Source organism: Echinicola jeungdonensis, assembly GCF_030409905.1.
Lineage (GTDB): Bacteria > Bacteroidota > Bacteroidia > Cytophagales > Cyclobacteriaceae > Echinicola > Echinicola jeungdonensis.
Genome location: NZ_JAUFQT010000002.1, coordinates 461,371 through 519,041, shown reverse-complemented (window position 1 = coordinate 519,041; position 57,671 = coordinate 461,371). Strand labels below are relative to the sequence as shown.

Annotated in this window: 44 protein-coding genes (2 of these 44 only partly in view); 12 read left to right on the top strand and 32 right to left on the bottom strand. The window is 40.0% G+C overall.

Annotation, left to right across the window (positions count from 1 at the left end; translation table 11 throughout):
- From alr to QWY93_RS15375, 4 genes are all read right to left on the bottom strand, one after another.
- Window positions 1–155: the start of an alanine racemase gene (alr, locus tag QWY93_RS15390; RefSeq protein WP_290249284.1), read on the bottom strand. It extends 1,003 nt beyond the left edge of the window; only the first 155 of its 1,158 coding nucleotides appear in the window; the start codon lies at window positions 153–155; its stop codon lies beyond the left edge, outside the window.
- Window positions 149–1,618: a hypothetical protein gene (locus QWY93_RS15385; RefSeq protein ID WP_290249283.1), complete on the bottom strand. Its 1,470-nt coding sequence runs from the start codon at window positions 1,616–1,618 to the stop codon at window positions 149–151. The genes alr and QWY93_RS15385 overlap by 7 nt, the downstream gene beginning before the upstream one ends.
- 17 nt (window positions 1,619–1,635) lie before the next feature.
- Window positions 1,636–2,142: a hypothetical protein gene (locus QWY93_RS15380; RefSeq protein ID WP_290249282.1), complete on the bottom strand. Its 507-nt coding sequence runs from the start codon at window positions 2,140–2,142 to the stop codon at window positions 1,636–1,638.
- A gap of 141 nt (window positions 2,143–2,283) precedes the next feature.
- Entirely contained in the window at window positions 2,284–3,504 is a 1,221-nt protein-coding gene (locus tag QWY93_RS15375) for an ATP-grasp domain-containing protein (RefSeq protein ID WP_290249281.1), read from the bottom strand.
- A 334-nt stretch (window positions 3,505–3,838) separates the two neighbouring features.
- Here QWY93_RS15375 and QWY93_RS15370 point away from each other — a divergent pair, with 334 nt between their 5' ends.
- The 6 genes from QWY93_RS15370 (at window position 3,839) to QWY93_RS15345 (ending at window position 14,302) form a co-directional block, all read left to right on the top strand.
- Window positions 3,839–4,450: an RNA polymerase sigma factor gene (locus tag QWY93_RS15370; RefSeq protein ID WP_290249280.1), complete on the top strand. Its 612-nt coding sequence runs from the start codon at window positions 3,839–3,841 to the stop codon at window positions 4,448–4,450.
- Window positions 4,451–4,681: 231 nt separating this feature from the next.
- A complete protein-coding gene (locus QWY93_RS15365; RefSeq protein ID WP_290249279.1) occupies window positions 4,682–5,719 on the top strand; it encodes a FecR family protein in 1,038 nt (345 codons plus the stop codon).
- Between the two features lie 164 nt (window positions 5,720–5,883).
- Window positions 5,884–9,174, top strand: coding sequence for a SusC/RagA family TonB-linked outer membrane protein (locus QWY93_RS15360; protein ID WP_290249278.1), 3,291 nt, complete (start codon window positions 5,884–5,886; stop codon window positions 9,172–9,174).
- Between the two features lie 17 nt (window positions 9,175–9,191).
- Window positions 9,192–10,817, top strand: coding sequence for a RagB/SusD family nutrient uptake outer membrane protein (locus QWY93_RS15355; protein ID WP_290249276.1), 1,626 nt, complete (start codon window positions 9,192–9,194; stop codon window positions 10,815–10,817).
- 256 nt (window positions 10,818–11,073) lie between these two features.
- Window positions 11,074–13,437 (top strand): glycoside hydrolase family 127 protein, encoded by a 2,364-nt coding sequence (locus tag QWY93_RS15350; protein WP_290249275.1) that lies wholly within the window; start codon window positions 11,074–11,076, stop codon window positions 13,435–13,437.
- Between the two features lie 409 nt (window positions 13,438–13,846).
- Complete coding sequence (locus QWY93_RS15345; RefSeq protein WP_290249274.1) at window positions 13,847–14,302, top strand: SRPBCC family protein; 456 nt, start codon at window positions 13,847–13,849, stop codon at window positions 14,300–14,302.
- A gap of 139 nt (window positions 14,303–14,441) precedes the next feature.
- Here the strand turns inward: QWY93_RS15345 and QWY93_RS15340 are convergent, their stop codons facing one another.
- From QWY93_RS15340 to QWY93_RS15245, 21 genes are all read right to left on the bottom strand, one after another.
- Entirely contained in the window at window positions 14,442–15,635 is a 1,194-nt protein-coding gene (locus QWY93_RS15340; protein ID WP_290249273.1) for an efflux RND transporter periplasmic adaptor subunit, read from the bottom strand.
- The gene (locus QWY93_RS15335) at window positions 15,632–19,966 is read right to left on the bottom strand and encodes a CusA/CzcA family heavy metal efflux RND transporter (RefSeq protein ID WP_290249272.1); all 4,335 of its coding nucleotides are present in this window, start codon (window positions 19,964–19,966) and stop codon (window positions 15,632–15,634) included. The genes QWY93_RS15340 and QWY93_RS15335 overlap by 4 nt, the downstream gene beginning before the upstream one ends.
- Window positions 19,967–20,091: 125 nt before the next feature.
- Window positions 20,092–20,475, bottom strand: coding sequence for a DUF6660 family protein (locus tag QWY93_RS19760; protein ID WP_353959656.1), 384 nt, complete (start codon window positions 20,473–20,475; stop codon window positions 20,092–20,094).
- Window positions 20,476–20,974: 499 nt separating this feature from the next.
- Window positions 20,975–21,532 (bottom strand): DUF4136 domain-containing protein, encoded by a 558-nt coding sequence (locus QWY93_RS15330; protein ID WP_290249271.1) that lies wholly within the window; start codon window positions 21,530–21,532, stop codon window positions 20,975–20,977.
- Window positions 21,533–21,788: 256 nt separating this feature from the next.
- A complete protein-coding gene (locus QWY93_RS15325) occupies window positions 21,789–22,232 on the bottom strand; it encodes an RrF2 family transcriptional regulator (RefSeq protein WP_353959655.1) in 444 nt (147 codons plus the stop codon).
- Between the two features lie 9 nt (window positions 22,233–22,241).
- The gene (locus QWY93_RS15320; protein ID WP_290249270.1) at window positions 22,242–22,718 is read right to left on the bottom strand and encodes a hemerythrin domain-containing protein; all 477 of its coding nucleotides are present in this window, start codon (window positions 22,716–22,718) and stop codon (window positions 22,242–22,244) included.
- A gap of 156 nt (window positions 22,719–22,874) precedes the next feature.
- A complete protein-coding gene (locus tag QWY93_RS15315; RefSeq protein ID WP_290249269.1) occupies window positions 22,875–25,145 on the bottom strand; it encodes a nitric-oxide reductase large subunit in 2,271 nt (756 codons plus the stop codon).
- An 81-nt stretch (window positions 25,146–25,226) separates the two neighbouring features.
- Window positions 25,227–26,327, bottom strand: coding sequence for a DUF8744 domain-containing protein (locus QWY93_RS15310; RefSeq protein ID WP_290249267.1), 1,101 nt, complete (start codon window positions 26,325–26,327; stop codon window positions 25,227–25,229).
- The gene (locus tag QWY93_RS15305; protein WP_290249266.1) at window positions 26,327–27,094 is read right to left on the bottom strand and encodes an ABC transporter permease subunit; all 768 of its coding nucleotides are present in this window, start codon (window positions 27,092–27,094) and stop codon (window positions 26,327–26,329) included. Before QWY93_RS15305 ends, QWY93_RS15310 begins: the two co-directional genes overlap by 1 nt.
- The gene (locus QWY93_RS15300; protein WP_290249265.1) at window positions 27,087–27,809 is read right to left on the bottom strand and encodes an ABC transporter ATP-binding protein; all 723 of its coding nucleotides are present in this window, start codon (window positions 27,807–27,809) and stop codon (window positions 27,087–27,089) included. Before QWY93_RS15300 ends, QWY93_RS15305 begins: the two co-directional genes overlap by 8 nt.
- On the bottom strand, window positions 27,796–29,049 hold the full coding sequence (nosD, locus tag QWY93_RS15295; protein ID WP_290249264.1) for a nitrous oxide reductase family maturation protein NosD: 1,254 nt from the start codon (window positions 29,047–29,049) through the stop codon (window positions 27,796–27,798). The genes QWY93_RS15300 and nosD overlap by 14 nt, the downstream gene beginning before the upstream one ends.
- Before the next feature lies 1 nt (window position 29,050).
- Window positions 29,051–29,467, bottom strand: coding sequence for a hypothetical protein (locus QWY93_RS15290; RefSeq protein WP_290249263.1), 417 nt, complete (start codon window positions 29,465–29,467; stop codon window positions 29,051–29,053).
- Window positions 29,468–29,483: 16 nt separating this feature from the next.
- Window positions 29,484–30,104 carry a hypothetical protein gene (locus QWY93_RS15285; protein WP_290249262.1) on the bottom strand — a complete coding sequence of 207 codons (621 nt, stop codon included), beginning with the start codon at window positions 30,102–30,104 and terminating at the stop codon, window positions 29,484–29,486.
- Window positions 30,105–30,157: 53 nt separating this feature from the next.
- Window positions 30,158–32,173, bottom strand: coding sequence for a Sec-dependent nitrous-oxide reductase (gene nosZ / locus QWY93_RS15280; protein WP_290249261.1), 2,016 nt, complete (start codon window positions 32,171–32,173; stop codon window positions 30,158–30,160).
- Between the two features lie 37 nt (window positions 32,174–32,210).
- A complete protein-coding gene (locus tag QWY93_RS15275) occupies window positions 32,211–32,705 on the bottom strand; it encodes a c-type cytochrome (protein WP_290249260.1) in 495 nt (164 codons plus the stop codon).
- A gap of 70 nt (window positions 32,706–32,775) precedes the next feature.
- Entirely contained in the window at window positions 32,776–34,017 is a 1,242-nt protein-coding gene (locus QWY93_RS15270) for a hypothetical protein (protein ID WP_290249259.1), read from the bottom strand.
- Between the two features lie 161 nt (window positions 34,018–34,178).
- A complete protein-coding gene (gene ric, locus QWY93_RS15265; RefSeq protein ID WP_290249258.1) occupies window positions 34,179–34,904 on the bottom strand; it encodes an iron-sulfur cluster repair di-iron protein in 726 nt (241 codons plus the stop codon).
- A 398-nt stretch (window positions 34,905–35,302) separates the two neighbouring features.
- The gene (locus QWY93_RS15260; RefSeq protein WP_290249257.1) at window positions 35,303–35,770 is read right to left on the bottom strand and encodes a 6-pyruvoyl trahydropterin synthase family protein; all 468 of its coding nucleotides are present in this window, start codon (window positions 35,768–35,770) and stop codon (window positions 35,303–35,305) included.
- On the bottom strand, window positions 35,739–37,289 hold the full coding sequence (locus QWY93_RS15255; protein WP_290249256.1) for an L-aspartate oxidase: 1,551 nt from the start codon (window positions 37,287–37,289) through the stop codon (window positions 35,739–35,741). The genes QWY93_RS15260 and QWY93_RS15255 overlap by 32 nt, the downstream gene beginning before the upstream one ends.
- A gap of 12 nt (window positions 37,290–37,301) precedes the next feature.
- A complete protein-coding gene (nadA, locus tag QWY93_RS15250; RefSeq protein WP_290249255.1) occupies window positions 37,302–38,237 on the bottom strand; it encodes a quinolinate synthase NadA in 936 nt (311 codons plus the stop codon).
- Window positions 38,238–38,257: 20 nt separating this feature from the next.
- Entirely contained in the window at window positions 38,258–40,063 is a 1,806-nt protein-coding gene (locus tag QWY93_RS15245; protein WP_290249254.1) for a hypothetical protein, read from the bottom strand.
- 182 nt (window positions 40,064–40,245) lie between these two features.
- On the opposite strand from QWY93_RS15245, the gene QWY93_RS15240 reads away from it, so the two are divergent.
- The 3 genes from QWY93_RS15240 to QWY93_RS15230 are packed head-to-tail and all read left to right on the top strand — an operon-like array spanning window position 40,246 to window position 43,190.
- Entirely contained in the window at window positions 40,246–42,345 is a 2,100-nt protein-coding gene (locus QWY93_RS15240) for a ribonucleoside triphosphate reductase (RefSeq protein WP_290249253.1), read from the top strand.
- A 4-nt stretch (window positions 42,346–42,349) separates the two neighbouring features.
- Window positions 42,350–42,529 carry an anaerobic ribonucleoside-triphosphate reductase gene (gene nrdD / locus QWY93_RS15235; RefSeq protein WP_290249252.1) on the top strand — a complete coding sequence of 60 codons (180 nt, stop codon included), beginning with the start codon at window positions 42,350–42,352 and terminating at the stop codon, window positions 42,527–42,529.
- Entirely contained in the window at window positions 42,480–43,190 is a 711-nt protein-coding gene (locus QWY93_RS15230; protein WP_290249251.1) for an anaerobic ribonucleoside-triphosphate reductase activating protein, read from the top strand. The genes nrdD and QWY93_RS15230 overlap by 50 nt, the downstream gene beginning before the upstream one ends.
- 201 nt (window positions 43,191–43,391) lie before the next feature.
- On the opposite strand, the gene QWY93_RS15225 is transcribed toward QWY93_RS15230, so the two are convergent.
- A complete protein-coding gene (locus QWY93_RS15225) occupies window positions 43,392–43,751 on the bottom strand; it encodes a helix-turn-helix domain-containing protein (RefSeq protein WP_290249250.1) in 360 nt (119 codons plus the stop codon).
- A gap of 207 nt (window positions 43,752–43,958) precedes the next feature.
- Between QWY93_RS15225 and QWY93_RS15220 the strand changes: the two genes are divergently transcribed.
- From QWY93_RS15220 to QWY93_RS15210, 3 genes are all read left to right on the top strand, one after another.
- Complete coding sequence (locus tag QWY93_RS15220; RefSeq protein ID WP_290249249.1) at window positions 43,959–44,768, top strand: glycerophosphodiester phosphodiesterase; 810 nt, start codon at window positions 43,959–43,961, stop codon at window positions 44,766–44,768.
- A gap of 665 nt (window positions 44,769–45,433) precedes the next feature.
- The gene (locus QWY93_RS15215; protein ID WP_290249248.1) at window positions 45,434–46,384 is read left to right on the top strand and encodes an NmrA/HSCARG family protein; all 951 of its coding nucleotides are present in this window, start codon (window positions 45,434–45,436) and stop codon (window positions 46,382–46,384) included.
- A 152-nt stretch (window positions 46,385–46,536) separates the two neighbouring features.
- A protein-coding gene (locus QWY93_RS15210; protein ID WP_435380184.1) for an IS3 family transposase occupies window positions 46,537–47,708 on the top strand; the annotation gives its coding sequence in 2 pieces (ribosomal slippage) (window positions 46,537–46,798 and window positions 46,798–47,708; 1,173 coding nt in all).
- A gap of 390 nt (window positions 47,709–48,098) precedes the next feature.
- Here the strand turns inward: QWY93_RS15210 and QWY93_RS15205 are convergent.
- From QWY93_RS15205 to QWY93_RS15180, 6 genes are all read right to left on the bottom strand, one after another.
- Window positions 48,099–49,571, bottom strand: coding sequence for a SusE domain-containing protein (locus QWY93_RS15205; RefSeq protein WP_290249247.1), 1,473 nt, complete (start codon window positions 49,569–49,571; stop codon window positions 48,099–48,101).
- Between the two features lie 34 nt (window positions 49,572–49,605).
- Window positions 49,606–51,348: an endo-dextranase gene (locus tag QWY93_RS15200; RefSeq protein ID WP_290249245.1), complete on the bottom strand. Its 1,743-nt coding sequence runs from the start codon at window positions 51,346–51,348 to the stop codon at window positions 49,606–49,608.
- Between the two features lie 37 nt (window positions 51,349–51,385).
- Window positions 51,386–52,171 (bottom strand): 3-keto-disaccharide hydrolase, encoded by a 786-nt coding sequence (locus QWY93_RS15195; RefSeq protein WP_290249244.1) that lies wholly within the window; start codon window positions 52,169–52,171, stop codon window positions 51,386–51,388.
- A 391-nt stretch (window positions 52,172–52,562) separates the two neighbouring features.
- Complete coding sequence (locus QWY93_RS15190) at window positions 52,563–53,921, bottom strand: Gfo/Idh/MocA family protein (protein WP_290249243.1); 1,359 nt, start codon at window positions 53,919–53,921, stop codon at window positions 52,563–52,565.
- Between the two features lie 77 nt (window positions 53,922–53,998).
- The gene (locus QWY93_RS15185; RefSeq protein WP_290249242.1) at window positions 53,999–55,474 is read right to left on the bottom strand and encodes a RagB/SusD family nutrient uptake outer membrane protein; all 1,476 of its coding nucleotides are present in this window, start codon (window positions 55,472–55,474) and stop codon (window positions 53,999–54,001) included.
- A 19-nt stretch (window positions 55,475–55,493) separates the two neighbouring features.
- Window positions 55,494–57,671, bottom strand: partial view of a SusC/RagA family TonB-linked outer membrane protein gene (locus QWY93_RS15180; protein ID WP_290249241.1) — the 3' portion only. It continues 912 nt past the right edge of the window; only the last 2,178 of its 3,090 coding nucleotides appear in the window; the start codon falls outside the window, past its right edge; its stop codon occupies window positions 55,494–55,496.

The following is a 57,671-nucleotide window of genomic DNA, read 5'->3' as shown; positions in this document are numbered from 1 at the left end:
GCCATGGGTACAAAAACGTCTATACCATGACCATAGGCATTGGCCTTGATCACAGAGGAAAAAATCACATTTTTTCCGATCTTTTTCTTAATAAAATTGATATTGCTTTTGTAAGCAGATTTCCTTAGTTCTATTCTTGATGAGTGTTTTACCATTTTTTCTTGGTTTCTAACCAAACATAAGATTTCCCCCAACTCTCCTCTGCCAATTTCCGCACTTTCTGTACTTCATTATCGGGCACATTTTCCATTTTGTCCAATGCTTCCATGCGATTGAAATGAAAAGCATACACCCTTGCTGCAAATTCATGAAAGAGTAATGAAGATTCTCCGTGTTTTTCTCCATGTCCATACACGGAGGGTTCAATATTTTGTCCCCAATTCTGGCGGCCTTCATTATTAGGATTTAGGAAATAAGCCCTGTACTTCCCATTAAGGTCCTTATCCACACGCAATAAAGAAACAGCATGGAACCCCAACATTTCACCCTTGGATGAGGTAATAAAAATTCCCACAGGATTTGGATAAACCAGGCGGTGCCCTCCATTGAATTTGGGATGCCCCATGGCATAAAATACTCTTACAAAACCATTAAAATCTAAAATGGAATTGGAAAGGTAATCATAGGCCGAGGCGAAACCAATGGGGATCCATTGACCATACAAGGCCGGGTTGACCCATTTATGGGGATCTTCTGCCCTACCTGATGCCAAGCGCATCATCTCATTATATATCCTGTCAAGCATAGGGACCAAAGTAACTGAAACCGCATCCAAATTATAATCCAATACATCCACCAAACCTTTTCCCGTCATCGAAAACCTAACTTCTTTATCTTCAAACCGGAAGGTCAGGTCATTATAAACGGCTGCGGTATGAACCATATGGATCAATTTGGCAGGGGCATGCTGACTCCACATGCTGATTCCCCTGGCACTCTGGCAAGTTGGGTTGCTTCCCTGCCCCACTCCTAATGGTTGGCCTAATATCCTAAGCAAGCCCCCCAACAGGTAATTTTTGGCAGAAATTCCCTTAATCGGTTTCCTGGTTGATTTGAGAATCCTCTCTTCTACCTTGGGATTGATTTTGATCATGAGCAAATTGGACAAGCCAGAACGTACCGCCTCCCTTGTAAATAATCCCAATTCCAGCATTCGGGAAATCCCATAAATGCATTGGGCATTATAGGGATGAACCGTTTCCAAAATAATTTTGGAAACAAAATCCACCGAGGAATTCCATTCAGCTTCTCCCCCCTCATCCAATGCCAAACATTTTGGTACGAGTGAAAAATATCTTTTCTTTATCAAAAACAGCAATAAAACCCCATGATAATCACTAACAAGGCCAAACTTTGCCATAGACCGACCCATTTCCCTGATTTCCTCTTCCAGTTCTTTGAGTTCAAGCCCTTCTATTAATTTTTGGTAAGCCTTAATATCTATTCCCCTGCATCTTTTGGTTGGACTGTAAATACTCCGCTGGAATTCCAATAAGGGAACATCTTCGGTTCTATTGGGATTCAGATCTATTTTCTCTTTGATGAGGGCAATGATTTTCCTTTGGTTTTCAGTCACCACAGGTCTTTGTTCGCAAATCAAAATCAACTCTTCAGCCAATTTTTCCTTGATACTTCCTAAACCGGTATTTTCAGTAAAAAAACAAACAGGGAATGGACCTTATTCAATTCATGGTTATTCATCGCCAAACGGGTTTCTTCCAAGGGTTCCTGAAAAACAAATTCCAGATTCGAAACAATTACTTCCTGGATAAAATCCCTGGCTTCCTCTTTGCTTACTTCATTTAAAGTAATTTTACCTTTAGCGATGGCCATTAAACGCAATTCACTCAAAAGCTCCATGGTAGAGTTAGGGTGCCCACTTTTGAGGGTACCATTGACAAGGCCAGAAACCAGTTTGGAAGCATCTTCCCATGGTGATTTTTTAAAAATGCCCGCTTTGGTCATTTTTCCGATTTTCTGATAAACCAACTCCACTCCATCGGTGGATTCGGTCGCCAAATCAATTTGCCCCATTAAGTGTTGGGCTTTATCTGCCTTGGTCAGTATTGTAGCAGATTCAAGTGCATTTATCAATTCGTCAATTTTTTCTTCTTTATTTGCTAGTGCAGCCTGATGTGTCATGGTAAAGGGTTAAGGTACAAATTTAATTTTCATTTGATTTGATTGGGAAAGGAAATGGGGCCTTTCATCCCTTTTCCATATTATGGAGAAATTAGCCCCTTTCCATCAAACCCAATGAATTTTTGGCATTTATTTTTATGCCTAGTGGTAAAAATCCACATCCTCATAATGCAGTAGCAACTCCTTCATCCGGTCTGGGTCTTCCCCTTTGAAATTTACCGTACCAAAGTGGTTACCAAACCCTTCCCGGGCATCAATCTTCTGAGTAGATAATGGAGGAACCAGGTTATGGTCCAAAAAATAAGGTTCTTCCTTTAATTCCTCTGGAATTTCCAATTTGGATATCTGCCCTTTGTGCGGGTAAATCATCACATTTCCATAAAATTCAGTAGGCCTTGCATCCATTGGAGGTAAAATCTGTTGTAATTCTTCCTCCGTAAGATCTGGGTCATGGCAAAGGACAAAGGCGGCCAAAGCATCAAAACCATAAGCTTTGCTACATAATTCAAGGATGTGCCCACCAGGAATACGGCAAGCCACTTCCCCAAAGCTCAATTCATCATTTTCGGTCAAAAACCACTCTGGATGGACCATACCGTATTTAATGCCAAATAAATCCACCATTTTTTGCATTTCCTTCAAGATTCTATCCCTTTTGCCATGCAAATAATTGCCCTCTGGGATAAAATTGGAATAACCCAATTTTACATACTCTGTGATGTTCAAAAACCTGATTTTTCCCTTATGGATAAATGCCTCACAGGAAAATTCCCTTCCCGGCAAATGGCTCTCTGCCAAACAGGGAAAATCACCGTCTTCACATTTGTCTTCTATATCCTGCTTCGAACGAAGCAACCGGTGTCCTACTGTACCTGCAGATGCAAAGGGTTTGATATGGACCCAACTGTCCTCTTCCCCCTCTAATTGTAAGTTGGCCTGATTAAGCCTGTCCATAAAGTTCTTTACACCCTCTTTATTATACACTTCCTCAAAAAGACCTACCCTTAATCCTCCAATCAGGGCTTTCCTTTTCATCATGGCTTTGTTACGAAATAAAAAAGCACGATTCAATATCCTTGGGTCATTTCTGTAAAGTGAGTTCAAGGCACCTGCCCATTCCACAGTTTCTTCAAAAAGTGGAACGGCAACATCCGCCCCAAAAGGCTTCAATTTTTCCATCAAATCCAACGAATTGGAGGAATCACTCCATTCATCAAATTGATAGGCCACAAAAGGGATATCATTTTCCTTGGCATAATCTTCAAAATCGGGAAAAGATACCACTACAAAAGGTTTGTTGACCTTTTGCATACTTTCTATAACCTGTAAACTCCATCCTAACAATGCAAAACATTTAGCCATCTTATTTTTCTTTGGTTCTGCATTATAATAGCAATTTATATGGTCAAAATCAATGGGTTATTCTTTTAAATTTGGTCAATTTTCAATTTATTGAAACCGGGATAACCACCACTTTCCATCACATTACTTTTATACACCTTTCCTATACATTTTAAGGCATGATATAATTTTTCTAAATAAATCATTAAAAGAACAGGAATGTAGAAATAATAAAAATTCCCACCGGAGAAATGGCCCCACAGAAATATTATTAGTGTATTTTTGACATTTTTTACAATTGTTTTTTTTTTACTTTTTGAAATTTATATCTTTGAAAAATTCATAAAATCACCCAATGCCCAAATCAGCCCCTAAGCATATCGTTGAAATGAAAAATATTATTTCAGAAAGTACTTCTGAAATAGATTTTTCTAATGACCGGGGCATTTGGGAAGCATTTAAATCGGGAAATGAATCTGCTTTTATTTTTATTTATGAATCCCATTTTGAAACCCTCTTTGATTATGGGTGCAAATTCACCAAGGATACTGGGATCGTAAAAGACGCCATTCAGGATTTATTTATTGAATTGCGAAATAAAAGGGATTCTTTGGGTGCTACCAATAACATCAAATTTTACCTATTTAAATCCCTCAAAAGGAAAATTATCAGGGAAAGTGGTAGATGGTTTAGAAAATGGGAACGACTTGCTGGGAATTATTATTTTGAATTCAGCTTTTCCCCGGAACAGATCCTCATTGACAGGCAATTGGATCAAGAAAAACATGCCTCCCTTAATACAGCATTAAAAGAGCTTACAGACCGACAAAAAGAAATCATCTATTATTTTTATTTTGAAGGTTTGAGCTATGAGCAGATCAAAGAAATCATGTGCTTCACCAGTACAAAAGCAACCAGAAACCTTCTTTACCGCGCCATTGATTTCTTAAAAGATGCAGTTCAATAATACCCATATACCTGCATTTAATTTTTTTACAATTCAAGGATATAAAATCCTAAATTATTTAATTATCGGAATTGAAAGCTCTTAACAGTAACATCAAAATCCATAAAAAAACTTCCCCTATTAACTTCACAGGCCTTTTTTAAAATTTTTTAAAAAAAATCCCAAAATCTGTGATGGCATTTTACTACTTCATGTCTTATATAAATGTAATTGGTACATGAAACTGTTTTTATGAAAGATAGGAAAGAGGAGCTTTTAACCAATCCCGAATTTGTTCGCTGGGTCCGCAATCCGGATGCAGCTCTGGATGCCTACTGGCAAAAATGGCTGAAAGCAAATCCTCACAGAAGGGATGAATTATTATTAGCCAGAGAAATATTAAAAGGTCTTAAAAAAGAAACCACTTCTTCCCAACTTGAAGAAAAAGAAAATATCCTCAACAATATTTTAAGTCAAAGCCCTGAAGTAAAAGTAAGTAAGAATACCCCTGAAAAACCGGGAAAAGGAACTCCAATAAGAATATTAACTCAGGTAAGCCGGATTGCCGCCATTATCCTCCTTGCTGTGGCTTTGTCCTGGATGACAAACTATTTCTTGAACCAAGGTCAACAAGATATCCCAGCTCAAATAGCTACTCTAAGCAAGGAAACTCCATTTGGAGAAAAGTTAAAATTCAAATTGCCAGATGGGACCATTGTTTGGCTTAATTCAGGCAGTAAAATTTCTTATCCCGAAAAGTTTTCAGAAAACCAACGCCAAGTCCATTTGGAAGGGGAAGGATTTTTTGATGTCGCTGAAAATCCCAACAAGCCCTTCAAAGTAGTTTCAGGGGAACTGACCACTATAGCACTGGGAACCTCTTTTAATATTTCACATATGGGGAATAATAAGTTGGACATTGCCTTATTGACTGGAAAAGTAAAAATTCAAAACAGTCAGACCCGGGAAAATATTCTTTTAGTTCCAGGCCAGGAACTTAAATATATACCCAATGAAGGAAAAACCAACGTAGGCAATTTTGACCCAATAGAAGTGGCTGGGTGGAAAGATGGAATTTTAAGTTTCAAAAATGCTGATGTCCAGGAAGTAATTCAAAAACTAGAAAGATGGTACGGCATCAACATTAGTACCTCAGGTCAACCCAAAAGGAATTGGAATCTTACAGGAAAATATAAGAATGAATCCTTAAAAATTGTATTAGAAAGAATAGCATATGTTGAAAATTTCCAATACAGCCAAAAGGATAAACAGGTAATAATAAAATTTTAACTAGCCCTATTTATCAATTTTAAAACCCGAAAAGCCCATGAAAACAGACAGCTCTTAAAAATCCAACTTTTTTGTTGGTAAAAAACTAGGGTACAGGATGACTATACATTGGGGAATGGTGGCATCCTGCATCCCTAATCTTTGAACTTAATAAACTCAAAATTATGAAATTAAAATTACAAAGGACAATCTATATGTTGTCAAGGTATTTTATTTACGGCTTCCTTGTGCAACTAATGTTCATTTCCCTTGTATCAGCGGGAGGTGTACATGCCCAATTTAACCGAATTGACGAGGTAGAGATCTCCCTCGGGAAGCAAGAAATGACACTTGGAAAATTTTTCAGGGCTGTGGAAAACAGCACTGATTTTCAATTTTCCTTTGACAGAAAGGACATTAACAGAAATTTGCCGCTCCATTTTATTAAAGGAAGTGGTACTATAGAAGAATTACTCACCCAAGTAGCCCGTCAGGCTTCTCTCTCTTTTAAACAAGTCAACCACAATATTGATGTTAAAAAGGTAGAAAGGGAAAAAGCTGATAGGGTGGATATTGCCGAGGAAGTTTCCATTAGCGGAACCGTTACGGATACCAATGGAGAACCAATCCCGGGAGTGACTGTCTCCATACAAGGAGGCACCACAGGAACTATTACTGATTTGGATGGTAATTATTCCATTGATGCACCAGAAGGGTCCACCCTGGTATTTTCTTTTATTGGTTTTGCCAAAGTCACAAAGGTAGTTGGCAATCAAAGCACCATCAATGTGGTGATGAAAGAAGATATTTCTAACCTGGATGAAGTAGTCGTAATTGGATACGGCACTCAAAGAAAAGCAGATATCACCAGTGCAGTTTCCACTGTAAAATCTGATGATTTTGTACAAGGCGGTGTAAATGATGCCGGACAGCTACTTCAAGGTAAAGTGGCAGGGTTGACAGTTTCTGCACCAAGTGGTGACCCAACGAGTGGATCCCAAATCCTTCTTCGTGGAAACACCACCTTATATGGTGCCAATTCTGATCCTTTGGTTTTGATTGATGGGATCCCAGGTAATCTTAATACGGTTGCTCCCGAAGATATAGAATCGATTGATGTACTTAAAGATGGGTCAGCAGCAGCCATTTACGGTACCCGAGGCACCAATGGGGTTATTTTGGTGACCACCAAGCGTGCTTCCGGAGAATATTCCAGTTCTTTTGATTATCAGGGCTACATGAGCACACAAACTATTGCCAGAGAACTGGATATGCTAACTGCCGAAGATTACAGGGAACAAATCGAAGCTGGGGAAAGAGATGCATCCTGGGATTTAGGAGGCAATACAAACTGGATGGATGAAGTCACCCAAACCCCCATTAGCCATGTCCATAACATGACTTTCAGAGGAGGAAATGAAAAAACCAATTACCTGGCCAATGCCAACTACCGGGATTTTGAGGGAATTTTCAAAAAATCCAACAATAATACCCTTAACCTCCGTACTGACATCAATCATAATATGTTGGATGATAAGTTAAAATTGAACATTGGACTTCTCCATACACTTAACAAATATACTACAACCGCTGATGGAGGAAGTTTCAATGGCTATACTTATCGTCAAGCCTTGATCAGAAACCCAACTGCACCGGTCAGGAATGAAGACGGAACCTGGCATGAACAGCCTTCGATATTCAATTATGAAAATCCTATGGCCAGGTTATTTGAAAGTGATGGGGAAAATTCTTCCCAAAATACTAGAATCAATACTAAGTTGATTTATACCCCCATCAATAACTTGAAACTTAGTGCAGTGGCCTCCTTAAACACTTATAACCAAGTAAGAGGTTATTCAGAAACCAAGCAGCACATTTCCACTTTAAGGGATGGAAGAAATGGCTATGCTTCCAATGGAACAACCTATTCCAAAGATAAATTGCTGGAACTGACCGGTGAATACACCACATTTTTTGGTGACCATACCCTTTCCATTTTGGGGGGATATGGCTATCAGGAAAATGAGTTCAGGGAATTTTGGATGCAAAACTGGGATTTCCCTACTGACCGATTTGGATATAACAATATCGGAACAGGAAATGCCCTTAGAGAAGGTTTGGCTCCTATTTCCAGTTATAAGGCAAATACCAATTTGATCAGTTTCTTCAGCAGGCTTTCCTATAATTACATGGACAAATACCTGCTATTGGCAAGTGTAAGGCATGAAGCTGCCAGCCAATTGTACGGAACAGACCAACCATGGGGAACCTTCCCTGCAGTTTCTCTGGGATGGAGGATTTCAAATGAATCCTTTATGGAGGACCTCTCATTTGTTAAAGATTTAAAATTAAGAGCAGGCTATGGTGTTACCGGTACACAGCCAGCCGATTTGTTCCTGGGTGTGGCTATGCTGGGATATGACCGCTATTTGTATTCCAATGGAAATTGGATAAGGGCCCTAAGCCCTATCCAAAACCCTAACCCTAACTTGAGATGGGAAGAGAAAAAAGAAACCAATATTGGTTTGGATTTCACCCTTTTTGACGGCCGGGTAAGTGGTAATGTGGATTATTACAAAAGGAAAATTGATGGCCTCTTATATGATTACGATGTGCCCACTCCTCCCAACTTGTTCAATAGAACCCGGGCTAATGTAGGGGTCATGGAAAACCAAGGATGGGAAGCGCTTTTGAATATTATCGCCATACAAAACAAGGACTTCCAGTGGACGACAAGTTTCAACTTTTCCACCAACTCCAATAAGCTGGTCAGCCTTTCCAATGAACAATATCAAGCCACGCAGGATTATTTTACTGCTGGAGGTACAGGAGAACCCATCCAAACTTTCACCCATATTGTCAAAATCGGTGATAATATCGGGGACTTTTATGGCTTCAAAGTGGTGGACATCGATGAAAATGGCAAATGGATTTATGAAACCCCTGGTGGAGAGACGGTAGGTTATGATGAATTCAACCATTCATTTGAAGAAAAGCAGGTATTGGGTAATGGATTGCCTAAATATTACGCAGGGTGGAACAATAATATCAAATACAAAAATTGGGATTTGGCCATCACCATGAGGGGAGCCTTTGATTATCAAATCCTAAATTTTCAAAGAATGTATTATGAAAACCCTACCCTCCAACAATATAACCAATTGAAATCCTCCCAGGATTTGGTGTTCGGAAAAGCAAAATTTGATGCACCTTTGGAATTCAACAGCTACTATATAGAAGATGGTGATTTCTGGAAAATTGACAATGTTACTTTGGGATATAACTTCCCCATTAGCAACCATAATTTCTTAAAATCTGCCAGGGTTTACGCTTCTTCCTTGAACACCCTTATTCTCACTGGTTATTCTGGAATAGACCCTGAAGTTAATCGACTAGGGTTGTCACCTGGAAATGATAGCAGGGACAAATATCCCAATACCAGGACCTTTACACTTGGAATAAACCTAAGCTTTTAACCAAAACTTGAATTGAAATGAAAATATCATATATCAATATAGCCTTAATGCTGGGGCTGCTTTGTTCTTCTGTTTCTTGTATTGAACTTAAAGAAGAAAGTTATGACCGCATCATTGCTGATCAATTTGAATCCACTGAGGAAGATTTGGCTTCTTTAGTTGGATCTGCTTATGTCAATTGGAGAGATGTAATGCTCCAGTGGGACGGGCTTCATCGCGCCCAAGAAGTTTCAGCCGACCAACTGGTTATTCCTGCCAGGCCCAATGGTTGGGTGGATGGTGGTGTGTACCGAAGAATCCATGAGCACAAATGGACAACAGATGATGGAATTGTAGTCCAGAACTGGAACAGGTCTTACTCTGGAATTACCAATTGTAACAGGGTAATTTATCAAATTGAATCTGGAATAGTACCAGTTTCGGATGAGTTAAAGGCAACTACCTTAGCAGAACTAAAAGTCCTTAGAGCTTCTTATTATTATGTATTAATTGATTTGTACGGAAATGTTCCAATAGTCACTGAATTCGATGTTCCTGTAGGCTTTTTACCCGAACAAAGCAACCGAACCGAAGTTTATAACTTCATCATCAGTGAAATTACTGAGAATATTGATTTGTTGTCAGAGGAAAATGATCAAAGTACTTATGGCACTTTCAACAAATGGGCAGCCTATGCCCTATTGGCAAAAATGTACCTGAATGCTGAAGTATATACTGGAACTCCAGCTTGGGATAAATGCCTTGAAGCCTGTGATGCTATTATTAATTCAGGGGCTGGTTATGCTTTGGAAGGCAACCAAAGTGATGTATTTAGAACTGAAAATGAAGGGTCTCCAGAAATCATCTTTGCCATTCCTTTTGATGAAAATTATGTAACAGAATGGAATGCATTTGATCTTCATATGCAAACATTACAACCGGGAAACCAGGCAACTTACAACCTTCAAAACACCCCGTGGGGAGGTATTTGTGCCATTCCTCAGTTTATTGACACCTTCGATCCGGATGACTCTAGGTTAAAAAGAAACTGGATCCAAGGTCAACAATACAAAGCCAATGGGGATCCCATTTATTGTTCTTTAGGATCCTTGGTGGGTGAACCCCTGGCTTATATCAATGAATTACCAGGTATAGATTATTCTGAAGAAATCCACGGTTTCCGATTGGGTAAATTTGAAATTGCCCAAGATGCCAAAGTGCAACTGAGCAATGATTGGCCCTTATTCAGATATGCTGATATACTAATGATGAAAGCAGAATCATTATTAAGAACAGGAAATGCGGAAGCAGCTGCGGCTTTGGTAACTGAAGTTAGAAGCAGAAATTTCACTGCAAACCCAGAAAAGGCTACAGTTACAGGTCAGGAATTGATGGAAGGAAGCCGCTATGCTTACGGTCTTCAGAACCAACAGGAAGAAACCTTTGAAGGAGGAGCTGATATCATGTATGGCCGCTTTCTGGATGAGTTGGGTTGGGAATTTGCCCAGGAAGGAAGAAGGAGACAGGACTTGATCCGTTTTGGAGTATTTACTGAAAAATCTTGGTTGAACCATAAGCCCAACGGAGATTATAGGGCTCTATATCCAATTCCAAGACTGGCCTTGAATACCAACCCGAATTTGCAACCGAATCCTGATTATTAACCTTTATAAAACCCTATAGCAGGTGCTGGACAATTCCAGTGCCTGCTTTTTTTAAATTTCATTTATTGGAAAAAAACAGAATTTGATTTTGGACTTATTATATTTCTAACTTGAGAAAAAAACTATCAATTTGGATTAAAAAATAAATCACTTAAAATTCGAGTTAATTAGTGTCATTCGTAGATTTCCTTTTGTTGATCTCGGAAGCCTCGGAAGCCAAAAAATAATTATCAAACCTATAAAACCTAAATTACTTATGTTAAAGCGTTGCTTATTCCTCCTGCTGATTTTTAGTCCCCTTTGGGCCTATACTCAGGAAAATGCCTTACAAACTTTTCCTCTTAATCAAGTAAAACTTCTGGAAAGCCCATTTAAAAATGCCCAGGAAGTGGATAAGCAATATTTGCTGGAAATGAACCCGGATCGCCTTTTGGCACCATTTTACCTCCAGGCAGGCCTGGAACCCAAATCTCCCCGTTATGGAAACTGGGAAAATACCGGATTGGACGGCCATATTGGTGGCCACTACCTTTCCGCCCTATCCCTTATGTATGCTTCCACAGGAAGCCAGGAAGTATTGTACCGGTTAAATTACATGCTGGAGGGATTGGAAGAATGCCAAAATCAGGATCCGGACGGTTATGTGGGAGGAATTCCAGAAGGGAAAAAAATGTGGGACCAAGTGGCAAATGGAAATATCCGTGCCGGAGGATTTTCATTGAATGACAAATGGGTACCCATTTATAATATCCATAAACTTTTCGCCGGTTTGGCAGATGCCTATAATTATACCGGAAGCAAAAAGGCTAAAAACATCCTTTCAAAACTGTCTTATTGGTTTTTGGATTTGACCGACAAACTTAATGATCTACAAATCCAGGAAATTTTAAAAAGTGAACATGGTGGCATCAATGAAGTTTTCGTGGATGTTGCTGAAATTACCGGAGATGATCAATTTCTGACTTTGGCCAACAGGCTTTCCCATCAAGTGCTTTTGCAGCCTCTAATGGCCGGCAAAGATCAACTTAACGGAATGCATGCCAATACCCAAATTCCAAAAATCATCGGATTTTTCAGAGTGAGCCAAGCCACCGGTGATGAAGGTTTAGAGAATGCTGCTCAATATTTCTGGAATACGGTGGTAGAAAAAAGGACAGTTTCCATTGGAGGAAATAGTGTGCGGGAGCATTTCCACCCTTCTGATAATTTTACAGAAATGCTGACTTCCAGGGAAGGCCCGGAAACCTGCAATACCTATAATATGGTGAAGCTTTCCAAATACCTCTTTTTGGAAAACCCTGAACTCAAGTATATGGATTATTATGAAAGGGCTTTGTATAACCACATCCTTTCTTCCCAACATCCAGAGCACGGGGGATTTGTTTACTTTACACCCATGCGTCCCCAACATTACAGGGTGTATTCCAATCCGCATGAAACCTTCTGGTGCTGTGTAGGATCAGGTATGGAAAACCATGGTAAATATGGAGAAATGATCTATGCCCATGATGGGGAAAATATTTTTGTCAACCTCTTTATTCCTTCCGAATTAAACTGGGAAGAAAAGGGTATTCAATTGACCCAAAATACTTCATTTCCAAAATCAGAAAAATCCTCCCTTACTCTTCAATTGAAAAAGAAAAAGAAATTTGCCCTATATATCAGAAAACCTAAATGGATAACCGGAAATATGGAAATCAGAGTTAATGGTCAAAAGGCGGATTACCATTCCATCCATTACGGTTATATCAAAATTGAAAGGACTTGGAAAGATGAAGACCAAGTAGAAATAAACCTTCCCATGGAAACCCAATTGGAATATCTGCCAGATGGCAGCCCCTGGGCATCCTTTGTGCATGGACCGATTGTATTGGCAGCAAAGACGGACAGTTCTGACTTGAAAGGTATAATTGCTGACGACAGCCGAATGGGCCATATTGCCAGTGGATCTTTATATTCCATGGACAACCTTCCCATTTTGCTTCAAAACAACAAAATTGAAGATCAACTAGAACCTATTGAAGGAAAATCATTACAATTTAATCTAGATCCTGTGGTGGATTCCAACCGGCATTTGGAGCTTGAACCTTTTTATCAAATCCATGACAGCCGCTATATCCTTTATTTCCCTGTCAGCAAACCTGAGGAAATAGCTCAAACCAGGGAATGGCTCACTGATATTGAGAAAAGGAGTTTGGAGCTGGAAAAGCAAACAGTTGATAAAATCACTCCTGGTGAACAGCAACCGGAATCTGACCATTTCTTTATGGATAAATCCTCCGAAGCAGGTGTTTTCCAAGACAGACATTATAGAAAGAGCTCATCTTGGTTTGGATACCAACTTCGCAATGGACAAAAACAGGCCAAAAAATTGCGATTAACAATACATACTTCAGAGGATGATTTTGCCTTTGATATTCAGCTAAATGGGGAAACTTTTTCAACAGTAAGATCTGAAAAACTGAAAAAGAATGAATTTTTCAATGATGAAGGGCGATTCTTCGAAGTGGATTATGAATTGCCGGAAAATCTTGGTCAGGAAAAAACCATTGATTTGAAATTCATTGCAAAGGAAAATTTATCCACGGCAAAAATATTTGAGATAAGATTACTTAAATAATGGGGATTTATTCTAACTAACCAAAACCTTTGCTCATGTGGGCAAAGGTTTTTTTATGGTTCCTGTTTTCATTGTGATAAGTCAAAGTCAGGAGACTTGAACTAGTCCTTTAGACGAGAGAAATGATCCATGTTAAGATGCTTGTATCAATCCCACCGGGAAACTTGAACCAGATTTAGGTTTTTTGAGCTAATCCTAAAAAGATTTTTGAATAACCAACACCATTTTTTCAATAATACGTATTTATAAATTGGGTATTACCCATTAAAATAATGCCCAAGGCTATTATTACGACAAATTCCCTATTTTAACCTATTCGGCACGTTTTCCATTTGGTCATTTTATTGATCAAGGGAAAATGTCAATTCAAAACCCAAAGATTTTAAAAACAACCCAAAATCTTAACTCCATGGAACGGCAAAAATTTAAAATATTGATCAATGCCAAGCCTGAAAAGGTTTGGAAAATATTATGGGATGATGCCACCTACAGGCAATGGACCAAAGTATTTAGTGAGGGTTCCCGGGCTGAATCTGATTGGAAAGAGGGCAGTAAAATCCTTTTTCTTGATGGAAAAGGAAACGGCATGGTCAGTAAGATTGAAAAATTAATTCCTAATAAGTTCATGTCCTTTATACACATGGGAACCATTCATGAGGGTAAAGAGGATATGAGCAATAAGGGCGAGGAAAACTGGAATGGAGCCATTGAAAATTATACCCTGATTGCAAAAAACAACCAAACCGAGTTAACAGTGGAAATGGACATTGACCATGAGTATAAAGAATTCTTTGAGGAAACCTTCCCCAAAGCCATTCAAAAAGTGAAAGAATTGGCGGAAAAGGAGCCTGCTGTTTCCCACTAAAAAAAGTGGTTGGTGTCCATACCAACCACTTTTTCTTTTTACATCGGACTTGGTACTTGGTATCCAAATGAGCTTTTTTTATTTTCCCAAACTTACTTATCAACCCAATACATTTTAATAGAAAAAAAACCACATCCCCTTAATGGTGATGCCCTCCCTCTCCTTTCTTCATTTCTGCCAATAGGTAATAAGCTTTATTCATAACAAAATTTTGGGAGCTGTCACCTGGATTGATAAGGTTTACTTCCAACCATCCATTATCTCTTATTCCTGGCAGTATTTCATGTCTGGAAAAAAGCCATTGCCCCTCTTTCTTTTCACCTGAAAAGACATAATATTTTTCCCCTTCCCGGACCACTGCCTCTTCAGGCAAAGCCATTTGTTGGGATTCTCCAACCAGTACCCTGCCTTTAACATACATCCCTGGAATCAAAAGGCCTTTTTTATTTTCAATTTCTGCATGGATATGTACTGCTTTGGGTGCCTGCTCAAATGATTTGCCTACCGCATATATTTCTGCCATCAAATCCTCCCCTGGGGCCGTTTCCACCCTAAAACGTACCTTTTGCCCTTTTTTAACCTTAAACACATCTTTTTCAAATACCATCAAATCAGCATGAATATGCTCAATATTGACCACCTCAAACATATTATCCTGTGGAGCCACATATTGTCCTGTTTTAATTTTCACCTCTTTGATATACCCGGCAATGGGACTGGAAATGGCCATTGTCTCTACAGGTCCTTTCTTCTGAATTTCCTGAGCATTGACTCCTAGTAATTTCAATTGACTTGCCAGTCCTTTTACTTTGCTTTCCATAGCATTATATTCAGACTCCACCTTTTGAAAATCTTGCCCTGAACCTACTTCTGCTTCAAATAGTTTTTTCTTACGTTCTAAGTCCTTTTCCAGGAATTTAAGTTGGCTCCAATCATGTAGATATTCTGTTTGCAATTTGATTAGATCAGGATGGTGGATGTAGGCCAATGCCTGGCCTTTTTTTACCTGATCCCCCTCAATGACCTGGATGGATTTTACATTGGCGCCAATGATGGCCGTTACTTTCGCTTCATTTTGAGGAGGAACCTCCAATACCCCGTTGGCTTCTATAGTGGAAACCAAATTTTTCCTGGGAATTTTTCCCATTTCTATGCCCAAAGCTTCTACTTGACTTTGGGTCAAACTGACAGAGTGATGTTGATTATCAGCAATACGGTTTTCCTTTCCATTTTCTGTTTCTCTTCCCTGGTTATTTTGTTTTTGTTGACAACTAACTGCCAGGGTTATAAGAACAATTCCTATATATTTAAAAATACTAATTGGTTTATTCATTGTTTTGTAGGTTCAAGGTAAAATTCCAGTTGAAACTTAGTTTGAAGAAATTGATCCAGGGCTTCCCAGGAATCCAGCTCCACTTCCATGGCATCACGGATAAGCTGAATAAAAGTCACATAATCAATGGCGCCACTTTTGTAAGCAGTAACGGCTCCATTTTCTTGCTCCCTAGCAAGAGGTAATGCATCTTTTTGGAAAAATTCCCATGAGGACTTCCATTTTTGAAACTGCTCTTGCAAATTTTGAACAGTAGTCCTGAATTTTAACTGAGACAGCTTAAAATCCTCCTGGGTTTGCCTTTCATTTACTTTAGCTGCCTGAAGCCTTCCCTGTTGAGGGCCAAAAGCCAATGGAATATTTAGGCCCAGTTGGAAAGAACTAAATCCAGATTGTCCACCTATTTCCTGAATCCCATATTGGGCTGAAATTGTAGGTAAAAAGTCCTTATTGGCTACTTTCACTTCGGATTGCGCCAGATCCATTTTCCTTTTGGCAAATTGCAACAAAGGATGCCTATTGAGTTGGCCTTGGTATTGACTTTCCAATTGAATTAAAGTTCTTAAATCCTGGGCATTTGCGGTAAAAACAGTATCATTTTCCCACCATAAATTAAAGCGTTGCAAGACCATTTGATAATCCCGTTTGGCTTGCTCTAACTTAATAGTAACTTTTTGTACTTGGTTTCTTGAGGCCAGCCATTCCAGTTTGGAAGTGGCTTCTGTTTCATATCGAAGTTTGGCAGCCTTGGAAAACTCCTGAAACAGGGTATCCATTTTTTGCCACCAAAGTAACTGCTTATGTTTTACATAAACCTTTGAAAAGGCCATGCTGACTTCCCTGATCAATTCCCTTTCAGATAAATCCAATGCCGCTTCTGCTAAAGCAACCCTCTGGTTTTGAGCTTTAGTTTTGGCTCCAATGCCCAGGACATCAATCTGCTGTTGCTGAACCCCAATAGTGGTATATACTCCTTGGCCTTCTGAAATTTCTTCCCCGCTTGTAAATACCTGGGTCCTTCCCAGTTCCCAGGCGGTTTTTTTCAGGGCTTCCTGTTTTTCGATTTCCAGTTTTTTGGATTTTATCAAAGGGTACCTATCCACAGCTTTTGAAATAGCCTGTTCCAACGTAATAGGCTTCGTAATTGGCTTTTCCTGTGCCATGGCAAATGCAGGTAAACCCATGAAAAGAATGGCTAATACCAATAAGTTTTTATTCAAAGAAAGTTTTTTCGATTCCATCCAATTATATAAAATCGGTAAAATAAATAAGGTCAATAAAGTAGAGGTCATCAATCCTCCAATCACAACAGTTGCCAACGGCCTTTGGACTTCTGCTCCTGATGTTGTAGAAATGGCCATAGGCAAAAAGCCAAGAATATCCGTTAATGCGGTTAACAAAATAGGCCTGATTCTTCTTCGAGTACCTTTACGAATTCTTTCATCTAGGTTACTCATGCCATCTGATTTTAAATCATTAAGACCATTGATCAGGACCAATCCATTGAGCACCGCCACCCCAAATAACACAATAAAACCCACTCCAGCAGAGATGCTAAAAGGCATTCCCCTAATCCAAAGGGAAAACACTCCTCCTATTGCTGCCAGCGGGATGGCCATATAAATCATCAGGGTTTGCCTAATGGACCTTAAGGCAAAATAAATCAGGATAAAAATCAATGCCAAAGCAATGGGAACCACCAATTCCAAACGGTTAGTAGCCCTTTCCAGATTTTCGAATGCACCTCCATAGCGGATATAATATCCTGGGGGCAACTCCAGTTGAGCATCCAGTTTTTGCTGGATTTCCTTCACTAAGGATTCAATATCCCTGCCCCTGACATTGATTCCAACATAGGTTCTGCGATTGGTATTATCCCTGCTGATCTGCATGGGGCCTGGTTGATAACTGATATTTGCAACCTCCTTTAGTGGGATTTGGGCTCCATCAGGGGTATTGACATAGAGGTTTCTTACATCGCTGATTTGGGTACGGTAAAGGGAGTCCAACCTGACCACAAGGTCAAAACGTTTTTCCCCTTCGAAAATGGCCCCTGCTTTTTTTCCTGCAAAGGCTGTTTGAACCACCGTATTTAGATCTTCCACATTCAAATCATATTGGGCCAGTTTATCCCTTTGGTAAAGAACGGTCATTTGAGGCAATCCTGTGGTAGCTTCCACCCTCATGTCAGCCACCCCTTCCACCGTGGAAATAATCCGGCCCATTTCCCTGGATTTTTGGGCAAGTACATCCAGATCCTCTCCGAACAATTTGACTGCAATATCCTCCCGGACCCCGGTCAATAATTCATTGAAGCGCATTTCTATGGGCTGGGTAAATTCATAATTCACTCCGGGGACCACATTAATAGTGGATTTAATCTTTTCTATTAAACCTTCCTTGGAATCAGCAGACTCCCATTGGTCTTTGGGCTTTAGGATTAGAAAACAATCCCCAATGTCCATGGGCATGGGATCTGTGGGTACGTCAGCAACCCCAAACCGGGTCATGGCATGCTCCACTTCAGGGAAGTTATCCAAAATCAGTTGCTCAATTTTTGAAGAGGTTTCGACAGATTCAGATAAAGAACTGCCAGGTTTAAGGATGATATGGAAGGCAATATCCCCTTCATCTAATTGAGGGATAAACTCTCCTCCCATCCTGGTGAAGATAAATACCGCCATACCAAATAATACCACAGAAAGACCGATTAATAATTTTCCTTTTTTTAGGGAGGCCCTAAGCAAAGGTTCGTACTTTTCTTCCAGCCAAAGGACTGCACGGTCCCCCCAGGAAAGCTTGTCATTTTTGTTTACCCGGATAAAAAGGGAGGACATCATGGGCACATAGGTTAGACAAAGCAGCATGGCCCCGATCATGGCAAAACTAAAAGTCAAAGCCATGGGTTTAAACATTTTTCCTTCCACCCCTTCCAATGCCAAAATGGGCAGGAAGACAATAAGAATGATCAATTGACCAAAAAAGGCAGAATTCATCATTTTCTTGGAGGCATCAGCCGTAACCTTATCCCTTGTTGACTGGTCAATTTCATTTTGGCTTATTTTCTTTTGGTAAAGAAAGAAAACAGTACTTTCTACGATAATTACCGCCCCATCCACAATGATCCCAAAGTCGATAGCACCAAGACTCATCAAGTTGGCCCATACATCAAAGACATTCATTAGAACAAAAGCAAATAACAGGGAAAGCGGGATGGTGGAAGCCACGATCAATCCACCCCGCCAATTTCCGAGTAGGACGACCAGAACAAAGATGACAATCAAGCCACCTTCCACAAGGTTATTGGTGATGGTTCCTGTGGTATCCGCCACCAATTTGCTTCGATCCAAAAAGGGTTCGATCCTTACCCCTTCTGGAAGTGATTTTTGAATTTCTGCTATCCTGGTTTTTACGGATTCTATTACTTCATCAGAATTTGCTCCTTTTAGCATTAATACCATTCCTCCTACTGCTTCCCCCTGCCCGTCTTTGGTAAAAGCCCCATATCGGACAGCATTCCCAAAACGGACATCAGCCACATCTTTAATTCGGATAGGTAACCCCCCTTCTGTTTTGATGGCGATATTCCTGATTTCCTCCAGGCTCCTGGCCATGCCTTCTCCCCGGATAAAATTAGCATGGTGATTCCTTTCTATATAGGCTCCACCTGTATTTTGGTTGTTTTCTTCCAGGGCACGAAAAATATCGGTAATGGTAATTCCAATAGCTTTAAGCTCATCAGGTGAAACAGCCACCTCATATTGTTTGATTTTACCTCCAAAAGCATTGACTTCTACTACCCCTGGCACCATGGCCATTTGCCTTTTAATGATCCAATCCTGAACGGTTCGAAGGTCAGTTACGGAATATTCCCCACTGAATTTGGGATCCACCTTTAGGGTATATTGATAAATTTCTCCCAAACCAGTAGAGATAGGTCCCATAGATGGCTGTCCAAAGCCTTTAGGAATTTCCTCTTTTACTTCGGTAAGTTTTTCCGCCACCAATTGCCGGGGCAAATAGGTCCCCATATCATCCTCGAATACAATGGTCACCACAGAAAGCCCAAACCTGGAAACAGACCTAATCTCCACTACACCAGGCAAATTGGCCATAGAAACCTCCACTGGATAAGTGACAAATTGTTCTATATCTTCGGTTCCCAAATTCGGTGCTTGGGTAATGACTTGGACTTGATTATTGGTAATATCCGGCACCGCATCTATCGGCACCTCTTTCATACTCCATATTCCGGCCCCTACCAATGCCAGAGTTAGTAAACCAATAAACAGTTTATTTTTTATCGAAAAGTCGATGAGTTTATTGATCATATTTTACTTGTTTATTAAACATTTGGTATAAATAATTCATTGAAAATCCTGCTGAATCTTTGTCAACAAAAACCATAAAACAGATTGATCCTTTAGTTTAAACAAAACTTATTAATACCTGTTTTTCAGAGTTTTATGAAAAACATTAAATAAACCAACAGGACGCAATCCTCCCCAGAAAATAAGGCCAAGGGCTTGGGGGGTTTCAAAAAGTCGAAAAGTTGAATACCGGAAATAAAGGGTGAGTGTTCGTTAAAATCTTTTGGGAATACAGATAACAAATTGAATTCAAATTGGGGAGAAACATAAAAGTGAAGATGACAGCAATGACAAACACACAAAGGGGAACAATGATCTTTTCCAGTACCATGTTTGTGCTCATGTTCTTGGCTTTGATTCCATTGAACAGATACTTCGTCACCTAAAGCTGAAGCCTGCGCCTGGTCAGCACAAGGAAATAACATTAACGCCAAAAGGTAATAACGTAATATGGTTTCCACCCAATTCATTGGAGGCAAAGTTAATTAATAATACCGTGCAACTGGATTGCAATTCAATGCTGATTTGAATTTTTCCATGAGGTGTTGATTTGTTTTGGGTTATTGGGGTAAATGCTATTCGACATTTGCAATGTGAATTAGGAAACATTTTTGTATTTTTTTTCCAGTGTCGGCATAAGTCAAACCCTGGGCTAGGTTTATTATCCCCTGCCAAGGAATTTTCCGGTTTTCCATGTCACCAACATTTATTTATATTCCTGCTTAAAGCAATAAAATTTAAAAATGACTTTCTTATAGAATATAGAAATTTATTCTTGTGGAAAAATAAATAAAAAATGAAAAACCTAAACCCAAAAAAAGCTCCCAACTGAAGTTTTTTCGGAAATTAGATTTCCTGAAAACCTTAGGTTTGGAGCTTCAATACTAAATCTTGGTGGAAAATCAATAAGCTATTCTGCAAATAAACAATTTCAAAGGCTTACCATTTTTCCCTGAATCGGAGGCATTCCTACCTTGCTCTAAACTCATAGGCCGCAAAAATTTTGGCTATGGCCTCACGGATTTCTTTTTGCTTATCCTTTGTTTCCGTTTGAAACACATTGGCTACATAACCTTGCCATACCAATTGTCTTTCTTCCCTATCTACTAAATTTACGACTATGCCACCTTCCTTTTCCATGGTGCTAGATTGCGATCCAAAATACCCATAATAATAAGGATTGTAATAGGGACTTATTGGATAAGGATTTTGTGAGGTACTTCTTTGGTTGACCATTACCCGGGAATCTATCAATAAATCCGGATTTTCTGGATCCAATTCATAACCTCTGGCCCTCATTTCTTCCTCTATGGCAGTTTTTAATCGCTTTTTAATCAATGTATTATAAAACAAAGGCTCATCATATTGACCTTTATTCAATTGAAATTCATCAGACCAATAATAGGATTGATATTCCCTTAAATTGGCCTCGCGGTCATAATCCGTAACTACAGATGAGGTTACCGAACAACCAACAATGATTAGGGTCAAAAAAATAAACGGAATAATAATTTTCAACCTTTTCATAAAACCTCCTTTTTTGTTAAAGGTTATACTACAATAAATTTATCATTTTCCCTTATAAATTAGCCTTTTACCTTATAAACGAATGAAAAAACTTCATGTTGTCTTTTGGCGGTTTATTGGTTTAATAAGTTATTAAGGCTATCGATTATCCCTACTTTTCCCCTCAATTTATCAGTTTTACAAACTCAAAATTTCATCCCAATAATCCGATTTTAATTAAAAAAATCCTTACTAGGGCTAATACAATTATTCAAAATTACTTGCCCGTCCTGGAAAGAATTGCATGACCCTCTTCTACTTCTGCAGCCACTTCTTTAAGGCTTTTTTCGGTCAGCATCCTGGTCAACTGGTCTCTTACAATTTTAAAATCATGATGGATGGGGCAAGGATTTTCTTCGCTGCATTGCTTTAAACCAAGCCCGCAACCATTAAAAATACCATCCCCATCGATGGCGATGACTAAATCTATCATCCTCAATTGCTCCTGGTCTTTATCAATAAAAAATCCCCCATTGGGGCCTTTAGAAGAACTAATAACATTTTGTCTGGCAAGAGACTGAAGAACCTTTGCCGTAAAATATTCCGGAGCATCTATCTCTTTACAAATATCCTTTACACCCAGCTTTTTATTTTGCTTACTCTGGGACCAAATATAAATTACGGCCCTGATCCCATATTCACATGCTTTTGAAAACATCATTTTTCACTATTATTTAACCCAAAAAGGATCATTCCAACATTCACTTTTTTCGCTGTGTACCTTTTCCATTTTTTCGTTCAAGGTGGCCAATTCATTCTGTCCAAGTACCTTTTGCATATACTGAAACAGTTCACGCTCCTCATAACGGATATGGGCTTCTAACTTATCGGCAAATAAATCCAATAAGTCCCTTTCCACTCCTTTCTTTTCAAGTAGCATTTCGATTTCTCTTAATTCCCTGTGTTGGTCCTCAGCTTTGATTCTCATTTCATCTCTTGGATCCAAAAGATTAAAAATATATGCCTCTTCCAATTGAAAATGGGGTTCAAGATGTTCCTTCCAAAAATACCTGAAATACTCAAATATTCGGTTTTGGTCAACTTTTTTCTTGATCCCTTGCCGGATTCTCCAACCCAAAAGTAGGCCTTGATGGTGATCTCTGGACAAAGGCTGCAAAGCCTCATGTCTTTTCAATGGTTTATTCATAGCATTGTCAATTTAATTTTCGAAAATGGACCAGGGCTTTTTAACCCCGGTCCATGTTGTTAATCAAAGTTAAGACCTCCTACAAATAAATAGGTCTTTTTATCTTTTAATTAGGTGCTTGAGGGCTTCCTCCATATCAATTAAAACCTTTCATTATCAATTGGCACTGGCCATTTCTTTGTCTTTCCTGGAAATCTTTTGTCCTTTTTTACGATTTCTAAATAACCCAAAGACAAAGATAAATAAGGCAACAGCCCCAAGGGAAAATACCGTATCCCCGATTACCCTTAACCACCTTAAATTATCCATAAGAGGTTGCTGGAGAAATTCGGCGGAACGGGCATACCACATGCCTTCGTTAACACTGGCAACTGTTTGCAACAGGCCAACAGGCAATAAGCTCAATACCGCCATTAACATCAGACCAATATTGATAGACCAAAAGGCAAAACCCATCAACCGGTCATTCCATACCTGCTTGCGGTAAAGACTTCTAAGCACAAATAACATTAATCCAATTCCCAACATTCCATATACACCAAACAAAGCGGTATGCCCATGCAGAGGCGTAGTATTCAGGCCTTGCATGTAATATAAGGCTATAGGCGGATTAATCAGAAAACCAAAAATCCCCGCCCCAAGGAAGTTCCAAAAGGCCACGGAAATAAGGCAATAAATCGGCCATTTATAATCCTTGAGCCAATCTGTAACCTTACTCATTCGATAGTTTTCAAAGGCCTCAAAGCCTATCAATACCAATGGTACCACTTCCAAAGCACTGAAGGTGGCTCCCAGGGCCATTACTGCTTTAGGGGTACCTGTAAAATAAAGGTGGTGAAATGTACCAATTATTCCCCCTGATAGAAAAATCACCGTGGCAAATATAACAGACACACTTGCAGTCCTTATTTTCAATAAGCCCATCCTGGTAAATAGGAAAGCAGCAACTACGGTGGCAAATACTTCAAAGAAACCTTCCACCCAAAGGTGAACCACCCACCATCTCCAATATTCCGCAATGGCAAGATTGGTTTGTCTTCCCCACATAAGCCCGGCGCCGAAAAACAAAGCAATAGCGGCACAGGAAATCAAAAACATGGTCAATAAATGCTTTTCTTGGGTCTTTTGTCGAAAAACAGGAACCAGGGGCCTAATCATTAAAGCCAGCCAAATAAACAGTCCAACCAATAGGAAACATTGCCAAAACCGACCTAGACCTACATACTCATAACCCTGATGACCCAGCCAGAAATTATTCACATACCCTAATTTTTGCATAATTCCCATCCATTGGCCGGCAAGGGAGCCTACTACAATTACCAGTAAGGCAATAAAAAGGAAATTTACGCCCAACTTTTGAAATTTGGGATCCTTCCCAGTAAGCGATGGGCCAATATATAATCCTGTTGCTAACCAGGCTGTGGCAATCCAATAAATGGCCAGCTGTACATGCCAGGTTCTGGAAGCGGCATAAGGTAAATAATCCGCCAAAGGAAAACCATATAGTAAATTACCTTCCACTCCGTAATGGGCAGTAATGATTCCCATGGCCACCTGAACAAGAATTAGCAAATTCACAATCCAAAAATATTTTTCCACGGCCTTCATAGAAGGAGTGATTTTTTGCCGCATTAAAGGATCCTCCACAGGGGCTTGTAACTCCTCTTCCTTACTTTTTGCATGGTAAAACACCAATACCCCTGTTCCAAATAGCAACATGATCACACTAAATCCGGTCCAAAGCAATAAGTCCCCCGTGGCCTTATTGCCCACCAATTCATCTGAAGGCCAATTATGGGTGTAAGTCACATCACTGCCGGGCCTTTCGGTAACGCAAGCCCAAGAGGCCCAAAAAAAGAAGGCATTCATATCCCTCATCCTTTGGGGATCCTTTATGGCATTTTCCGGGATGGAATAAGCATCCCGCAATTCCATTTGATCTGGATCCCCCATAAACAATCCCTTATAATAACTACTCAAATCTTTAATAGCAGAATGCCGCTCTTCTGAAATGGTAAGGGTCCTGGTCTCGGAATCGAAATTATTTTTCCGAATAGAATTTTGCAATTGGGCACGCAGTGCAGCTTGTTGAGGTTCACTGGCTTTTTCATAACTACCACCCGCCTCTTTAACTGCCAACCTGTCTAAAATATAAAGAGCCTCTCGGTGGATCCAATCTGCCGTCCAGTCCGGTGCCAAATAGGCACCGTGGCCCCAAATAGAACCTACCTCCTGGCCACCCATACTTTGCCATGCATTTTGCCCGTTACGGATATCCTTTCCAGTAAAGACCACTTCTCCTTTTTCATCCACTACCAAATCAGGAATCGGGGGGGCTTTCTGGTAAATTTCATAACCATAATAACCCAAGACCAAAAAGGACAAGCCAACGACCAGGCCAAAAATGATCCATAATCTTTTTTCCATTTTCATAGCTATTATTTTTTTTTATTAATAAATTATTTTAGGATTTTAGGGTATTTTTATCTTTTTTTTAGGAGTTTTTTTTTAGTTTACCATTTTTAAATTTTCCTTTTTTACGGATGAAACAGACACTTTATATTGATATTTTGATCTGATTATCAAAACGATAAACAATACAAAAAAGAGAATTATAATCCAGCCGTTGACCACCCCCAACCATTTCCTGGCTTCCATATTTTGAACGAAACCAAACCCAAGCCTTGCTATCAAGCTAACCTGAAAAAAGCCCCAAATCACCCACATCAAAGGATGATAAATGGTATGATGAATTTTTAGAAATGTTGGAAGCATAATTGGTCCATGTGCCCAGATCATAGAAAATGCAAAGCCCAAAAAGAAACTGTGGAGAAAGAGGTCATAATACAAGGGATGGTTAGGAAAGGCCAAAACAATACAACCAAACAATACCAACCAACAATAGCCCATTAGCAATCCCCATCCAATAAACCTATGGATCCCTTGTTTTCTGACAGCAAACCTAGCCATGTCAAACCGGATTAGCCAAAGCCCTGCCCCTATAGTGGTAGTTCCAACCAATTGATGGCCCATTTGATGAAAAGGAAACAATAATCCCAGCGTGAAAAGCCCCAACAGAACAAACATCAAAGGCCGGCTCCATTTGGGGTTGGGAAGGAATTTCCCGAATTCCAATCGCTCCCCGACTATAGTTAACATGATAAAACCGATCCACCAGGAACTTCCTTGGGGAATAAACTGTGTTTTTAAAACCAATATATTCCCTACCAACCAAAACATGGCTCCTACCATTAATAGTAATTGCTCTGATAACTTCCTCTGTGAGTATTGAAAATACATCAAGGTCACCAAACCCGCACTAGCCAACACTTGGGCCCAAATTCCTAATGTAAAATATCCTCCCAAATAAATGGGAATGGATAAAAGTGATATCACTGGAACCAGCAACCAGCCTTTTTTTTTCATGATCAGGCTGCGTTCCAGAGAGATCATAGTCCCCATAAACCCTCCAACCATTAAAAGGCCATGAAGGGCTGCTGCTTTTGGAATTATTATTCCCTGCCATCCTAACCGAAGCCATCCCCCAATTATTCCAACCAAAAGAGCAAGAAGGACTAATGGAAATAAAAATTGGCTTTTAATTTTCATTAGAGGTCTTTTCTTTTGAATTTTCTGAATGCTCCCCAAACCGGGACCAAAGCCCAAATACCCATTACTCCAATGGCTACGATCAAGCCCCACCAGGCTTCAAAAAAATGGCGAAATACTGCCCCGCTATATCCCATGAGTGCTGCTGCCTGGGTTTGCATCAAAACCAGAATCCTTCCCAGATCCACAGGATTTAAAAAGGTAATCATCAGGACTCCTTTTTCGATAGGATAATCACTAAAATTATACATGAGTAAAAGGATAAGGCCATCAAATATCAATACAAAGTACACCCAAATCAATAGGGAAAATCCCATCCCTTTGGCCTTGTCCCGCGTCAGAACTCCTGCCCAAAGTGCTAATCCAACAAAAACCCAGGTAAGCAATAGTCCAACGAGGATCAACATCCATCCTGCCTGGGAAAACCCCATTATCCCGAGGGGAATTCCTAACCCTAATATGAATGCCAAACTAAAGGCAATTGAAAGGCCCAGATAAATACTGGCAATGACCGTTTTCCTTTTAATCGGCTGGGCAAGGATCATAACAATAAATTCATACATATTATAATAATAAATGGTCCCTATCAATAGGGTCATCATTGGAACAACCATTAATGTCAGATTTAAAAGGCTGACCAATGCTTTGTCAGATTGTCCCTCCATCATAAACAGCCCAAAGGTGGAAGCTAAAAGGAAACCAAAGTACAATATCAGTATCCAATTTTTGGAAAGGTCTCCCAGAATAAATTTTGTTAACCTAAACATAGACTTCTTCTCGATTTAGAATTTGGGCAATCATTCGATTTAAGCGGTGTTCGGAGGTTTCTTCCTTCATTTGTTCAAGACTTTTAGAAAAACGGACTTTCCCATCCATCAAATAAACCACATGGGTAGTGATTTCATCCAAGTCCGATAAAATATGAGAGGTGATCAACACCAACTTTCCTTGGTTTATGGAGCTTTTTAATTTTTGTTTAAAAAGCTCATTGGAAACCGGATCCAGACCTGCAGTAGGTTCATCCAAAACCAGCACCTGGGGATTAAATAAAAAAGCCAATGCTGCACTGACCTTTTGCTTCATCCCACCAGAAAGGTGGTTCAGTTTTTTATCCTTCAGTTTTCCAATTTCAAACGCTTTAAACAAGTCCAAATCATATTGCTCTTTGGAAACATCCTTCCTCATATTTTTCAACATACCAAATAATTGCCCCACTTTCATGTTGTCTGGAAATCTGTTGATCTGGGGCATATAACCAATGTCCTTTCTATACTCACTCTGCTTTTCAATTGGTTTCCCATACAGGGTTATTTCCCCTGAAGTGGATGTTACCAAGCCCAGAAGAATTTTTATCATAGTGGTTTTTCCGGAACCATTAGGACCTACCAAGGCCACCCCATGGCCCACTTCAAGCTGGAGGGAAACCTGATTGAGTACCTTTTGTTTTCCGAATCTTTTTGAGATTTCTCTAAATTCTATCATAATTTATGGGTTTTAGCATGGGCTTTTTATCAATCAAGCTGGCAGGAATCAGTTGTGGAAAAAGCCTTTCGGCCAATTCAAGGCTCCTGACCAGAAAACTATGCAAGAGCATGTGGGCTGCAGGAACCTTTTCTGTAACCAAAGAAAACAAATTGACCGGCCTATAAGGTACATCTCCTATTCCATCCCTGTCCAGGTCATAACCCCGGTATTGGCTCCAATAATTACCCTCAAAATGATTCAAATTGGATTTGGAATTGGTCAGGACTTCAAAAGTATTCCCAATGAAATTATTTGTTATCACTTCATTATTTAGGCAATTACCTTTTATATCCATGGCTTTACCATTGTGGAGAAATGTGTTTTTTTCAATTTTAATTCGGTTCGCCCCTTCTGCGTAAATACCGACAGTATTCCTTTCAAAGGTGTTATGAACCATAAGGCCATCGCTGATTTCTTTTAGGAGAATGCCATATGAGGCACCTCCCCAATTTTCTAGAAAATGATTATTAAACATTTTAATGTGTTTGCTGAACATAACAGCTACCCCGGAGCCATTTTGTTCAAAAACATTGGCTTCATATCGGTCATAGTTGGAAAACATAAAATGAAGGCCGTAGCGCATATTAAATTGGCTTGTATTGCCTTTTATTAAACTTTGGTCAACAAACTCCAGATATATCCCATCACGGTGGTGTCTTACCTGATTGTCAATAATTTCAATTCGATTTCCTTTCCAAACATGAATGGCATTTCCAGCATTGATTTCCTGGATTGCAGAGCCTGTTATTATATTGGATTTCACTTGGCAATCGGTGCTGTTTTGAAGATAAATCCCAAAGAAGGTATTGTTCAGCCGGTTGTTTTCCACTTTTACATGACTAACTTGATTGAGCCGGATGGCAGCCCTGTCTTTTAAAAAGCTGGCCCCAATATTTTTAAGCTCAAATCCCCGAATATGCACCTGGTTAGAAGTGACAACCAAAATTTCATCTCCTCCTTGGCCATCTATAATTGGAAAATCCACACCTTCCAGAACCAATGGCTTATTGATTTCAATCAGGTTTTCATTATAAACTCCTGGATAAACGAGGATGGTATCCTTTGGCTGGGCCAGTTGTACTGCTTTTTTGATGAAAGCTAGCTCAGATGCTGGTTTTACCCGCCAAACATGTCCCCATGAATCTGAAACCCCTATCAATACCCAAAAGAAAAGGATCAATCCTATTGTAAATTTCATTTTACTGCTCTTTAAGATTTGCCTTTAATTCCTTCCAGTTCCAATAATCACTTTCCTGTTCACTTGGATCCATTTGTTTAAGTGCCCCAAGTTGCCCTCCCATCGGACTTTTAAACCGAGGGGATTGCTGAAAATATAGGCAATCCACAGACACTAATTTGCCAGGAGCATCAAAGGGAAGTGCATAGGTTCCTTTGATTTCCATTTCTTGATTTTCTTCCAAATAAGGCAGCAAACATTCGATGGCATCAAACTTATACACCCTTCCTTTCTGTGTTACCACTTCCCCACCGAATTTAGGATCTACGATTCCCATTTTACAATAGTCACAGTGGTCCTCACCAAATGCAATGGGGTCTGGTCCTGCGTTACATCCCACCAATATGATGGACAAGAGGAATAAGGATATTTGTTTCATGAAAATCACCTTATTTTTAGTGTTGAAAATGATAAATGTTTGGATGCTTTTTGTTTTGGGAATTTCTTTTCCAGTAAAAAGCCAATGCCCCAAAGAAAATGGCAAGTCCTAAAAATAAACCACCCCAATGGGGATAAGACTTCACATAAAAATTTAAAAGATCCTTTTCTCCTAAAACTGGGGGCATAAAAGCCATACCCTCAATTTTTATGGGCGCAGTTGGGTCCAGATTATGGCCATAATCATAAAGCCATAAATAAAAATCATAGATGCCCAATGCTCCCAAAATAGCCATTAGACCAAACCAAACCACATATGCCCAAGCTTTATTTACTAATAATGCCAAGAGTCCCAACCCTAACATGGAATAAGCGACTATGGGAAAATACTTTAGTTCAGAAATGGAATCCGGTTGAATAGGCTGCATTCCAATATAATGATTCAGAATATTGATATTTTGAATGATATTTTTATCACTTCCGGATATTTTATTGATCCAGATATGAAGTTCAAGCCCCCCTGGAAACTGTGCAGCTTCCAAGTTGATCCGCCAAAGGGGAAATAGAAAAACTGCCCCAAGGCAAAGTAAAGCCATTAACATCAAAGACCTAGGATGGATTATTTGGTGTGAATTCATTTCAAGCTGTTTAAATTGCCACCAACCCTAATTGGTTGGTGGCTGAAAATCGGTTATTTACCAGCATTCTCTCTGGCTTGTTCATAGAATTCATTGGCTGCTTGTTGGTTTTCCCTTAGGGTTTCATTCAATCCCCATTTCAAAGGAACATCTGATCCTTTTGCGGAAACCCTTGCATACCCTGACATTTCCTGGTGAAGGGCAGAACAGAAGTCTGTACAATAGAAGGCATAAACCCCTACTTTTTTAGGTTCCCAAAGCAACGTTTTAGTTTGTCCAGGCATCACTAAAATTTCTGCATTGGTAGCCCCTTGGATGGCAAAGCCATGCGGCACATCCCAATCCTGCTCCAAGTTGGTCAAATGGAAATAAACCTTATCCCCAATCTTAAACCCTTCGATATTATCCGGAGCTAGATGACTCCTCATGGCCGTCATGTACACATGCACTTCATTTCCTTCCCGAACCACCTTGGACTTCCCTTCTCCCATGGTGGCATAAGGATGAGTATTTTCCTCGATGTTGTAGAATTTCTTGGAGTTAGGCTGGACCTTATCCGCCCTAATGGCTTGTGCATAATGAGGCTCACCTTTGGTGGGAAAATCCAAAATCAGCTCCATTTTATCTCCGCTGATATCAAACAACTGGGCCGAATGGGCAAGCTCAGGACCCGTTGGAAGGAACCTGTCTTTTGTAATTTTATTCATCGCAACCAGGTACTTACCATCTGGATTTTTAGTTTCCCCACCCGGAATCACCAAGTGACCTGGGGAGTAAAAGGTGGACTGTCGGTCAAGAATTTCCTTGGTTTCAACATCCCATTTTACGACTTCAGAGGAAATAAAGAAGGTGGTATATGCATTTCCCCTGTTATCAAATTCAGTATGCAATGGCCCCAATCCGGGCTTTTCCAGGATACCATGAAGTCCTGCCTCATAGTTGATTACTGGAATACCATCAATTTCACCATCAAAATTTTTCTCCTCAATGGCCTTCATGATTTTGCTGAAGGAATACACTGACATATCCGCTGATAACTTTCCATTTCCCACAATAAATTCACCAGTTGGATCCACATCACAACCATGTGGGGATTTAGGAACCGGGATAAAATAAACCATATCCGGGCAATCTGCAGGTTTTAATATCCTGGAAACAGTTTTTTCTTCCGAATTGACAATTCCTGAGCCTTCATCCATCATGTTATGATAATAGGAAGTTGTTCTTTCTGTGAATTTTCCAGCTTCCATGTATTCCTCCGCTTTTTGCCAGTTGATAATGGCCATCAGGTCTTTGTCCTTTTGGGAAGCATTTACTTCCAATAAAGAATGGGCCTGTTCTGAATTATAAGTGGTCAAAAAGCTCCAACCATGGGAAACCCCTTTTCCATTTCTAGCCAAGTCATAATTGAACCCGGGCATTTCGATTTGGAATGCCAGATCCATATGACCATGTTCCTGATCAAGGGAAACGTAATTAATCAGGCCTTTGAAATTTTCCTTGTAGGTCTCAATAGGCACATCTTTTTGAGGAATAGGAATGCTGAAACGGGTTCCGGAAACCAAATATTCTGAGTTTTCAGTAATAAAAGGTGCACAGTGCAATCCGGCCACATCAGGGATTTCCAGCATTTCTACGGTTTCAAAAGTGGTCAAGTCCACCCGTGCAATCCTTGGTGTATTATTCCCATTTACAAAAAGCCAACGTCCATCAAATTCTCCATTTTGCTGGGAAAGCTCGATATGGTGCGAATCATCCCAAGGCACCATTCCATATGAGGTCTGGAACATGTCTTTTGTCTCCTCGCTGTAACCATATCCATTTTCCGGATATTGGGAAAAAACAGGAATTTCTCTTAATAACCTGCCTGAAGGCAAACCATAAACCGTTATCTGGCCGCTATAGCCTCCGGACATAAATGCATAATATTCATCATATTCACCAGGGGCCACATATGCCTTTTGGGCTGCATCCCCCTCTACCAATGAAGCTGCATCCCGCTGTCCACAACTATAAATTAGCATGGATAGACTAAATATTCCGAATAAAAGTTGTTTTGAAAATTTCATACCATAGGGAGTTTTGATTGATCATTTATTTTTTTGACTATGATTCAATTGCGCCGTCTTTTTGACCTGTTTTTTCCAAGTCATTGCTTCTGAAAAATTCAAGAATTTTACGCGCATCTTCTTTGCTTACATTTTGATTAGGCATCCGGGTCAGGCATTCTTCCAGCATCTTTTGGGCTTCCGGGTCTTCCGCTAACATTACATCTGTATTGGTGATCATATTCATGATCCATTCTGGTTTTCTCCGGTTAGTAACCCCTTGGAAACCTGGCCCTACAACTCGCTGGTCAGTTAATTTGTGGCAGGAAGCACATTTCATATCATAAATGTCTCCCCCTCCTTCTACCATATCTTTGTTTAATTCATCAGTCAGTTCCACATGTTTGATTTCCCCAATACCTTTGCCCTCCTTTATAGAGGCAGGGGTTTCGGGTTCTTCAGCCTTTTTCTCTGATGTTTTTTCTCCACTTCCGCCTCCCCCACAGGAAGCCATAAGCAAAATCATCATCAGGTAAAATGGTAATTTGAGCATTTTCATAAGCATTTTTTTAAGGTTGATTTGTTAATTAAAAGCGTTTATTTCATTAAGATTATGACATAGATCAGCTAATTATATGATTTGCTACCATTGCAGGGTTTTTTCGGGAAAAAATGAACCAAGCTTTAATAATACCTAAAGGAAGTAATAAAGAAAATCCAACCAGGGCTTCGTGATAAAAGGGCAACATCCCCCAGCCCATCCAATAAAACCCTCCTTGCACAAACAAAATCAGCTCTGTTCCTAAAAAACCTATTATAAACAGATAAATACCAGACGGTTGATAATTTCTATCCTTTTTGATGGCCAGACACCAGAATATCAATCCTGTAACAAATCCCAACATGGTCAAATGGATATAACCAATCATAAAATTCCTGATCAAAGTGGAAATCTCTGACACCGCAGGAAAAATCAAAAAGGCCTGTACAATAATTTTAAATGCCCAGGAAACCAATCCAAAAACCAACAGAAGATTTGGAAGCTCAAGAAAATTAGATTTCTCCAGGGAATATTTTCTGACTCCCTTCCCTAGCAAAAACACAAAAGCCATTAATTGAAAAATCACCCCTATCCCATTGATGATATAAAATATCCGGTTGGGATAAGCCCAATCGAGAACATGTGCAAAAGTCAAAAGTATTCCAGCCAATAAAAGCCTAAAAACCCTGTTAAATATTTTTGATCTCAATTCAAAACCATGTTTTTTCAAGGAATTAAGGACCAAAGCAAATACTCCCAGGGTAAACCAACCATTGAACTGGAAATGAAGGAAAAACTGGATAGTCACTTGATATAATGGGCTGATTTTACCCAGGGAAACCATCACAAGTCCCAATGCCCATAAACCAAGCGTGGAAATCAAAAGGAAAACTAGGCTTGACTTGATTAATAATTTTACCTGTGGATCAGAAAGCGTCATATCTTTCCAAAACCGGAAAACAAATAGATAAGAGGCCAAAATGTGAAGACAGGAAAAGGAAATTGAAAACAAACCATACCCTTGTATGGGAAAACTTACCATCATACCAAATACGGCAAATTGGGTTCCCCAAAATAGCCTGTTATAAAAAGGTTTTTGTTTCTTTTCCTCAGGAACAAAATAATCAATTAACAAACTAAAAAGGATCAAATACACCCAGCCCAACATGGCTAAATGAGAATGGGCATGCAACATATTCCTATATTCCAACCAATTAAACTCCCACACAAAAGCAGACCGGAGGAGCAAACCCATCAATGCAGCGATAAAAAAATTGATCAGTGATATGGAAACCCAAGTTGATTTCAAAATATAGTTTTCCATTTTTTTCCATCCTTAATTTAATCAAAACCAAAATAAAGCCAACCTATAAGACATAAAAAAACCCTGAATCAATCATATATTAATGGATTGCGGTATTTTATTTTTTTTATGTTAATCCAGGGTTTTACTATTTTCAATTTTATAATACCTCTCCGGCTGAATTAATTTTGTGAATAATTTTCAGCTTTTACCACAGATGGGAACAGAATATTATTTTCTAAATGAATATGCCTGTGGAGATCTTTTTCAAATTCGTCCAGCAAAGCGTAAGTCACACGGAAAGTATTGCATGCATCCTTGGGAGGCACATAACCAGATGTAAGCTGGGAGATCTTCTCAAATCTATTGCCTTCTGCTTCGTGTTCTTCCATCATCATAAAAATGGGGTTTCTGACGGATCCAAAATGGGGAACATCCATACTTTTTCCTTCCTTTTGGTATTTGACCATTTTCCTGATATAGGGAAAAAGGATTAACTCTTCCTTTTTCATATGGGTGGTTAATTCCCCTGCCGATTCACTAAATAATCTGTGAACATCAAGTAATTCAGGGTGGGCATCACCATGGACTTTACACAGCTTACTGAGGTATTGCAATAGCAAGGGTACTCTTTCTTCTACATAGCGGTGATGAGTTTTTTCAATGTAATCAGCCAATAAATCCAATGGCCAGGAACTTACATTTAGGTTTTCCTGATCCCCAGTATTGAATACTTTTTCCAATTCCTGCTTTACGGCCTCCGGGGCTATTTTTTTCTTTTCGCATGCCTCTTCCAGGGTCCTTCCCCCTTTACAGCAAAAGTCAATGCCAAATGACTCAAATACAGTGGCCGCCCGGTAATCAGCAGCAACCATTTCTCCGATGGTATGATTATTTTTTGTGATCATAATTTATTATTTATTAGATTAAAAGACCTTTTTATCCCTTTTACAAGAAAATTTTTTTTATTGACTAAGGATTATTAAAACTTTTATTAAATTTTTCATTTTATTTTTTTCCTCATTTCGATTTTAAAATTGGAGAAATAAGATTACTTACATTCTATGCCCCTAAGGAATTTTTACAATACTTGAGCTCGTTCACTTGTTAAGTGTAATGAAAATCGCGTGACCCGCTTCCCAGAAACCAAGAATTATTATTTTTAGGTAACTCTTTGGATTTCCTCCCCTCAAATCAAACACTAACCCTTAGTGATACCATAATCCGAATTCAAATTGAGGATATTAGGTTTCTTTCCTAACCCATTACAAATATACAACTTTTTTATTTAGGACAATTTTGTCTTTTATTTTATTTCCCATTTTTCCTTTGATAATTGCCTATCCTCAAAAGAGTTCCTAAAATCATTTTCCCACTCCACAAATCCGGTGGATGTTTCAAAAAGGGTAAGCTTTTTAAGCTCAACATAATTAGGAAGAACTTGAAGTAATTTAAGCCTGATCCAATCCAAAATCCTTTCTGCTGTGGGTTCATACTCCATCCATAATATAGGCGAATTATCTTGACTATATTTTGCTATATTTTCAGGATTCTTTTTCAGCAAAAGAACATGATCCAAATGTGCAATAATATTTTTCTGAACAATTTTCTTCAAATCTTTAAAGTCCATGACCATATCATCCTCATTAAAGTTGTTCCTCGAAATGCTCACCTGAAGTTGATAACTGTGGCCATGGATATTACGGCAAGCCCCAATATAGTTAGATATCCTATGAGCAGTTTCAAACCTGAAAATTTTCGTGATACTCCACATCCATGTTTTTGTTTAATGGGAAATCAATGACTTTTTCTGCCACATCCAGCAAATTCCTGATTTCCAATATTTTTTGATTGAATTTATTCTTTTGAAATGCGTTATCCACCAGTTTTTTCCATTCCATAATTTTTGCTCCCAAAACTCCACGCTGGTAATTTTCGGACCTTAGCATTATAGCGGACATTTCTGTTTTCAATTGATTTAATAGATTATCAATCCCAACAGGGCATTCTCTCCTATCCAATTTTCCCTGGATCTGATTATTTTCCTTTTGGGTTGGCCCTATTATTTGAGTTTGATTTTGGGCAGAAAGTATTGTAAGTGCCACATTTTTGGCAAAAACCACCCCTTCTATTAATGAATTAGAAGCCAATCGGTTGGCCCCGTGTAGCCCTGTTCCTGCACATTCTCCTAAAGCGTATAATTGGGCTATACTACTTAAACCGTTTAGGTCAACTGAAATTCCTCCGCATTGGTAATGGGCCGCAGGGGCAATGGGTATCAAATCTTCAGCCGGATGAAGACCGATTTGACTGCAATTCAAAACCACTTGGGGAAATCGGCTTTCCAACTTTTCTTTGCCCAAATGACGGGCATCCAAATAAACATTTGGCATACCGGATTTTTGCATCTCCTCTTGAATTAAATGGGTCACAACATCCCTGGTGGCAAGTTCACCTCGGGAGTCTCCATTAAACAGAAACCTTTCCAATTGATAATTAACAATATGAGCCCCTGCTCCACGCAAAGCTTCAGTAATCAGTAGGGCCCTATCATTTTTCTTTTGGTGAATCGCGGTAGGATGAAATTGATAATGGTTCAAATCCCTTGTTCTGGCTCCTGCCCTGATGGCCATAGCCAAACCATCTCCGGTTGCAATCGAAGGATTAGTGGTTTTTTCAAACATCCAACCAGTTCCACCGGTAGCCAAAACCGTTGCCCCTGAAAAAATTCGAAATACCTCGTTTTTCGTTAAATCTACCCCCCAAGCCCCAAAACAAACTTTTTGATTTGCTTTTTCCTCCAAATCATTAGTGATCAAATCAATAGTAAATGTTCCTTTTAACAAATGGATATTGGGATGTTGCTTTATCTGCAATAAAAGTTTTTGGTGGATTTCCGAACCAGTACAGTCCTTATAATGCACAATCCTGGGTTGAGAATGGCCTCCCTCCAAGCCCAACACCAAACCTCCTTTTGAATCACGGTCAAAACCTACTCCCCAATTGGATAAGTCCTGGATTCCACTTGGGGCATTCTCTACCAAATATTTTACTACATGAGGGAAAGACTTATATCTTCCAGCTTCCATGGTATCCTGGTAATGGAAAAAAAAATCATCCCTGCTTGGATCCATAACAGCTGCCAGCCCACCCTGGGCATGTCGGGTATTGCATTCCCCTTCCAGGCTTTTGTCCAAAATGATGACCTTGCAATTGGGATCTTTCTTCACCAAATTCAAAGCACAGGAAAGTCCTGATACCCCACTTCCGATAATCAATACATCCGTTTCCATGACCATGGCTATTTAGCTTATGTTTAACATTTTTTGAATGGGTAATAAGGCTTTGGTTTGGATATCAGGATCCAAGGTGATTTCCGGTGCTCCAAGTTTTAAACATTGATATAAATTTTCCAAAGAATTCATTTTCATAAAAGCACATTCACTGCAGGCACAAGTATTATTTTCATGGCTGGGAGCCGGAATTAATACCTTTTGCGGAACAGCCTTTTGCATTTCATGTAAAATTCCGGCTTCGGTGGCAATGATATAAGAAGGGTGATCATCTTTTTGAACAAACTTTAACATGGCAGAGGTGGACCCCACAAAATCTGCAACTTTTAGCAAGTGGGGCTCTGATTCCGGATGGGCCACCAACTTAGCTTTGGGATATTTTTTCCAGACTTCCATGATTTTCTCTATTGAAAAGGCCTCATGAACCATACAAGCCCCCTCCCAAAGCAACATATCCCTGCCGGTTTCCCTGATCAAATATTTCCCCAGGTTTTTATCCGGGGCAAAAAGAATTGGCTGGCCTTTGGGAATAGATTGGATGATTTTAACAGCATTGGCAGAGGTGCAAATTAAATCACTCATGGCTTTTACCTCCGCAGAGCAATTGATATAACTGATGGCCAAATGATCGGGATACTGGTAACGGAAATTTGCAAATTCATCTGCTGAGCAGGCATCCGCAAGGGAACATCCAGCATCCAAATCCGGTAATAATACTTTTTTGTTTGGATTGAGAATTTTTGCAGTCTCTGCCATAAAATGAACTCCTGCAAAAACAATAATTTCGGAATCCGTTTGACTTGCCTTTCTGGACAATTCCAAACTGTCACCTACAAAATCAGCAATATCCTGAATGGCCTCCTCCTGGTAATAATGGGCCAGAATAACCGCATTCTTCTCCTTTTTTAGCTTCAGGATTTTATCCTTTAATTCTTCACTATTGTACATGCCTTAATCGTTTTTATCAATCAAACTGCCATATTTGGGGCCTCCAATTCTTTTTGAATCCTGGTCAACTCATTTTTTAATTGAGTTGTCAAAGCTTGGAAACCGTCTTTCTGCCCAGCAAACAGTTCCTGGTAATATTGCATGCCATCCAAAAGATTGTTTCTGAAACGATCCAGATAGGATTCTAACTTAGGGCTCTGCTCAACTACATATTTTTGAACTTCCTTTTTAAAATAATCCACATATAGCTGGAGTTCTTTGATAAACATTTGGGGTCTTTGAGGATCTAGCTTCAAATTGGCTTTTCCATATATATGGTCCACCATTTCCTTGAGACTATAAATCCCTTTGAAATAGGCCAAATTGGGTCCTGGACAAATGGTAACCGCATTCAGGTTTCTGGGGGGTTGGGTTCCATTGGCCAGTAAAGCAGGTGCACCCAACCCTTCACACAAACAATCTTTTTCCATGATCTGGTTGGCTTTTTCCTGAAATTGATCGTTGTCACCCAGGTCTTTTTTTAATTGTTTTAATTTAAGGTGCTGATATTGCCGGGATGCAGTGCAAATTGGTTGATCGGTAAATTCTGTATTAGAGGACAATACCTTTTTGTAGCAAGGGCTCCCCGGTCGGTTTTTGGCTATCCGTTCCTTTCTTTGTTTTTCTGCACTGCTGGTCCTTAAATTATTAAAGGGTACCCCTAAAGGAGAAGCATGACTTAAGTAAAAATCTTCTTTTTTGGCATCGACCAATTTTTGAAGGGTTTCGTTATCCACTGAGGTGGCTTCCGGTACCATGAGAAAGGGGCTTCCCCAGCCTGTCCCATCGAGGGAATAATAATCCAATAAAAACTGCTGTTCCATAGAATTTCCTATACCTCCCTGCGCGGTTATTTTCGGATTTAAAGGAAACTGGGGAATTTGTTTTCCTTCATTATTCCAAACTTCTTTGCATAAATCCCAAAGGGTATTGGAGAGCTCTTCCCTTTTGGTTTTAAACTCTTCCAATATGGGGCCCATCAACATTCCATCGGTGGCAAAAGCATGCCCTCCACAGTTTAACCCAGATTCTACGCGAAACTCTGATACCCATAATCCTTTTTTGGCTAGAAATTTTCCCTGGATCAATGCTGATCTAAAATCGCTGACTTTTAATATTATTTTTTTCTTGATGTCTCCATTTTTATCTGGAAAAAAATCCCCAAATGTTGCTGTATAGCTAAATAAGGCTGGGTTTAACCCAGCTGAAAAGACTACTGAAGCATTTAATTTGCTTTGGGCAAAACCTCGCAAGGCAGCCAAACCGTCAGAAAACTCACGAGGGAGTGGCTGACCATTTTCATCATAACTGAGTTTGTCCACCTTGGTCATAATATTCACATCCACACTTCCCGGAGTTATGGATCTTCTCAATAGTTTTTGCCACAATACCCTGTCTTCAGGCCCAGCTGTTTTCATTTTATTATACATAATAGAAAGCCAATGGGATGAAGGAAGCATCTCAAAATATTGGTCAACCTCCTTTCCTTCACCAAAAGGCTGTTCCTTAAGCTCTTTTATTTGACCTTGAATAATATCATCCAATAAGTCCAAATAGGCTGTGATCCGCTTTGCTCTGGCATCTTTTGAACCTTGGTCAATAATAGTAAAAGGTAAATTAAGTTTTTGGCTATAGACTTTTCTCATCTGTTCAATGAGCTCATCTTCCATAATGGAAACCACGCTGGATATTCCAAACCTGGCCACTTTCAATGGTGAGTCAACGGTATATCCCAGCCCCATCACAGGAATATGAAATTGATGAGGGTTTCGATTTTTGTGGTTCATAGAAATATTGGATTTGTTATTCAAAATCAACTTTTAATCTCTTGCAAAACTATTTCTAAAAGCCCAATTATTTAGGACAAAAAGGTATGATTTTTATCATGATTGGATATGATATATGTTGTAGCAAGGCCAATCCAGGTGAGCTACCTTGAAGAAAATTTTTAACCAAAAGCCTATTCTTCATGGAACATTTCGTCATAAAAAGAAACGGTAACTACGAGAAATTCCAACCTTATAAAATAAAAGACGCCTTGGAAAAGGCGTTCAAAAGTGTCCAAATCCCATTTGATCCAGAATCCTTCAAGGATATTATCGAAACCCTAAAAATGAAAACCACATGGGCAGTAGAGGACATTCAAGATTGCATTGAAAAAGTATTATTCCAGTACCAATACTTTGAAGTAATGCGTTCTTTTATGCTATACAGGCATACCCGAAAATTACAGCGTGAACATATTGCAGGCCTGAATGATGATACTACTTATGTCAATAGTACCCAAACTATAGAAGAGTATATTCAAGAGACAGACTGGAGAGTCAATGCCAATGCCAATACTTCCTATTCCAATGCGGGACTGGTGAATAATGTGGCTGGTAAGATCATCGCCAATTATTGGTTGGATAAAGTTTATAACAAAGAGGAAGGTTATGCCCATAGAAATGGGGACATCCATATTCATGACCTGGATTGTCTTACAGGATATTGTGCGGGCTGGAGTTTAAGGGCTTTGCTCAATGAGGGTTTTAATGGAGTTCGAGGAAGAATTGAGAGCAAAGCCCCCTCCCACTTTAGGGAAGCCTTAGGTCAAATGGCGAATTTTCTGGGTATCCTGCAAAGTGAATGGGCAGGTGCCCAGGCTTTCAGTTCCTTCGATACCTACCTGGCACCTTATGTCTTTAAAGACCAATTGACCTACTCCGAAATTCTGAAAGCGGTGAGAAGTTTTATTTACAATCTGAATGTTCCGGCCAGATGGGGACAATCTCCATTTACCAATATTACCCTGGACTGGGAAGTTCCCGAAGACCTTAAGGATCAATTTCCAACGAAACAAAACCACCACCTTTTCAAAAATTGTGTTGACCCTGATTTAATGGAAAAAGCCCGTCAAAGAGGGGTCAACACTCCCGGGGAATTAAGTTATAAGCATTTCAAACCGGAAATGGACCTGATCAACAAGGCCTATTACACCATTATGACAGAAGGAGATGCCAATGGTCAACCATTCACCTTTCCCATTCCTACTGTGAATATTACGGAGGAATTTGATTGGTATGGGAAAAATACAGACCTCTTATTTGAAAATACGGCCAAAACAGGCTCTTCCTATTTTCAAAACTTTATTGGAAGCCAATTTATTTTGGATGAAAATGGAAACCGGAAAGAAAATCCCAATGCTTACAAACCCAATGCCGTCAGAAGTATGTGTTGCCGGCTTCAACTGGATCTAAGGGAATTGTTGAAAAGAGGAAATGGATTGTTTGGAAGTGCGGAAATGACAGGAAGTATAGGCGTGGTCACTATCAATATGGCCCGATTGGGTTATCTTTTCAAAGGACAAAAGGGCAAACTTTATGAGCGTTTGGACCAATTGATGGACTTGGCAAAATCCACCCTGGAAAAGAAAAGAAAAATGGTTCAGGAAATGTATGATCGAGGCCTTTATCCATACACCAAAAGGTATTTGCCCCATTTCAGGAATCATTTTTCTACCATTGGGGTCAATGGGATGAATGAAATGATCCTGAATTTTACACAAGGGAAATCCAATATCACTCATCCTGATGGCATGGAACTGGCCAAGGAAATCCTTGATCATATCCGTCAAAAGATAAAAAACTACCAGGAAACCACGGGCAACTTATATAACCTGGAGGCCACTCCTGCTGAAGGAACCACCTACCGGTTTGCCAAAGAAGATAAAAAAAGGTTTCCTGGCATTATTCAAGCGGGTCAAGGGGAGCAGATTTATTACACCAACAGTTCACAGCTTCCCGTCCATCATACAGATGATCCATTTGAAGCTTTGCAGCTACAGGATGAATTACAATGTAAGTACACGGGCGGAACGGTGCTTCACCTTTATATGCGGGAAAAAATCAGTTCACCGGAAGCCTGTAGAAATTTATTAAGAAAAGTCATTTCCAATTTCCGCTTGCCCTATATTACTATGACTCCAGTATTTAGCATTTGTCCTGAACATGGATATCTCAACGGCGAGCACCAGTATTGTCCCAAATGTGATGAAATTTTAATCGATCAATTAAACCAAATCAATTAAATCCATGCAAAAAATTCTAAACACCAACTTATTAGAAAAACATACCGAAAAAAGAACAAAATGTCTGGTTTATACCCGGGTGATGGGGTATTACCGGCCGGTAGAAAGTTTCAACATCGGAAAAAAAGGAGAACATGAGCAAAGGGTCCATTTTACAGAGGAATGCCATAAGGCCAATTTATAATATTACCCCTTTTACTTTATTAGACTTTCCGGACAAAACAGCCTGCATTATTTGGTTTGCAGGCTGTAATATGCGTTGCCAGTATTGTTATAATCCGGATATAGTCCAGGGGAAGGGGAAACTATTCCTAAACCAAGCTTTGGAATTCATTCAATCCAGAAAAAATTTGTTGGATGGAGTAGTATTGAGTGGTGGGGAATGTACCCTTCATAAGGAAGCATTTATCCTTGCCCGGGAAGCCAAAAAAATGGGGATGTTGGTAAAGGTGGATACCAATGGTTCCTTACCAATGCGTCTTCAGCTACTTTTGGATTACAATTTGGTGGATTATGTGGCATTGGATTTCAAATCACTTCCCAAAAATTACCATATGATAACCGGGGCTTATGAATTCAGTAATTTTGAAAAATCCCTCCATCTTTTGATCCATTCCAAAATTGATTTTGAAGTTAGGACTACGGTCCATTCTGACCTGATCAGCCAGGAAGATCTGCACCGGATGGTTAAATTTTTAGAAAAAAGAGCTTACACAGGCAACTATTATTTACAAGCTTTTATCAACGATGTTCCAACTATTGGCAATATGGGCCCATCTGAAAATTTAGGAAATGTAGAAAAGCTTTCCACTGATAAAATAAAAGTCATTAAAAGGGAAAGTTAAGGATTGAGTATTTCCACATCTAATCAATTTAAAATTCAGCATTTCGATTAATTATAATTTATGAACAACTGGTTATTTGTGGTATTGTTGAATTGTCAAATTGTAGAAATATTGGGTTTCTTAATAACCTCAGTTCGATTTAATAAAACCCCATTCCGAAGGTAGAAAAGCCAAAATAAAACGTCCATCAGCAGATGTTTGCTATACCCCTAGTACAATAGATGCTTCAATTTCTAATTTCCGGCTTATTTCCCGTGCAATCTTTAAGTAATGTTCGCTTTTTCCGTTAAGATATTCGCTTATTCTAGAAGTGCTTACCCCTAAATATTCCGAAAGTGCTTTTTGGTTCAATCCACGTTCGTGCATACGGAGTCCTATGGCTTCTGTAAGACTTGGAGACTTGATAGGGTGATGTTTTTCTTCATAATCTGCAACCAAATCTGAGAGTAAGTTCAATTCCACATAACCTTTAGCATCTGGGTTTTCTATATTTTCGGGAACAGAAAGTAGCTCTTCTATTCTTTCATTAATGGCACTGTATTCTTTTTCTGACTTGATCATGATTCAGATGTTTTGAATGTCTTTTCAATTGTTATTTTATTTCTTTGTGCACCGGTATATAGTTAACCCTTAAAATCACCTTTGAGACTTTGTTGCCAAAAAGTATTGGATATTAATTCTTTATTAATTTTCAATCAAATAAACACTTGATTCACACCTTTTTAATACATTTGCTAGAATTTTAATTGATATTAAAAAACCACCAAAATGAGCCCTTTATCAAAAGTATTGGCCGCATTTCTATTATTCTTTATGACCCTTTCCTGTACACCTCAAAAAGAAACATTTCTTCAAAATAAAGTCATTGCCCACCGTGGTGCCTGGAAGTCCCAAGAGCTTCCCCAAAATTCTTTGGCTTCCCTGAACCGGGCCATCGAATTGGGCTGTGAAGGGACTGAATTTGATGTTTGGATGACCAAAGATGAGGTTTTGGTGGTCAACCATGATGCCGATTTCTATGGAATGCCCATTGAAACAACCAGCTATGCCAGTTTGCTGACCCAAAAACTGTCCAATGGGGAACACCTTCCCACGCTGGAAGAATATTTGAAAGAAGGAATGGATCAAACCAAAACCAAGCTGATATTGGAAATCAAACCCTCGGAAATCAGCCAGGAAAGAAGTGTTAAAATTGCCCAAAAATCAGTGGATTTGGTCTGGTCACTAAAGGCAGAAAATTGGGTGGATTATATCACTTTTGACTATGAGGCGGGAAAAAAGGTGATTGAGATGGACCCAAATGCCCGGGTTTCCTATCTTAATGGGGACAAAAGCCCTGCGGAGCTCAAAGAGGATGGATTTTTGGGATTGGATTACCACTATAAAGTATTAAAGGAGAATCCCCAATGGATTCAGGAAGCAAGGGAGTTGGGTTTAACCATCAATTCCTGGACGGTCAATAACAGAGAAGATATGCTCTGGTTATTGGAAGAAGGGACTGACTTTATTACCACCGATGAACCGGAAATGTTGCTAGAAATCGTCTCAGGCAAAACAAGTGAGGAAGTGGTTGATTAAGTTTTAAGATTGGAAGGTTGGACGGTCGAAATAATTTGAAAATAAAAATATATCCAATTTAATTTGTGTAATTAGTGGAGTTCTTCTGGGTTTTTGAAATTACTGAAATAAATATTTTTTGGGCAAGATAAATACAGCTAGGCATGACTAGTATTGTAAGGGCGGGTTTTAACCCGCTCTAGAGATTTAAGAATAGTTACCGGGAATGCCTTTAGGTATGGTTGATTTAAAGCTGTTAATAAATTAAGTCTCTTCCTTTCAATATATTTCACCTGCCGTGGCGCTGCCACTTTTGTGGTGCTATTTGGCTATTTTCACTAGGGATGAATTCCTAGGTTACAAGATGATGTGTGCCTCTGGTACTTATTTTGAATATATCCTATTCCAATCTCGGATAATCCTTTTTCTCCCCATTCGAAATAATATTGATGTCCTCCAGTTGATTTAATAAAATTCCTACCACTATTACATTAACCCATCTTTCTCCTCCCTATTTTCCTCATTTCCATCTACCCTATCCTTCAGAAAAAGAAACAGTTGTACTAAATTATTTTTAAAGTATTTTAGGTAAATTGTATACCTGTTTGACAAGTATTACCCAACCACCAACTGACCCGCTAATTTTTGATTACCGCAAGTTTTGTTTCATCTAAAATCAATTCAATATGCCACAAAAGAAAATTATTACGGTTATGGGAGCTACAGGTGCCCAGGGCGGTGGCCTGGCACGAGCCATTTTAAATGATAAAAACAGTGAATTTGCAGTCAGAGCTGTTACCAGGGACTCCAGCTCAAAAAAAGCCCAAGAACTGGAAAAAATGGGAGCAGAATTGGTAGAGGCCGATGTGGAAGACAAAGACAGCCTCAAAAAAGCTTTTGAAGGAGCCTATGGGGCTTATTTGGTGACCTTTTATTGGGACCATTTTTCTCCGGAAAAGGAATATCAACATGCCCAAAATCTGGCTGAAGCTGCTCATGAAGCCAAATTACAACATGTCATTTGGTCCACCCTAGAGGATACCCGAAAATGGGTGCCTTTGGATGATGACCGAATGCCAACCCTTCAGGGCAACTACAAGGTACCCCATTTTGATATGAAAGGGCAAGCCAATCATTTTTTTCATGATTTAAATGTGCCCACCACCTTTTTGCTGGCTTCCTTTTATTGGGACAACTTTATCTATTTTGGAGCCGGACCCAAAAAAGGTGAGGATGGTAAACTCTATTTGACCTTTCCCCTGGATGATAAAAAGATGGCAGGAATTGCTTCCGAAGATATTGGGAAATGCGCTTATGGAATATTTAAAAAAGGAAAGATAATGATTGGACAAACCGTCGGTGTAGCTGGGGAAAAGCTTACCGGACAGGAGATGGCCACTGCATTGACAAAAGCTATAGGCAAGGAAGTCATTTATAACAATGTCACTCCAGATACGTACCGGGGTTTTGGTTTCCCTGGGGCAGATGACCTTGGAAATATGTTCCAATTCTACCGGGACTTTGAATCGGTATGCAATCAGCACCGGGATGAAAAACAATCCAAAGAGCTCAACCCGGAATTAAAAACCTTGGAGAAGTGGTTGGGGGAAAATGTCTCAAAAATACCTTTGGATTAATTGATAACCTGATCTAGAATTTAAAATTGGAGAAACAATATCACTAACGTCATTTCGAGCCCTTTCGCGTTGGGGTAAGCGAGGGAAAAAGGGTGTGGAGTGTATACCTTTGACTGGACAATAAGTTAAGCTCTTTTCTTAAATTTGAAACAATGAGTAATAGAGAAAGGAGAACATTTGACAAGGCCTTTAAAACGATGGCCGTAGAGCTTCATTTGAATGGAAAAACAAGTACTGAAGTTGGAAGAGAACTTGGGATTGGACCAGACCTGGTCAGGCGTTGGGCCAGGGAATTTAAAGCAAGTGAATCCAGCAGCTTTCCCGGAAACGGGAAACAGCATCTAACAGAAGAAGAGAAAGAAATCCTTGCCTTGAAAAAAGCCCTGAAAGAAGCCGAACTGGAGCGTGATATTCTAAAAAAGGCAGTAAGCATCTTTTCCAAGGGGGACAACAAATATTCCGGTTCATAAGGGCTCACAGGCACGAGTTTGCTGTTGAAAAGATGTGCAGGGTTTTTAAAGTAAGCAGAAGCGGTTTTTATGGCTGGCTTAACCGAAAACCATCCAAATGTGCTGAGGAGCGAGAAGAAGTATCCAGGGAAATCCATAAAATCTATGCTGAAAGCAAGTGCCGGTATGGAAGTCCGAAGATAACCATTGAGCTTAGGGACAGGGGCTTTTCGGTGTCCAGGCCAAGGGTTGCCAGGATAATGAAAGCAAATGGGCTCAGGAGTGTGATATCGGGGAAGTTCAGTGTCTGTACCACTGAATCTAACCACAGTTTCAGAATCAGTCCGAACCTGCTTAACAGGAACTTCAGCCCTGATGGCCCTGCAAAATCATGGGTATCGGACATTACCTACATCTGGACAGAAGAGGGATGGCTTTACCTGACCATGATCATGGACCTGTATGACCGTAAGATAATCGGATGGTCGATGTCCACCACCATGCATGCCGGGGCAACAGTTATACCGGCATGGCGAATGGCACAGATCAACAGGCCTTTTTTCAGAGACCTGGTTTTCCATTCAGACAGGGGCGTACAATATGCCTGCGGTGAATTCAAGAATGAACTCGATTCTGAAAAGGTGAGGCAGAGCATGAGCAGAAAAGGAAACTGCTGGGACAATGCAGTAGCTGAAAACTTCTTCAAAATCCTGAAATCGGAAACAGGATACCGTAAATACGGATCAGTAATGCAAGCAAAACAGGAAATTTTCGAATTTATTGAAATCTGGTACAATAGGAACAGGAGACACTCCTCACTTGGGTACCTATCACCTGATCAGTTCGGAAAAACCAACAAAAAAATTACCGTATAAAGACTGACCTCGAAATTGTCAGGGTGATTTTTTTTTCAATATCGCACTGACAATTTGAGGAGCCCGCGGCAGGCGTTATTATATTAACATAGAGCTTAATCATTTGTCCAGTTTTTTGTTGCAAATCCAGTGGGCCATCTCCTTTTTACAGGATTCCTACCCCGCCTCCAATGGATAGGAATGACGCCCTTGTAACTCGAACAAAGCTTAATGAGCTCCTAGATTTGAAAAGCTAAAAGCCCGCCAAAGTAATTTTGGCGGGCTTTCTTAGGTAAACAGGTTTGATTATAATATTAACAAATTAGCTTATTCAAATTTTATTTGGATGAAGCTCCAATATAACAAATTCTTATTTATTGACCCTAACTGCTTCAGGTTTTATATTTTACATTAATTGCCAGTAATGGATATGGTTTCTAGAGATAAATCAATTTGAATGGTATAGTCTCCAGCTTCACTTTCAGAAACTTTCCATTTATTATCCGGCCCTTCACAAGCTTGGGTAAAGATAAAGTCTGTATTACCGATGGGTTGACCAGAGGTTGCTGCATTGATCCATTCTCCATCGCACCAATCCCCTTTGAATTTAGCGATTTTAAATTCTCCGGCGGTTAATGGTCCAGAATAGGTAAAGACCGCCCCATCTTTTTCCATAGGCATTGGACCTTGAATGTCCCAACCATTAGGACCAGCATCTCCAATTATATACAGATTAACCGTACTTATATCGATAGTCAGATTCCTTTGATCCAATGTAATTTTGTAATACCCCACTTGCTCAGCGTCCACTTTCCATTTGTAATCAGGATCACAACCAGATAACTGAATTATCTCATTGTTAGAAATATCTTGTCCATCGGTTGTTGGCCTATACCATTCGCCACACCAATCACCTGTGGCTCCGGCAAGAATTTTAAATTGACCCTCGGTCAACATCCCTTCATAAGTAAAAACAAAAGGATCATCTTCACTTTGTTTAAATGCTGTCGGGCTATCTATGTTCCAGCCACTTTCACTGGCATCACCAACGATATATAAATTTTCAAATGCAGGTCCCTCTTGCTTTTCAAGCGTCAGGATTAATTCACTCAAATTTACAGTCACCAAATACATACCAGCCTCAGAAACATTGAATTGTTCATCAGGTTCCTCATCACTGTCCCGGTAAAATAATGAAAATTCTCCTTCCCCTTTATTGTATGAAGGAAGGAATTCACCTAAATCTGTGATGAATTTAAAATTACCTGGAGTCAAAGCTACCTGTCCCCTAAACTTGGTTGGGTCCTGCGCATCAGGAATCAAAGGGGTAGCTTGATTGGCATCCCAGCCATTGGGACTGGCATCCCCGATGATGTACAAGGTGGAGGTTACCGGATCAAAAGGAATCACTTCCAATTGTATAGCTTCTGAATATACCGGATCAATGGAATCATCTTTTACTATTGTCACCAACCTGGCTTCTAAGCCATGCGTCTTTCCAGCCTCCAAGCCAAATTCATTCTTCACCATGGTATTGAATTCACCCACTTTGAATTCGCTTTGGTAAACCTGACTGCCAAAATTTAAAGTAAGGCCATTTTGAAAATCCCCACCTTCCCTGACCAATTGTAAGGCATAATTTATCCTGGCATTGGTGCCTCGGTTGGATCCCGCTGTCCAGGAGAAAGTTAGGGCATTTTGACTACTGTTTTTTTGCTTCAGTTGAAGGGAAGTGGTTGAAGCAGAAAATTCTGCTGTACGGTTAATCGATGGACTTATCACCTCCTCTTCCTGACAGGAAAACAAAGCTACCATCATAATCCCTAAATAGGTTAGGGTCCAGTTTACAGTTGAAATTAATTTATTATTAGTAAATATTTTCATGATAAAAAGGGTTAAATGGGTTAAATATTTTCAGTTATTCCAAAACGAGCATGTCCCAAAATTCCAGGGTTGGAAGTGTGATGGATACTTGATCGCCTTGTTGTTTAAAGTCCAATTCTTTAGCTGAACAGCCATTAAAATCAGGTGAGGCCAACCAGACTTTTTGAACCGGCTTGGAAGATTGGATCACAACATGAACATTCTCCTTTTTTTGGGGATAGGCTTGATTGCCATTATTGTCCCTCCAATTCAAAGTGGTTGCATTGCTAAAATTCAATAAGTGAATCACCTGTTTATCCCCGACTTCTTTTCCTACCACGGACACCTCACCTGCCTGTGGAGGCCAGGAACCAAAAGAAACCTGCCCATAACTGGAAACCACTGGGTCATTAAAGCTGCCTCCATCCCGAAGTAGATTTTGATAGGCCACCATAAAATCATAGTACTTCACCAACCGCTCCTTGAGATCTTTTCTCATCTGTAGGTTATTGTTGGGGAAATACTCCTTACCCAACATATGCTCACCCAATTCAAGATGAGCTCCTCCAAAGGCAAAAATCACTGCATCCGTCAGCAAAACTGCCGGGGTATTGAAATACCCTGCCTGATCAGCCAAATCATAATTCATATAGGCCGCCAGAACACTGTTTTTTTCTCCGTTACTGTATTCATGATTGTTCTGGATAATTTCAGCCAGATGCTCATAACGATCATTGGGACCCCAAACTTCCGTGTATAGGAATCCGGTTTCAGATTGGCCAATCCCATCCTGCCCATATTGATTTACCGCATTTAACACCAGCTCTTTTTGTGGATGGCCATCTTTAATAGCCTCAATAAATGGCTGGTAAGTATTCTCCAATTGGACTGAATTTCCCTCATAAGTGTAGAGGGCTTTGTTCCTTTTGCCCAGTTGGTCCATATGAAATCCATCAAAGGGCAACGCTTCATAAACTTCCTGGTTTTCCTGGATCAAATAATCCTGCCAGGAAGAGTTTGAGGGATCCAGCAAAAAGATGTCACTGACAAAGGGAGGTTGGGGAAGGGGATGCAAATCTTTTTGCTGATGATTCGGGTCCGTGTACAAGAACCATCCGGGGGAAACACCATCCTGTTCGGCCGTTTTCATGGCCCCAAAAATAAGGTTGTAAAACATGGCTTTCATTCCTCTATCATGGGCCTTGGAAATATATTCTTCAACGGTAGAAAAATAAATCTCCCGATTGATGATATCCCTCCAAACAGGTTCAGGATCTTCTGCTGATCCAGCCAATGGGCGGTGATGCTGGTAATGCCAATCATAAAATTGAAGGCCATTGATATGATAGCGGTTTAAATTAGTAATCACCTCCCCCACTTCTTCTTCATTCATTTGAGGAAATTTGGAAAGAAACCCATACCGGGGAAAACGGGTCCAATCTGAGCTAACATCTACCCCCACACTGGCTAAAACTTCCTCTCCACCATTTTCATCTGGTCGGGTAATCTTGACCAAATAACCTTTAAAATCAGTTTCTGGGGCAGTCCATTCCCAATTTTTTGAGGACAAGGGATTTTCTTCCACTACCTTTCCCAATAAGGTATAACTCACCTTTGAATTGGAAGGCACATCACCTTGGATCCTGAATGCTATGGTTTCACCCGGATTATATTTGGCTTTATTGGTGGTTATATCCAGGGTAATTTGTTCTCCCTTATCCACAGAGTCCGGACGTGGTTCCTCCTTATTGTTACAGCCTAAAGAAAGTATCAACAATACCCCAATTAGTCCTGTCATAATTTTTGTTTTTTTCATCACTTTTCGAGTTTTGGTATCAAAGCTCCCTTATCCAAATATTCCGGTAACTGATGGGCTCACTAGGATCCCCATGATCCTGAAGCTTAATAGAACCTTTTTCATGATACGTGTATTTGGGAAGTCCTGTGAATGGCGTATGACCTTTGATCTGGGTGTTGTTTTGAATCACCACTCCATTATGGATGACAGTCACCCTTCCTGGAGAAAACAGGGTTTTATCTTCCTTGAAACGGGGGGCAGTATAGATAATGTCATAGACATTCCACTCGCCTGGAGCCCTCATTGCATTTTTCAAAGGAGGGGTTTGCTTATAGATACTTCCTGCCTGGCCATTACTATAGGTGGGATTGTTGTAATTGTCCAGTACTTGCAATTCATACCTTCCTTGTAAATAAATTCCGCTATTACCCCTAAACTGGCTTTTCCCAGTAATATTTTCCGGAACCTTCCATTCAATATGCAATTGGAAATCATTAAATTTCTCAATAGTTTGGATATCTCCTGTTCCTTTATTCACAGTAAAAACACCATTTTCAACAATCCATTTAGCAGGTCCCCCCTTTACACTTTCCCACTTTGACAGATCTTTGCCATCAAAAAGCACCAAGGCATCTGAAGGTGCCGTCATAGCAGCATTTTCGGTTATTTCGCCCGGACTTATTATGGGCACTTTATGGTCCCAAAATTCCGTCATTTCCGGGGTCATTTGTGGACCTTTTTGCTCTTGGGCCTTGACCTGCGCAAAGGCTAATACGCATAAAACAAAAGAAAGTATTTTTGGTATTTGATTATATGTATCCATGTTTTTGATTTAATTATTTGTGACTATTGTTAATTAAGGCAGCCATAAAACCTCAGTTCGAGTTATAAAAACGTCACTCCGATCCGTGGGAGGCGGAGTGGGAATCCTGTAAAAACAAGATTGCCTGTCCTCCGGGAGGTGCCCCCTTTCCCTCCCTACTCTCAGAGCTAAAGGGCTACCATTGATGAGAACCTTGTCATGCTGACGACAGGAAGCATCTCTTTCGAATACGGTTTGAAATAGAGATCCCTCCTTTGTCGGGATGACAACGCTCCGAAACCCACGTTATTCAACTCCTTTATAATTGAGAAAATGTTGAATTCTCACAAGGACGTTAGCGATCATATTACACTACTTTTAAAATCGAACTCAGATTAATAAGCCAATAAATCTATACACTTGGCAAGTTCCAGGGGGCTCGATAAATTGCTTTGGCCATTTCATTGGCCTTAGGATTATCGATAAATTGGTTTTTATGATCAACCCATTTTAATGCAGTACCAAGACGGTAGGAGATGTTTCCTATCTGTGCATTGATGGCTGCATTTCGCCCCATTTCAATTGTGCAATTGGGTTGTTGCCGGTTCTTAATGCAATCCAGGAAATTACGGGTGTGGTGATCAAGGCCATAAGACCAGGCGCCTGGTTTTCTCTGAATGGGTATGGGGTCCACCATATATTTATCCTCATTGACTTCAGGGTATATTTCCCAGGTATTTCTATTGATAACTAGTGTGCCATTATTGCCTACAAAGGCGACTCCTGGTTCCCCGCTTTGCCTGTTATATGGCTCTCTTCCCGTACCCAGGGATTGTTCCCACAGCATAGAAAATTCTCCAAAATCATAGACCGCGTTCAGGGTGTCAGGTGTTTCTGCCGCACTTTGAGGATTACCATATTTTCCTCCGACTGCCGATACCAAGCCAGGAGTGGACACTTCCATTCCCGAAAGGACCATATCAATCATATGGACCCCCCAGTCGGTCATCAATCCCCCTCCATAATCCCAGAAATACCGGAAATTTCCATGAAAGCGGTTGGGGTTAAAAGGTCTCTTTGGTGCTGGCCCCAGCCACATATCGTAATCTACCCCTTCAGGAACTGGTTGATTCGCTTTGGTTGGAAAACTTCGGCCATAATTTACATAAGCCCAGGTTTTCGCAGATCTGATCTTACCTAATTTTCCGGAATTGAGATACTCCAAAGCACTTTTCCAGTGAGGGTCGCTACGTTGCCATTGTCCCACTTGTACAATGCTGCCATACCTATTTTTGGCAGCCACCATCAGGTTACATTCCTCAATACTATTTGCGATGGGTTTTTCTACATATACATCTTTTCCAGCTGCACAGGCTTCGACCATTTGAAGGCAATGCCAATGATCAGGTGTACCTATGATTACGACATCGATATCCTTGTTTTCCAGCAATTTTCTATAATCGCTATAAAGGGAAGGTTTTATACCAGTATTTTTTTCCAGTTCTCCTGCACGTTCATTCAGGATTTTCCTATCCACATCACATAGTGCGGTGCACCTTACATTTTCGTGAGTGAGAAAGGAGGTCAGATTGGTCCACCCCATACTCCTACAGCCAATTAGGGCCACGTTAACCATCTCATTGGGCGAAAAAGGGGATTTGGATTGTTTTGCTGTATCAGCAAAAAGAGTATTTCCCGGTACAGCTGAAAGCCCTAATCCGGCTACCAACTGGGTGGAATTTCTCAAGAAATTTCTTCGTTTTGGGTTCATTATTAATTTCTTTTGGTAAATGAATCAAACAGGGTAAAACAGAAGGTTCTACCCTATTTGAAAACATTTTTGTTTATTTAATACCCCATATTTTGGGTCAGGTTAGGATTAACATCTATTTCTTTTTGAGGAATAGGAAACAATAGGTGTTTTTCTGATGCATTGGACTTTCCAATGGAATGAAGAAAATCCAAGCCATATTGTCCTCCATTGACCCGGATCAGGTCAAACCAGCGTTGCCCCTCAAAAGCCAATTCTATTCTTCTTTCATGCAGGACTTTCATCCTAAACTCCTCTTGGGAAAGGCCTGAAACAGGGTCCAACCCTGCCCTATCCCTCACTTTATTTAGTGGGGTTTCTGCCTCCGAAGTACGGCCCAATTCATTTAAAGCTTCAGCTTTCATCAGCAATACATCAGAAAAGCGGAGTACTGGGAAATTAAGAGGATTGGTATCATAATTGGGTGAAATGCTTTTGGGCACCAAAAATTTCCTAAGGTTGTACCCTGTGGTGGAATAATCTGAATCATATTCCTGACCGTCAAATTGGGGCCCTTCTTCGTAAAGAATGGTGGCATCTTTTCTTAAATCCCCCTCTTCATAGGAATTCACAAATTCCTGCGTAGGCTGATTCCAACCGTAGCCACCTGCTACCATATCTGCATTTCGAGGTCCTGTAAAGGTGCTTACCCAAGAAGCTTGGTTTTCATTTCCCCAAAAACTATTACTGGTTTTTCCAAAATATTGCACCTCAAACAAAGACTCCTGGTCATTTTCGTGTTGGGCATCAAAATTCTGTTCATAAATTGGATTCAGTTCATATCCCAATGCTTCCACTTCTGCAATCATGTCCAATGAATTCTGATACTGACCCAAAGTCAAGTAAACTTTGGCTAGCATACCGGCTGCAGCCCCCTTACAGGCCCGGCCAAGATCATCAGCTGCATAATTTGATTTGGGAGGTAACAAATCAAAAGCCATTGAGAAATCGTTAATGATCAAATCAAAAACTTCTTCTTTGGGAGTACGAGTAGGTCTTAAGTCATCTTCCGGATTTTGTGGTTCAGTGATTAAAGGAACATCCCCAAAATACCTTACCAGGATAAAATAATAGTGAGCTCTCAGGAAATGGGCTTCCCCTAAGATCCTACTTTTTAACTCCTGGTCAATTTCCATTTGAGGCACATTTTTCAATACCGTATTGGCTCTCAAAATGCCCGGTGCAGGCCCTCTCCAAAGATCAAGAACGCCTGGATTATCCGTGGCGGTGACAAAATTGGCCATATCCTGGGTTTCCCGGCCATCATCACCACCGCCTGCACCCACAATGCTATTACCAGCCATAATATCGGAAGTCCACATCCGCATATTGTATAATTTTGGCCATTGAAGGGGCTGATATGCCCCATTAATGGCATTGATGGCATCTTCTTCAGTGCGGAAGAAGTTGGAGGTATTGATAGTATCCAGGGGCTGCTTTTCTAAAATATCACTGCAAGCTATAAGGGTTGTGCTAGCCAAAAGGGCTATATATATCTTTTTAATAATTTTCATTTGATTTTGGGTTTTAAGTTTAGAAACTCAGGTTAACACCTAGGGTAAGCGTACGGGTTACCGGATAGACATTAAGGTCAATTCCATTTATAGGAACTTCCGGATCCATTCCCTGATATTGGGTAAATGTGTAAAGGTTTTGGGCTGAACCATATACCCTCAATTTTGACAGGCTAAAGCGATTCAAAATACTTTCAGGAAAATTGTAACCTAGGGTAACATTTTTGACCCGGAGGTAAGAACCATCCTCTATGTACCGGTCCGATGGACGGGTATTTTTATTAGGATCATTAAATACTGCCCTGGGCATTTCATTACTTGTTCCCTCTCCAGTCCATCGATTTAATGTTTCGGTGGTTTGGTTTTGGGCTACAGCCATTCCTTCTGCCCAAATCCGGTTGGCATTAAAAATCTGATTGCCTGCTACCCCTTGAAGGAAAAGAGAAAGGTCAAAGTTTTTGAAGGTCAAATTATTGTTCAGGGCGAAAATGAAATCCGGATTGGGATTGCCAATAAAGGTCCTGTCCTCATCATTGATCACCCCATCATTGTTCAAATCTTTAAACTTGATATCCCCTGCTGAAGTCCTGTTGAACGGATCCGATCCCCCAACCTGTACAGCATAATTTTCAACTTCCTCCTGGGTTTGAAATAAGCCATTGGTCACAAAACCATAAAATTCATTGATGGATCTACCTGCTTGAATTCTGGCCAAATTGTAATTAAACCCAACACTTCCGGTGGTCATGGGCACAGTATCATTCAAGCTGATGACTTCATTATGATTGTAGCTTACATTGAAATCAGAAGTCCAAATAAAATCTTCCCTTTGAATATTGGTGGATCCAATGCTAAGTTCAATCCCCTTATTGCTGATTTTACCGGCATTGATTTGAGGTACAACTATATCCGAGTAGCCAGTGGAAACAGGAACGGCCATTGGAACCAACATGTCGTTGGTGTTTTTGATATACCCATCTAAAGTTACTGTCAACCTGTCTTGCCATATTGAAGCATCTATACCAACATTGATTTGCTCTACGGCTTCCCACCTGACATTAGGATTGGGCATGATGGCTGGAACTACCGTGGGAACCAGGGTACCATTAAAATTATATTGGCCTGTGCTTAAAGCAGAAGCAAATGAATAATTACCTATTTCCTGATTTCCGGTTACTCCATAACCAGCCCTGATTTTCAAGTCACTGATAGCTACCGATTTAAAAAACTCTTCATTGGAAACCCTCCAGGCAAAAGATCCGGAAGGAAAAACACCCCATTTATTTCCCGCGCCAAACCGGGAAGATCCATCCCTCCTTAAAGTACCGGTCAACAAATATTTGCCTTTATAATCATAATTTGCACGAGCCATATAGGACATCAATCCCCACTCAGAGGCATTTCCCCCCAAAGTAGGCTGTTCGGTACCATTGTCCAGCTGCTGGGTCACCTCGCTGGCAAAACCCTGGACGGAACCTCCCATAAAGTCAAAGCGATTTTCCTGCATACTGGTCCCAAGCATGGCGGTAATTTGGTGATCTCCAAAAACTTTCCGGTAAGTCAGGGTATTGTCCCAAAGCCAGGTAATGGATTTATGGAAATTCCTGGACAGAAAAGCTTCCGGTTGTGGAATTGGCTGCCAGTCGTAGGAAGGAGACCATGTTCTGGTATCCCAAAAATTAGCCTGGATGCCAGCTGTGGATTTAAAGCTCAGGTTTTCGGTAATTTCCAAATCACCATATACGGAGCCCCTAATATTATAGCCTAAGGTTGAATTTTCAACCAAGCGGGCTTTTCCAATCGGGTTGGAAATATCCCCATACCAGGAAGGCCTACCAACAGGACCTGCATAGGATCCATCCTCGTTGTAAATGGATTGGGTAGGCAATGCAGCCATCGCATTACGAATACTGTAATCGCCACTTTTGTTGACATCGTGGTTTAAAGTCAAATTATTGCCAAATTTTAACCTATCAAATACCAACACATCAGAGTTCAACTGCAGTGTGTACCTTCTATATCCCGTTTCCATGACCACTCCTTTTTGGTCCAACACACTGGCGGAAGCGTAAACATTGGACTTTTCATTTCCATTGGAATAAGACAAGGAATAACTCTGCTGGGGAGCTGTCCTAAATAAGGTTCCTAACCAATCAGTCCCTTCCCCCCAGGATGATGGATCAGAAAAATCAGGCCG

Excerpts from the sequence above, each read along its gene's own strand:
- QWY93_RS15380 (WP_290249282.1), bottom strand. The coding sequence starts at position 2,142 with ATGACACATCAGGCTGCACTAGCAAATAAAGAAGAAAAAATTGACGAA.
- QWY93_RS15375 (WP_290249281.1), bottom strand. The coding sequence starts at position 3,504 with ATGGCTAAATGTTTTGCATTGTTAGGATGGAGTTTACAGGTTATAGAA.
- QWY93_RS15370 (WP_290249280.1), top strand. The coding sequence starts at position 3,839 with ATGCCCAAATCAGCCCCTAAGCATATCGTTGAAATGAAAAATATTATT.
- QWY93_RS15365 (WP_290249279.1), top strand. The coding sequence starts at position 4,682 with ATGAAAGATAGGAAAGAGGAGCTTTTAACCAATCCCGAATTTGTTCGC.
- QWY93_RS15360 (WP_290249278.1), top strand. The coding sequence starts at position 5,884 with ATGAAATTAAAATTACAAAGGACAATCTATATGTTGTCAAGGTATTTT.
- QWY93_RS15355 (WP_290249276.1), top strand. The coding sequence starts at position 9,192 with ATGAAAATATCATATATCAATATAGCCTTAATGCTGGGGCTGCTTTGT.
- QWY93_RS15350 (WP_290249275.1), top strand. The coding sequence starts at position 11,074 with ATGTTAAAGCGTTGCTTATTCCTCCTGCTGATTTTTAGTCCCCTTTGG.
- QWY93_RS15345 (WP_290249274.1), top strand. The coding sequence starts at position 13,847 with ATGGAACGGCAAAAATTTAAAATATTGATCAATGCCAAGCCTGAAAAG.
- QWY93_RS15340 (WP_290249273.1), bottom strand. The coding sequence starts at position 15,635 with ATGAATAAACCAATTAGTATTTTTAAATATATAGGAATTGTTCTTATA.
- QWY93_RS15335 (WP_290249272.1), bottom strand. The coding sequence starts at position 19,966 with ATGATCAATAAACTCATCGACTTTTCGATAAAAAATAAACTGTTTATT.
- QWY93_RS19760 (WP_353959656.1), bottom strand. The coding sequence starts at position 20,475 with ATGAATTGGGTGGAAACCATATTACGTTATTACCTTTTGGCGTTAATG.
- QWY93_RS15330 (WP_290249271.1), bottom strand. The coding sequence starts at position 21,532 with ATGAAAAGGTTGAAAATTATTATTCCGTTTATTTTTTTGACCCTAATC.
- QWY93_RS15325 (WP_353959655.1), bottom strand. The coding sequence starts at position 22,232 with ATGATGTTTTCAAAAGCATGTGAATATGGGATCAGGGCCGTAATTTAT.
- QWY93_RS15320 (WP_290249270.1), bottom strand. The coding sequence starts at position 22,718 with ATGAATAAACCATTGAAAAGACATGAGGCTTTGCAGCCTTTGTCCAGA.
- QWY93_RS15315 (WP_290249269.1), bottom strand. The coding sequence starts at position 25,145 with ATGGAAAAAAGATTATGGATCATTTTTGGCCTGGTCGTTGGCTTGTCC.
- QWY93_RS15310 (WP_290249267.1), bottom strand. The coding sequence starts at position 26,327 with ATGAAAATTAAAAGCCAATTTTTATTTCCATTAGTCCTTCTTGCTCTT.
- QWY93_RS15305 (WP_290249266.1), bottom strand. The coding sequence starts at position 27,094 with ATGTTTAGGTTAACAAAATTTATTCTGGGAGACCTTTCCAAAAATTGG.
- QWY93_RS15300 (WP_290249265.1), bottom strand. The coding sequence starts at position 27,809 with ATGATAGAATTTAGAGAAATCTCAAAAAGATTCGGAAAACAAAAGGTA.
- nosD (WP_290249264.1), bottom strand. The coding sequence starts at position 29,049 with ATGAAATTTACAATAGGATTGATCCTTTTCTTTTGGGTATTGATAGGG.
- QWY93_RS15290 (WP_290249263.1), bottom strand. The coding sequence starts at position 29,467 with ATGAAACAAATATCCTTATTCCTCTTGTCCATCATATTGGTGGGATGT.
- QWY93_RS15285 (WP_290249262.1), bottom strand. The coding sequence starts at position 30,104 with ATGAATTCACACCAAATAATCCATCCTAGGTCTTTGATGTTAATGGCT.
- nosZ (WP_290249261.1), bottom strand. The coding sequence starts at position 32,173 with ATGAAATTTTCAAAACAACTTTTATTCGGAATATTTAGTCTATCCATG.
- QWY93_RS15275 (WP_290249260.1), bottom strand. The coding sequence starts at position 32,705 with ATGCTCAAATTACCATTTTACCTGATGATGATTTTGCTTATGGCTTCC.
- QWY93_RS15270 (WP_290249259.1), bottom strand. The coding sequence starts at position 34,017 with ATGGAAAACTATATTTTGAAATCAACTTGGGTTTCCATATCACTGATC.
- ric (WP_290249258.1), bottom strand. The coding sequence starts at position 34,904 with ATGATCACAAAAAATAATCATACCATCGGAGAAATGGTTGCTGCTGAT.
- QWY93_RS15260 (WP_290249257.1), bottom strand. The coding sequence starts at position 35,770 with ATGTGGAGTATCACGAAAATTTTCAGGTTTGAAACTGCTCATAGGATA.
- QWY93_RS15255 (WP_290249256.1), bottom strand. The coding sequence starts at position 37,289 with ATGGAAACGGATGTATTGATTATCGGAAGTGGGGTATCAGGACTTTCC.
- nadA (WP_290249255.1), bottom strand. The coding sequence starts at position 38,237 with ATGTACAATAGTGAAGAATTAAAGGATAAAATCCTGAAGCTAAAAAAG.
- QWY93_RS15245 (WP_290249254.1), bottom strand. The coding sequence starts at position 40,063 with ATGAACCACAAAAATCGAAACCCTCATCAATTTCATATTCCTGTGATG.
- QWY93_RS15240 (WP_290249253.1), top strand. The coding sequence starts at position 40,246 with ATGGAACATTTCGTCATAAAAAGAAACGGTAACTACGAGAAATTCCAA.
- nrdD (WP_290249252.1), top strand. The coding sequence starts at position 42,350 with ATGCAAAAAATTCTAAACACCAACTTATTAGAAAAACATACCGAAAAA.
- QWY93_RS15230 (WP_290249251.1), top strand. The coding sequence starts at position 42,480 with ATGAGCAAAGGGTCCATTTTACAGAGGAATGCCATAAGGCCAATTTAT.
- QWY93_RS15225 (WP_290249250.1), bottom strand. The coding sequence starts at position 43,751 with ATGATCAAGTCAGAAAAAGAATACAGTGCCATTAATGAAAGAATAGAA.
- QWY93_RS15220 (WP_290249249.1), top strand. The coding sequence starts at position 43,959 with ATGAGCCCTTTATCAAAAGTATTGGCCGCATTTCTATTATTCTTTATG.
- QWY93_RS15215 (WP_290249248.1), top strand. The coding sequence starts at position 45,434 with ATGCCACAAAAGAAAATTATTACGGTTATGGGAGCTACAGGTGCCCAG.
- QWY93_RS15205 (WP_290249247.1), bottom strand. The coding sequence starts at position 49,571 with ATGAAAATATTTACTAATAATAAATTAATTTCAACTGTAAACTGGACC.
- QWY93_RS15200 (WP_290249245.1), bottom strand. The coding sequence starts at position 51,348 with ATGACAGGACTAATTGGGGTATTGTTGATACTTTCTTTAGGCTGTAAC.
- QWY93_RS15195 (WP_290249244.1), bottom strand. The coding sequence starts at position 52,171 with ATGGATACATATAATCAAATACCAAAAATACTTTCTTTTGTTTTATGC.
- QWY93_RS15190 (WP_290249243.1), bottom strand. The coding sequence starts at position 53,921 with ATGAACCCAAAACGAAGAAATTTCTTGAGAAATTCCACCCAGTTGGTA.
- QWY93_RS15185 (WP_290249242.1), bottom strand. The coding sequence starts at position 55,474 with ATGAAAATTATTAAAAAGATATATATAGCCCTTTTGGCTAGCACAACC.